This is a genomic window from Herbaspirillum lusitanum (assembly GCF_046025995.1).
GTDB lineage: Bacteria > Pseudomonadota > Gammaproteobacteria > Burkholderiales > Burkholderiaceae_D > Herbaspirillum > Herbaspirillum lusitanum_A.
In genome coordinates this window covers 170,800-228,470 of record NZ_JAQQFM010000003.1, presented here as the reverse complement: position 1 = coordinate 228,470, position 57,671 = coordinate 170,800, and the positions used below count along the sequence as shown (strand labels likewise).

The 57,671-nt window shown below is 61.6% G+C and carries 47 protein-coding genes (1 of these 47 running past the window's edge); 24 read left to right on the top strand and 23 right to left on the bottom strand.

Going from position 1 to position 57,671, the window contains the following annotated elements:
- Positions 1-3: 3 nt before the first annotated feature.
- From PQR62_RS06875 to PQR62_RS06850, 6 genes are all read right to left on the bottom strand, one after another.
- Positions 4-435, bottom strand: a complete 432-nt coding sequence (locus PQR62_RS06875) for a hypothetical protein (RefSeq protein WP_408156150.1) — start codon at positions 433-435, stop codon at positions 4-6.
- 182 nt (positions 436-617) lie between these two features.
- Positions 618-959, bottom strand: coding sequence for a zinc ribbon domain-containing protein YjdM (locus PQR62_RS06870; protein ID WP_408156149.1), 342 nt, complete (start codon positions 957-959; stop codon positions 618-620).
- A 119-nt stretch (positions 960-1,078) separates the two neighbouring features.
- Positions 1,079-2,257: a GAF domain-containing sensor histidine kinase gene (locus PQR62_RS06865; protein ID WP_408156147.1), complete on the bottom strand. Its 1,179-nt coding sequence runs from the start codon at positions 2,255-2,257 to the stop codon at positions 1,079-1,081.
- A gap of 202 nt (positions 2,258-2,459) precedes the next feature.
- Positions 2,460-3,983, bottom strand: coding sequence for a PepSY domain-containing protein (locus PQR62_RS06860; RefSeq protein ID WP_408156145.1), 1,524 nt, complete (start codon positions 3,981-3,983; stop codon positions 2,460-2,462).
- A gap of 32 nt (positions 3,984-4,015) precedes the next feature.
- Positions 4,016-6,187: a TonB-dependent receptor gene (locus PQR62_RS06855; protein ID WP_408156144.1), complete on the bottom strand. Its 2,172-nt coding sequence runs from the start codon at positions 6,185-6,187 to the stop codon at positions 4,016-4,018.
- Between the two features lie 166 nt (positions 6,188-6,353).
- Complete coding sequence (locus tag PQR62_RS06850; RefSeq protein ID WP_408156142.1) at positions 6,354-6,770, bottom strand: DUF2946 family protein; 417 nt, start codon at positions 6,768-6,770, stop codon at positions 6,354-6,356.
- Between the two features lie 339 nt (positions 6,771-7,109).
- Here PQR62_RS06850 and PQR62_RS06845 point away from each other — a divergent pair, with 339 nt between their 5' ends.
- Together PQR62_RS06845 and PQR62_RS06840 are read left to right on the top strand one after the other, a co-directional pair.
- Positions 7,110-8,075, top strand: coding sequence for an aliphatic sulfonate ABC transporter substrate-binding protein (locus PQR62_RS06845; RefSeq protein WP_408156140.1), 966 nt, complete (start codon positions 7,110-7,112; stop codon positions 8,073-8,075).
- A gap of 1 nt (position 8,076) precedes the next feature.
- On the top strand, positions 8,077-9,381 hold the full coding sequence (locus PQR62_RS06840) for an LLM class flavin-dependent oxidoreductase (protein WP_408156139.1): 1,305 nt from the start codon (positions 8,077-8,079) through the stop codon (positions 9,379-9,381).
- A gap of 69 nt (positions 9,382-9,450) precedes the next feature.
- Here the strand turns inward: PQR62_RS06840 and PQR62_RS06835 are convergent, their stop codons facing one another.
- From PQR62_RS06835 to PQR62_RS06815, 5 genes are all read right to left on the bottom strand, one after another.
- On the bottom strand, positions 9,451-10,998 hold the full coding sequence (locus tag PQR62_RS06835) for an ABC transporter substrate-binding protein (RefSeq protein WP_408156138.1): 1,548 nt from the start codon (positions 10,996-10,998) through the stop codon (positions 9,451-9,453).
- A 106-nt stretch (positions 10,999-11,104) separates the two neighbouring features.
- A complete protein-coding gene (locus PQR62_RS06830) occupies positions 11,105-11,977 on the bottom strand; it encodes a TauD/TfdA dioxygenase family protein (RefSeq protein WP_408156136.1) in 873 nt (290 codons plus the stop codon).
- Between the two features lie 291 nt (positions 11,978-12,268).
- On the bottom strand, positions 12,269-13,390 hold the full coding sequence (locus PQR62_RS06825) for a porin (RefSeq protein ID WP_408156134.1): 1,122 nt from the start codon (positions 13,388-13,390) through the stop codon (positions 12,269-12,271).
- Positions 13,391-13,868: 478 nt separating this feature from the next.
- Complete coding sequence (gene mgrA / locus PQR62_RS06820) at positions 13,869-14,918, bottom strand: L-glyceraldehyde 3-phosphate reductase (RefSeq protein WP_408156132.1); 1,050 nt, start codon at positions 14,916-14,918, stop codon at positions 13,869-13,871.
- Positions 14,919-15,061: 143 nt separating this feature from the next.
- Positions 15,062-15,685: an NADPH-dependent F420 reductase gene (locus PQR62_RS06815; RefSeq protein WP_408156130.1), complete on the bottom strand. Its 624-nt coding sequence runs from the start codon at positions 15,683-15,685 to the stop codon at positions 15,062-15,064.
- Between the two features lie 486 nt (positions 15,686-16,171).
- Between PQR62_RS06815 and PQR62_RS06810 the strand changes: the two genes are divergently transcribed.
- Positions 16,172-17,137: a helix-turn-helix domain-containing protein gene (locus tag PQR62_RS06810; RefSeq protein ID WP_408156128.1), complete on the top strand. Its 966-nt coding sequence runs from the start codon at positions 16,172-16,174 to the stop codon at positions 17,135-17,137.
- 230 nt (positions 17,138-17,367) lie between these two features.
- Here the strand turns inward: PQR62_RS06810 and PQR62_RS06805 are convergent, their stop codons facing one another.
- The gene (locus PQR62_RS06805; protein ID WP_408156126.1) at positions 17,368-18,579 is read right to left on the bottom strand and encodes an aromatic ring-hydroxylating oxygenase subunit alpha; all 1,212 of its coding nucleotides are present in this window, start codon (positions 18,577-18,579) and stop codon (positions 17,368-17,370) included.
- A gap of 310 nt (positions 18,580-18,889) precedes the next feature.
- Here PQR62_RS06805 and PQR62_RS06800 point away from each other — a divergent pair, with 310 nt between their 5' ends.
- From PQR62_RS06800 to rbsK, 11 genes are all read left to right on the top strand, one after another.
- Positions 18,890-19,168, top strand: a complete 279-nt coding sequence (locus PQR62_RS06800; RefSeq protein WP_408156123.1) for a hypothetical protein — start codon at positions 18,890-18,892, stop codon at positions 19,166-19,168.
- A 15-nt stretch (positions 19,169-19,183) separates the two neighbouring features.
- Complete coding sequence (locus PQR62_RS06795; RefSeq protein WP_408156121.1) at positions 19,184-20,257, top strand: ABC transporter permease; 1,074 nt, start codon at positions 19,184-19,186, stop codon at positions 20,255-20,257.
- Entirely contained in the window at positions 20,254-21,186 is a 933-nt protein-coding gene (locus PQR62_RS06790; RefSeq protein ID WP_408156120.1) for an ABC transporter permease, read from the top strand. Before PQR62_RS06795 ends, PQR62_RS06790 begins: the two co-directional genes overlap by 4 nt.
- Positions 21,183-23,129, top strand: coding sequence for a dipeptide ABC transporter ATP-binding protein (locus PQR62_RS06785; protein ID WP_408156117.1), 1,947 nt, complete (start codon positions 21,183-21,185; stop codon positions 23,127-23,129). Before PQR62_RS06790 ends, PQR62_RS06785 begins: the two co-directional genes overlap by 4 nt.
- Positions 23,130-23,204: 75 nt before the next feature.
- Positions 23,205-24,011 (top strand): 4,5-DOPA-extradiol-dioxygenase, encoded by an 807-nt coding sequence (gene ygiD / locus PQR62_RS06780; RefSeq protein ID WP_408156115.1) that lies wholly within the window; start codon positions 23,205-23,207, stop codon positions 24,009-24,011.
- A gap of 114 nt (positions 24,012-24,125) precedes the next feature.
- Positions 24,126-25,241, top strand: a complete 1,116-nt coding sequence (locus PQR62_RS06775) for an acetamidase/formamidase family protein (protein ID WP_408156113.1) — start codon at positions 24,126-24,128, stop codon at positions 25,239-25,241.
- 4 nt (positions 25,242-25,245) lie between these two features.
- Entirely contained in the window at positions 25,246-26,202 is a 957-nt protein-coding gene (locus PQR62_RS06770) for a LysR family transcriptional regulator (RefSeq protein WP_408156111.1), read from the top strand.
- 148 nt (positions 26,203-26,350) lie between these two features.
- A complete protein-coding gene (locus PQR62_RS06765) occupies positions 26,351-27,163 on the top strand; it encodes a TauD/TfdA dioxygenase family protein (RefSeq protein WP_408156109.1) in 813 nt (270 codons plus the stop codon).
- A gap of 51 nt (positions 27,164-27,214) precedes the next feature.
- On the top strand, positions 27,215-28,741 hold the full coding sequence (locus PQR62_RS06760) for an ABC transporter substrate-binding protein (protein WP_408156108.1): 1,527 nt from the start codon (positions 27,215-27,217) through the stop codon (positions 28,739-28,741).
- Between the two features lie 37 nt (positions 28,742-28,778).
- Positions 28,779-29,759 (top strand): PDR/VanB family oxidoreductase, encoded by a 981-nt coding sequence (locus PQR62_RS06755; protein WP_408156106.1) that lies wholly within the window; start codon positions 28,779-28,781, stop codon positions 29,757-29,759.
- 7 nt (positions 29,760-29,766) lie between these two features.
- A complete protein-coding gene (gene rbsK, locus PQR62_RS06750) occupies positions 29,767-30,756 on the top strand; it encodes a ribokinase (protein ID WP_408156104.1) in 990 nt (329 codons plus the stop codon).
- On the opposite strand, the gene PQR62_RS06745 is transcribed toward rbsK, so the two are convergent.
- Positions 30,737-32,026 (bottom strand): NAD(P)/FAD-dependent oxidoreductase, encoded by a 1,290-nt coding sequence (locus PQR62_RS06745; RefSeq protein WP_408156102.1) that lies wholly within the window; start codon positions 32,024-32,026, stop codon positions 30,737-30,739. The two genes, rbsK and PQR62_RS06745, sit on opposite strands and share 20 nt — an antisense overlap.
- A 228-nt stretch (positions 32,027-32,254) precedes the next feature.
- Here PQR62_RS06745 and PQR62_RS06740 point away from each other — a divergent pair, with 228 nt between their 5' ends.
- Positions 32,255-32,704, top strand: a complete 450-nt coding sequence (locus PQR62_RS06740; RefSeq protein WP_408156100.1) for an SRPBCC family protein — start codon at positions 32,255-32,257, stop codon at positions 32,702-32,704.
- 73 nt (positions 32,705-32,777) lie between these two features.
- Positions 32,778-33,323, top strand: coding sequence for a cysteine hydrolase family protein (locus PQR62_RS06735; RefSeq protein ID WP_408156098.1), 546 nt, complete (start codon positions 32,778-32,780; stop codon positions 33,321-33,323).
- 151 nt (positions 33,324-33,474) lie between these two features.
- Here PQR62_RS06735 and PQR62_RS06730 read toward each other — a convergent pair whose 3' ends face one another.
- The 5 genes from PQR62_RS06730 to PQR62_RS06710 form a co-directional block, all read right to left on the bottom strand.
- The gene (locus PQR62_RS06730; protein WP_408156095.1) at positions 33,475-34,272 is read right to left on the bottom strand and encodes a transporter substrate-binding domain-containing protein; all 798 of its coding nucleotides are present in this window, start codon (positions 34,270-34,272) and stop codon (positions 33,475-33,477) included.
- A 76-nt stretch (positions 34,273-34,348) separates the two neighbouring features.
- Entirely contained in the window at positions 34,349-35,134 is a 786-nt protein-coding gene (locus PQR62_RS06725) for an amino acid ABC transporter ATP-binding protein (RefSeq protein WP_408156092.1), read from the bottom strand.
- Positions 35,118-35,771 (bottom strand): amino acid ABC transporter permease, encoded by a 654-nt coding sequence (locus PQR62_RS06720; protein ID WP_408156864.1) that lies wholly within the window; start codon positions 35,769-35,771, stop codon positions 35,118-35,120. Before PQR62_RS06720 ends, PQR62_RS06725 begins: the two co-directional genes overlap by 17 nt.
- Positions 35,768-36,571, bottom strand: coding sequence for an amino acid ABC transporter permease (locus PQR62_RS06715; protein ID WP_408156090.1), 804 nt, complete (start codon positions 36,569-36,571; stop codon positions 35,768-35,770). The genes PQR62_RS06720 and PQR62_RS06715 overlap by 4 nt, the downstream gene beginning before the upstream one ends.
- A gap of 197 nt (positions 36,572-36,768) precedes the next feature.
- On the bottom strand, positions 36,769-37,647 hold the full coding sequence (locus tag PQR62_RS06710; RefSeq protein ID WP_408156088.1) for an NAD-dependent epimerase/dehydratase family protein: 879 nt from the start codon (positions 37,645-37,647) through the stop codon (positions 36,769-36,771).
- 371 nt (positions 37,648-38,018) lie between these two features.
- Between PQR62_RS06710 and PQR62_RS06705 the strand changes: the two genes are divergently transcribed.
- The 3 genes from PQR62_RS06705 (at position 38,019) to PQR62_RS06695 (ending at position 41,489) form a co-directional block, all read left to right on the top strand.
- Positions 38,019-38,705: a FadR/GntR family transcriptional regulator gene (locus PQR62_RS06705; protein ID WP_408156862.1), complete on the top strand. Its 687-nt coding sequence runs from the start codon at positions 38,019-38,021 to the stop codon at positions 38,703-38,705.
- 134 nt (positions 38,706-38,839) lie between these two features.
- On the top strand, positions 38,840-39,289 hold the full coding sequence (locus PQR62_RS06700) for a nuclear transport factor 2 family protein (RefSeq protein WP_408156086.1): 450 nt from the start codon (positions 38,840-38,842) through the stop codon (positions 39,287-39,289).
- Positions 39,290-39,848: 559 nt separating this feature from the next.
- Positions 39,849-41,489: a methyl-accepting chemotaxis protein gene (locus PQR62_RS06695; protein ID WP_408156083.1), complete on the top strand. Its 1,641-nt coding sequence runs from the start codon at positions 39,849-39,851 to the stop codon at positions 41,487-41,489.
- A gap of 121 nt (positions 41,490-41,610) precedes the next feature.
- Here PQR62_RS06695 and PQR62_RS06690 read toward each other — a convergent pair whose 3' ends face one another.
- From PQR62_RS06690 to PQR62_RS06680, 3 genes are read right to left on the bottom strand one after another with little or no spacing between them, the layout of a single operon-like run.
- Positions 41,611-43,131: an efflux transporter outer membrane subunit gene (locus PQR62_RS06690; protein WP_408156860.1), complete on the bottom strand. Its 1,521-nt coding sequence runs from the start codon at positions 43,129-43,131 to the stop codon at positions 41,611-41,613.
- Positions 43,131-46,313: an efflux RND transporter permease subunit gene (locus PQR62_RS06685; RefSeq protein WP_408156081.1), complete on the bottom strand. Its 3,183-nt coding sequence runs from the start codon at positions 46,311-46,313 to the stop codon at positions 43,131-43,133. The genes PQR62_RS06690 and PQR62_RS06685 overlap by 1 nt, the downstream gene beginning before the upstream one ends.
- Positions 46,314-46,322: 9 nt before the next feature.
- Complete coding sequence (locus PQR62_RS06680; RefSeq protein ID WP_408156079.1) at positions 46,323-47,684, bottom strand: efflux RND transporter periplasmic adaptor subunit; 1,362 nt, start codon at positions 47,682-47,684, stop codon at positions 46,323-46,325.
- A gap of 390 nt (positions 47,685-48,074) precedes the next feature.
- On the opposite strand from PQR62_RS06680, the gene PQR62_RS06675 reads away from it, so the two are divergent.
- The 5 genes from PQR62_RS06675 (at position 48,075) to PQR62_RS06655 (ending at position 54,709) form a co-directional block, all read left to right on the top strand.
- The gene (locus tag PQR62_RS06675; RefSeq protein WP_408156077.1) at positions 48,075-49,586 is read left to right on the top strand and encodes an ATP-binding protein; all 1,512 of its coding nucleotides are present in this window, start codon (positions 48,075-48,077) and stop codon (positions 49,584-49,586) included.
- The gene (locus PQR62_RS06670) at positions 49,583-50,368 is read left to right on the top strand and encodes a response regulator (protein ID WP_408156075.1); all 786 of its coding nucleotides are present in this window, start codon (positions 49,583-49,585) and stop codon (positions 50,366-50,368) included. The genes PQR62_RS06675 and PQR62_RS06670 overlap by 4 nt, the downstream gene beginning before the upstream one ends.
- A 285-nt stretch (positions 50,369-50,653) precedes the next feature.
- Complete coding sequence (locus PQR62_RS06665; protein WP_408156073.1) at positions 50,654-52,324, top strand: OmpA family protein; 1,671 nt, start codon at positions 50,654-50,656, stop codon at positions 52,322-52,324.
- A gap of 31 nt (positions 52,325-52,355) precedes the next feature.
- Positions 52,356-53,840, top strand: a complete 1,485-nt coding sequence (locus tag PQR62_RS06660; RefSeq protein WP_408156070.1) for a hypothetical protein — start codon at positions 52,356-52,358, stop codon at positions 53,838-53,840.
- Positions 53,841-53,854: 14 nt separating this feature from the next.
- On the top strand, positions 53,855-54,709 hold the full coding sequence (locus PQR62_RS06655; RefSeq protein WP_408156068.1) for a hypothetical protein: 855 nt from the start codon (positions 53,855-53,857) through the stop codon (positions 54,707-54,709).
- A 57-nt stretch (positions 54,710-54,766) separates the two neighbouring features.
- On the opposite strand, the gene glgX is transcribed toward PQR62_RS06655, so the two are convergent.
- Both glgX and PQR62_RS06645 read right to left on the bottom strand, forming a co-directional pair.
- On the bottom strand, positions 54,767-56,947 hold the full coding sequence (glgX, locus tag PQR62_RS06650; protein ID WP_408156066.1) for a glycogen debranching protein GlgX: 2,181 nt from the start codon (positions 56,945-56,947) through the stop codon (positions 54,767-54,769).
- A 365-nt stretch (positions 56,948-57,312) separates the two neighbouring features.
- Positions 57,313-57,671, bottom strand: the final stretch of a protein-coding gene (locus tag PQR62_RS06645; protein ID WP_408156063.1) for a methyl-accepting chemotaxis protein. It continues 1,210 nt past the right edge of the window; only the last 359 of its 1,569 coding nucleotides appear in the window; the start codon falls outside the window, past its right edge; its stop codon occupies positions 57,313-57,315.

The following is a 57,671-nucleotide window of genomic DNA, read 5'->3' as shown; positions in this document are numbered from 1 at the left end:
GGATCAGGATTGGTTTTCCTGCCCCAGCAAGTCATGCGAGTTGAGGATGGTGTAGCCGATCTCGGGATGCTTTTCCAGACAGCGGCGAATCGCTGCGGGGATGGTCTGGTGCAATTTCTTGCACAGGCCGGGGCGTTCCGCCAGCTGGATGCTGAAGCCGCGCACGGTGCGTACCTCGTTGCCGGCGGGTGCAATGCTGAGCACGATGCCCAGTTGTTGCTGCAGGCGTTCGCCGATGCGGATCAGCTCGGCATGGCTCGCTATCTGTTCGATACGGGCGATCAGGCGTTTCTCTTCTTCGCGCGTCAGACGCAGCACGCTCAGATCGGCCTGCGGATCGCTGAGCAGCCGTTCGCGCTCGCACACGCAGGCGCCGGGCGGACACTCCTTGCGGAGCGGGAAAGGCGGAACAGGAGAAAAAGGAAGCTGCGTCATGAGCCGGCACCGCGAAAGTTCGCGACCGGGAAGTTCACCGGCCGCGCGTCAGAATTGCGTCAAACCTTCATCAACTTCTTGCTGCTGCACACCACTATTTGCTCCGCGCTGCTTCTGCTGCGGGCTGCGGGGACGAGGCCGGCAATGTCATCCATCGCACCGGCCTTCACTTCACCCGGCGATCATACCTTTTTTACGAACTCGGTCTTCAGACTCATGGAACCGAAGCCGTCGATCTTGCAGTCGATGTCGTGATCGCTGTCGACCAGGCGGATATTCTTGACCTTGGTGCCCATTTTCACGACACCGCCGCCGCCCTTCAGCTTCAGGTCCTTGATGACGCTGACGGTATCGCCGTCCTGCAGAATATTGCCGGCCGCATCGCGATAGACGCGGGGACCGTCTTCGGCCGCCGCTTCGCCTGCCGCCGACCATTCGTGTGCGCATTCAGGGCAGATCAGCATGCCTGCGTCTTCATAGGTATAGGCGGAACTGCATTGGGGACAGGCGGGCAAGGTACTCATGAATTCTTTCGGATCAGTGAAAACGGATTGATGCGCGGTACAGCGGAACAGGAAAACGGCGCCAAGTATACTCGCTGCCGCTGTGCGCCTGCGTATCCAAGTATCCGGAGTATCCGAAATCAGGACGCGGCTTTGACGCTGTAAGTGAAGACCGTCGCCTCTGCATCCGATCTGACATCGATAGTGCCGCCATGCGCCTGCGCGATTTCAGCCACAATGAACAGACCAAGTCCGAGACCATCCTGCGCGCGCTCACCGGTCTCACGCCAGAACGGTTTGAACAGTTGCGAAATCTTGCTCGCCGCAATCGGTTCGCCACCGTTGGAGACCGACAAAGAAAATATGTGGTCGCGAAAATTGCTGCCGACCTTGACCGGCTGGCTAACATCGCCGTGCACCAGCGCATTCTTGAGCAGGTTCGACAACATCTGCGCCATGCGTTGCGCATCGCACAGCAGCACCGGGCAAGCTGACAGATCAGCCTCGATGTTGCGCTCCGGATAGGTGCTGCGCAACTCCGCGATCACCTGCTCGAAGGCAGCGGCCAGCCGCGTTTCATGCTCCAGCCGCAGCGCGATGCCGCCGCCCATCTGGCCGCGCGTGAAATCGACCACATCATCCACCAGGGTCGCGATGCGCTGCGCACTGCGGCGTATGCGCTCAACCACGGTCTGCGATTTCGGCGCCAGAGTCTGGGTCATCAGCAGATCCGTCCCCATCAGAATGGAACCCAGCGGATTGCGCAGGTCATGGCCCAGCACGGCGATGAATTTTTCGCGCAGTACGGCGGCCTCACGCTCATCCATCAGCGCGCTGCGCGTCTCCTCCAGACTGCGTTCGTTTTCCAGTTGCAGTGAAATCAGCTGCGCAAACAGGGTCATGCTGTCGACCGTGGTCTTTTCGGACAGCCGGGCTTCTTTAGGATCCAGCCCGCACAGCGTACCGAAATAAGCACCGTCAGGACGGAATAAGGGAATCGAGAAATAGCTCTGGAAACCGTAGAGGCGCGGCGTATGGTGGTCTCGGTAAACCGGATCGCTGCGCACCTCGTCGATAATGATGGCGGTACGCGTATCGCGTACTGCTTCGCACAAGGTGGTGGTGACATCCAGAGGGTCGCCGACCTTGAGTCCGAAGTTGAGTTTGTCGAGCACCGCGCAGGTAGTCCAGGAGTTCTCGGTGACCCGGGCGATGCAGACAAAACCGAGACCGGTCATCGTGGCGATGGCTTCGAGGATGGTGGGTACTGCGCCGATGGATTGGATGGATTGAATATCGGCGGCGAGATCGGGATTCATGCGTATTATTACTCTGCTAATTTTTCAGCGACATAGGGGATACATAGGGAATGCTGCATTATGCGCGAGAAATTCATGCCGCAAAGTGCGCCGTTCAATATGCACTGCCGATCATATGATCGCTATCAGACATATGCGGAGCAAGCAGCGCCCTGCCGAAGCCGAATGTGCCGCAGCTATGCGGCACTGACTCCAGACAGCTTCAGCAAGCCAGCCCCATCCAGCGGCGTACGCGACGATAGCCGATGACGATGCCGGTCAGCGACAGCAACATACCGCCTGTGCTGAGCAGGATCAGCACTACCTCGCGCAGTGCACCTGTCTGCAGAAACAGCGGCAGATCCCAGCTGTGCAGGAAGCTGAACAGCCAGCGCCCCGTGCGTTGTGCACGGTCGGCGCTGAGCTCGACCTCGCCGCTGTGCAGATCGAGGTGCACCCAGGTGTTGCCGCCGTCGTCAAACTTCAGGCGCAGTGCCGGCAGACGGCGTTCGGAGGCGCCCATCATGGCTTCCGGCTGACGGCCGTAGTAGTACTTGTCGTAACGCTGCAATAACTCTTCACTACTCAGCCCGATGCCGGGCGGCATCAGCCTGGCTGCCGCCGGCAACAAATCTTCTGGCGTCCATTGCTCGCGCACCGCATAGCCGCCTTGCTGCGCCACGATCAGGCGCGTCGCATCAGCGCCGTTGCGCGCCAGCAGATATGGCCGGCCGCCGAGTACCTTCCACTCCAGCTCACGCGCATCGAAGCCGTTCTGCTGCAGCAAGGCCAGTGCCTGCGCCGGATTCAGCGGCAGGCTTTGCTGCCCCGGGGTGGCGCCGCGATAGGCCCTGAGGTCGGGCCGTGCGCCGGCCGGATTGAAGATGCCGAGAGGGTTCATCGACATCAGCCCGCTGAAGATCCAGGTCAGCGTGATTGCGGCGAACAGCAGGCCGGTGATGTGATGCCAGCGCATGAAGTTTTCGCGATACGGCGAACGCGAACCGGATTTGTAGTTGCCCGAAAAACGCCAGCGCCAGATGCCGGCGAAGGTGCCCGCGATCGACGACAACACCGCCACCGCCGACAACACGATCACGATCCACGACCAGACCGGATCGGACGGCCGGTCGCGAAACATGTACAGCCAGTGCAGCCAGGCGCCGACAAAATTCCACATGCGCTGGGCACGTGGCGCGTCCAGCACCACTTCGCCGGTGGCGGAGGAAACGTAGAGCAAGGTGTGTGCGGCATCGTCCATCTGCACCATGTGCAGCGGCCGGTGTGCATTGAGCGCGCCGGAATGGGTCCAGCGGTCTTCATCGATCAAGCCGAGGTAATGCGCCCCGGCCCGACCGGCATCCGCCATGAAACTGCGCGCCGACAGGATGGCGGCAGCAGCATCGGTCAATGCGGCAACATTTCCGTCCTGCGCATCCACCACCCGATAACGGCCGTCGCCCTCGCGCAGGCGATAGACCATGCGGCCGCGCACCGAGCTCAGCACCAGCTCGCTCACCTGCTCCGGATTACGGCTGCGCACCAGCGCCTGCTGCGGCGAGATGCAGCAGGCCTGCGTCGACAGGCTGGCCAGCGACGGCAGCGCATGCAAGCGCTCCCACGGCGTCAGCTTGGGATAGCCGATGAACAGCATCACCATGCCGCTCAGAAACCACAGCGCCATCAGCATGCAGGCGAACACGCCGCTCCAGCGGTGGATCAGATACACCAGCCGTCGCGCGCTCATGTCGGCACCTGCTTGCTCATGCCTTCATCCGATCAGAAGCGATGATGCACCGCCAGCTCGACCTGGCGCCCCGGCCCGTACAGCCATTGCGTATTGGTGTAGTAGGCGGTGGTGAAGTAGGCCTTGTCGAAGATGTTCATGCCGCGCAGCGTGATGGTGGTGGCGGCATCCATCTTCCAGCGCAGCGCCAGATCGGTGGTGGTGTAGGACGGCATCTTCAGCGTGTTGGCGTTGTCGGCGTAGCGGCTGCCGACGTAGCGCAGACCGCCGCTGGCGGTCCAGCCCGGCATAAAATCCCAGCTCAGCCACAGATTGGCCAGACGGCGCGGCACGTCGGTCGGCACATTGCCGTTGCGCGAGACGCTCACGCCGCCGACCGACTCCGAGAAGGAATCGTATTGCGCGCGCAGCAGCGAAGCATTGGCATCGAGGCGCCAGTCCCTGGCCAGCAGCAAAGCCAGACTGGCCTCGATGCCGCGCGACGAACGCTGGCCGACCTGCACGCTCAGATTCGGATTGCTGGCGTCGCGCGTCAGCAGATTGTTCTTCTTGATGTCGTAGACCGCCAGCGTCCATTCACCATTGCCGTTCCAGAAGGCCTGCTTGGCGCCGACTTCGATCTGCTTGCCGGTGGCCAGACTGTAGCGGCTATTGGCCGGCGACAGCATCAGCATGCCGCCGATGGGATCGGCGGCCTCTGCGTACTGCGCGTAGAGGCTGGTGCTGGAATCAAGCGCGTAGACCGTGCCGAGACGCCAGCCGGTGTTGGAAAAACTCTGATCGAAAGCGCCGGTGCCGCCGGTCAGATCGGTGCGCGACACATTCGCGTGGTCGTAGCGCAGGCCGGCCAGCAGCGATAACTTGTCATTCAGCTCCAGCCGGTTTTCAGCAAACAGCGAATACTGTGAAGCGGTGTTGCGATAGCGCGGAATGAAGGGAATCGTGCTGACGTAATTGCCCGGCACCGGATTGTAGGGATCGACCGAAGGCGAGGACCCGGTATAAGTGTTGTTGGTGTGCGTGAAGGAACTGGAGCTGATGTCGAAGCCCAGCGACACCTGATTCTTCAGCCCCAGCAGATGACCGCGGAATGTCGCATCGGTGGTGTTGCCGGTCTGCGACTGATCGTGGCGGATTTCCGTATTGCCGGAACGATCGATCAGCCCGGTGCCGGCGTTGTAGACATAGGACTCGGCATTGCGATAGTAGCGATAACTGTTGATCTGATACAAGCGGCTATGGAGGGTGGTATCGGCATTCGGCTTCCATTCGGCTTGCAGTTGCGCCCAGCGGTCCTTGTATTGAATGTCGCTGTCGGCGACGTTGTAGTTCTTGTCACGCACCGCCTCCAGCTGCTGGCCGTTGACCAGCGGCGTGCCGAAGTAGCGCATCGGCCGCTGGCGACCTTGCGCATAACTCAGTTGCAGATTGAACTCGGGCGACACATCCAGCCGCAAGGCGCCGGAGAAAGTCAGGTCATTCGAATTGCCGCGATCGACCCAGCCGTCGGATCTGTCGCCATCGATGTCGAAGCGATACGACAGCATGTCGTTGATGGCGCCGCCGCTGCCGAACCCGAAGCGCTGCGTGTTGTTGCTGCCGACGCTGAATTCGGCCTCATTCTGCACCGCGCCCTGCGCCGGCTTTTTGGGAATCACATTGACCACGCCGCCGATGGCGCCGTCGCCGTAGATCACCGAGGCCGGGCCGCGCAGCACCTCGACCCGCTCCACCGACCAGGTGGAAAACGGAAAGCTGACGCCGACGCCGCCGTACTGGCGCAGACCGTCATACAGACGCATCACCGAGGTGGTGTCGGTAAAACCGCGCACCGACAGCGAGCTGCCGCTGTTGCCCGGATGCGCCAGGCTGCTGAAACCGGGTGCGCGGGTAATGGCGTCAACCAGCGTCGCATCGCCGCGCTCGTCGAGCTGACGACGGTCGATCACGCTGACGCTGGCAGGATTCTGCAGCGGCGTCAGGCCCAGATTGGAGCCCGTGGCTGCCGGCGTGGTCAAGGCGGCAAGGCCGGCATTGTCGCTGGCCACCACCGAAATCTGCGGCAGTGAAGTCTTGTCGTCGGAATTGACGCCGGCATCAGCCGCCAGCGCCGGACGAAAGGCCAGCGCCAGCGCCAGGGGCAGCGTATGCAAGGCGATGTGAGCGCTTCTGGAAGCCGGCATGGCGGCACGTGATTGAGACATTCTTGTTTTCATTTTTTATCGCTAGGCATTGCTGGAGAACCGGCGCGAGCTTTGCAAGTTCGGCCGGCGCATCCGGGCATCGGTAAAGAAAGTACGTGGGCTGAGCGGGAAGACGGCAAGGCGGCGCGAGTCAATTCGACGGATCGAAATGCCGCTGCGACGCGCGTCAGATCAGATGTGCAGGCGGCGCGCGCGAGCGCTCGGAACTACCGGCGAAGCGGGGATGGAAGGAAGCGGGGAAGAGCGGCGACAACGGCAAGCCGTCGCCATCGAATGCCAGACTGAAATCGAGCGCGGCCGGCGGCAGCGGCGCCCCGGCATGACCTGAGCAATAGGGACAAGCGGAATTGATCTGCTTCTGATTTTGCGGAGCGGAGTTCTTGCCGGCAGTGCTGTCGCCGGCCAGCACTTGTACCTGCCTCGTCTGCGACACCGAACAGATCTGCATCGCCAGTGCATCGAATCCGCTGCGTACGCCGGCGATAGCGAGCGTGCCCGAAATCGCAGGCGCGAGCAGCATGACCAGCACTGCCAGGAGTGCGATCCACGAGATACGACGCTGCACTGGTCGGCCTATGTTCATGGGCGGCGATCTTAACAGCGCTTAAAAATCACGGCCACAGCCATCATCCCTGCCGCATCCGCCGGTTCTGCGATGCAATCGGGCGCAATCCCGTGCGGGGAAAGGAACTTCGAATGTTTTCGAACATTCCCCATGATCCCGACTGCGACAATATGCCGCAGCACGGGCCCTCGAAGCGCCGGCAGACCGCCCTATCCGCACCACCCCAAACATGAAAACCGCATTTGCAAGTGCGAAATGCTTCCTTCCTGATCGCCGGCCGCTTATCTATTCTTTGCAGCTTGCACGCCGGCTCCGGCGCGAAATTCAGATAAGAACAGAACAGGGAAAGAGAACAACATGAGCGCATCCAACCTCAAGAGAAGATTGCTGCTGCAAGGCCTGGCCGCCGGCGCGCTGGTCTCGGGCGCACCACTGGTGCGTGCCGCGCAGGACAAGACCCTGCGCATCGGCTATCAGAAATTCAACACCCTCAATATTCTCAAGGGCACCGGCCAGCTGGAAAAGACCCTGCAGACCAAGGGCTGGAATGTGAAGTGGTTCGAGTTTGCGGCCGGCCCGCAGCTGACCGAAGCGCTCAATGCAGACGCCATCGATTTCGGCCACGCCGCCGATACGCCATCGGTGTTCGCCAATGCCTCGGGCGTCAACGCGGTCTATCTCGGCGCCGAGCAACCTTATCCGAAAGGCATCGCAGTCTTCGTGGCGCAGGATTCGCCGATCCGCTCGATCAAGGAATTGAAGGGCAAGAAGGTGGCCACCGGGCGCGGCTGGAACGTGCAGTTCCTGTTGCTGAAAGCGCTGGAAGAAGTCGGCCTCAGCTATCGCGATATCGAGCCGGTGTACGTCACCAACGCGGCCGATGTGCGCGCCGCCTTCCAGTCCGGCAATGTCGATGCCGCGACGCTGTGGGATCCCTTCCTGGCCGGCCAGCAGATCACCACCAACCCGCGCATTCTGCGCGACGGCACCGGCCTCTCGAACAATCGCACCTTCCATCTGGCGGTGCCGAAGTTCGTGGATCAGAACAAGGACATCGTGCGCACCCTGTTCGCCGAACTCAAGAAAGCCAATACCTGGACCCAGGCTCATCCGCAGGAAACCGCCGACCTGCTGGCGCCGCAACTGGGGGTCGATGCCAAGGTGCTGAAGCTGGCGACCGAACGCCGCAACTACACCACGGTTGCCGTGGATGCCGGCATCGTCGCCGAACAGCAGCAGATCGCCGACGCCTTCCTCAAGCTGGGCCTGATCAAGAATCCGGTGCAGGTGCAGGACAAGGTCTACCGCGAAGTGCTGCTCTGAGATGCATCTCGCCGCCTTTCTGATCGCCGGCAACGCCGCCCATAGCCAGGCGCTGTGGCGCCATCCGGCCAGCCAGCCGGGCGGCTTCCTGACGCTGGACTATTACCGCCATATCGCGCAGACGCTGGAGCGCGGCAAGTTCGATCTGCTGTTCTTCGCCGACCGCCTGGCAGTCTCCACGCGTTACGGCGGCAATCATCACTACGGCGCCGCCTTCGGCGACCAGGACGCCACCCGCATGGATCCGGTGCCGCTGCTCGGCGCGCTGGCCGCCGTGACGCAACACATCGGCCTGGGCGCCACGCGCTCCACCACGTATTCGCAGCCCTACAGTCTGGCGCGCGAATTCTCCACGCTCGATCATCTCTCGGCCGGGCGTGCCGCCTGGAATGTGGTGACCTCGGTCAATCAGGGCGAAGCCGACAATTTCGGCCTGCGTGAAACGCTGGCGCACGATGCGCGCTACGACCGCGCCGACGAATTTCTGGAAGTCACGCACAAGCTGTGGCAAAGCTGGCAGCCCGACGCCTTGCTGCTCGATGCGGAGCAGCGGCGTTATGCCGACGCCGGCAAGATCGCCGCCATCGATCACAAAGGGGCGCATTTCAATGTGCGCGGCCCGCTCAATATTCCCTCCTCGCCGCAGCGCGGGCCGGTGATCATCCAGGCCGGCTCTTCGCATCGCGGCCAGGACTTCGCGGCGCGCTGGTCGGAAGTGGTGTTCAATATTCAACCCGATCTGCCGCGCATGCAGCGCTTCTATCAGGACCTGAAAGGCCGCGCCGCCAAGTTCGGCCGCGCGCCATCGGACATCAAAATTCTGACCGCCGTCATGCCCTTCGTCGCCGCCACGCGCGAAGCAGCAAAGGCGCTGCAGGCGCAGCACAATGCGCTGGCCGAACCGCTGGTCGGCTTGTCGACGCTGTCGAGCCACATGAACGTGGATTTTTCGGAATACGCGCTGGATGCGCCGATTGAAGATATTCAGGTCGCGGGCATGCAAGGCCTGTTCGCCGTGATCCGCGAAATCTCGGCCGAACGCCGGCTGACGCTGGCCGACGTCGGCCGCCTCTACGCCACCGGCGTGCTGGTGCCGCAGATTGCCGGCACCGCCGCCGACGTCGCCGATTATCTGGAACACATCATCGCGCAGGGCGGCGCCGACGGCTTCGTCATCTCACCGGTGCATCTGCCCTCGGGCTTCGACGCTTTCGTCGATCTGGTCATCCCCGAGTTGCAAAGTCGCGGCAGTTTCCGGCGTGATTATGCAGGCAGGCATTTGCGGGATCTGCTGACGGCGAACTAAGTCGCCTCAAATGAGAAGACGGCCATCCGCGCAAACGGATGGCCGTCTTTTTTTACGATTGCTGAGCCATCAGGCCGTGACCGGCTTCCAGTAATACGGCAGAATCCAGCCGTTGCGGAACGGTACATAGCCGCCCGGTTTCTTGCCATAGACCACGCTCGATACGCCCTGCACCAGCGGCAGCGCATAGCCCTGATCCACCACCCATTTGTGGAATTGCTTGTAGCCTTCCATGCGCTTTTTATAATCCATTTCCACCAGCAAGGGATCGAGCTGCGCCGAGACATCGTTGCTGCGCCAGACCGAGAACAGCATCTTGGGATTCAGATAGGCGCCGGCCGCCAGTTCAGGATCGCCGGTCGCATTCGCCCACAGCCACAAGGCCGGGCCTTCCAGCTTGCCGGACTGCACCTTGGGGAAATATTCCGACAATTCAATCGCTTCCAGCGAGGCGTTGATGCCGACCTTTTTCCACATCTGCACGATGGCGCGCGCCATGTCGAAGTCGTTCGGATAGACGCCGTTGGTGGCAAAGAAACGGAAGCTGACAGGTTTCTCGACACTGAAGCCGGACTTGGCCAGCAGCGCCCTGGACTGCTCCGGATCGTAGGCGAATTTTGCATCGGGGTCGAAGGCCGGCGTGCCGGGTGCAGCCGGGGTCGCCAGCGGCGCCGCCACGCCGTTGAAGAAGGCCTTGGAGAGCGCCTGCTTGTCGATCGCATGGTGCATCGCCAGCCGGACATTGGCATCAGTCAAGGCGCCGGTGTTGACCATGTGGATCACGTAAGTGTCGACCGTCGGTGTCAGCTGTGAGGTCAGATTGGCATTGGTGGAAAGGCGCACCGCATCGCGGATCGGCAGATTGTAGGCCAGCGCCAGTTGCCCCGATTGCACGCCGGACACGCGCGCGGTCGGATCCTTCACCACCTGAATCGTCAGATTCTGCACCGTGGCCGGACCACGCCAGTATTTTTCCCAGGCCTGCAATACGATGCGCGAATCGCGCTGATACTCAACCAGTTTGTAAGGGCCTGTACCAATCGGTCTGGCGATGAAACCTTCGGTGCCGACCTTCTCGATATAGGCCTTGGGCAGGATGAAGGCGCCGGTATAGGCCAGATACTGCGGCGCCGTGACAAACGGATAGGACAGATGCACCACGGCCTTGGTCGGCGACGGCGTGTCGACCTTGACGATACCACCCCAGATCGCGCCCAGTTGCACGCCTTTTTCTTTCTTGGGGCGATCGAAGAAGGTGTATTTGAAATCCTCCGACGTCATCTTGTCGCCGTTGTGGAACAGCACATCGTCGCGAAATTCCAGCTCCAGGATTTTGCCTTCCTTGTCCAGCCAGCGATAGGCCTTCACCAGCCCTGGCTGCAATTCAGACGTGGCCGAGTATTCCAGCGGCTGGTCGAACACGCATTTGAAGATCGACACCGGCGCCGGCGCAATGCGGCCGGTCGGGTCCCAGCTGTACACATCGACCGGCGAGCCGATCGCCAGCGACATGGCGGACGGGGCCGGCGCCGCGCGCGCAAAATCCGCCATCCATTGCGACATCAGCAAACCGCCCACGCCCAGCGGCACTTTCTTTACGAAATTTCTGCGATCCATATTGCTTTTATCCTTGAGGTTGATGTCATCACGCTGCCGAGCTTTCCTCGCTGCCGATATCGGCGACACTGCAGATGTTCATGCGGTGCAGGTCGCCGGCACGTCCTCAGAACGGCTTGTCGCCGCGCACCCACAGGCGATGCATTTCGCGTATGTACTTCTTGTCGTCGAACAGGCTGCCGGTATGCAGCGTGCAGCGGTTATCCCACACCAGTACATCGCCCACCTGCCACTTGTGGCGATAGACGAAACGTTCCTGGGTGCCGTATTCAACCAGCTCATTGACCAGCGCCATGGCCTCTGCTTCAGGCATCCCGAGAATGCCGCGCACCGTGCCGGTGCTTGGCCACAGCGCCTTGCGGCCGTTGGCCGGATGGGTGCGGATCAGCGGGTGCAGCACGTCGGGATTTTCCGTCTTCATCTGCTCGCTCAGCTCACGCCGGCCATACTGGCGAGTCGCCATGAAGTACTGATAGCTGTGATGCACCACCAGCGGATCGAGCTGCCTGCGGCGCTCTTCCGGCAGCGTGTCGTAGGCTGCGCACATGTCGGCCAGCAGCGTATCGGCGCCTTCCTCCGGCACGGCGACGCTGTACAGCATGGTGCACATCACCGGCTTTTCCTTGTACGAATAATCGGTGTGCCAGCCGACGCCGTCGTTATGGCTGCCGATAGGCTTGCCATCGACCACCCGATTCGACAGCAGATAGATCTCGGGATAGCCGGCCATCGTGTGTTCCTTGATGGTGTGGCCCTCCGGCTCGCCGAACTGGCGCGCAAAGTTGACCAGCTGCTCCGGGCTCAGCTTCTGTCCACGCAGCAGGATCGCGCCATGCAGATGAAAGGTCTGCACCACGTTCGCCAGCATCTCGGGCGAAGCGCTGGCCAGGTCGACATCCACAATGCAGGCGCCGAAGTTGTCCTTCAGCTTGACGGTTTTCAAAGGTGTGCTGGCTTCCAGCGTTGCTCTCATGTTCATCTTGATTGACTCCATACTTGTGTTGAATCCGCATTCCCCATCTGCATCTGACGATGCAGGCCGGCGACCGGCGGGGTGAAACCGGTCGCGCGGCATATCGGTGCGCCGCGTCGGAACGGGATGAACCACCAGAAGATGGCCAGCAAGCAATGATCGCGCCATGCCTGCAGGCACTCCGCCGCGCGTGCCCCCATGCCAGCGTCAGCACGCGACCGCAGACCGGCTTGCGCCGAAACGAGCAGATGCATCATCGGCTTGCCATCCTGTTAGCGGGGAAATGCGCAGCGCTCATCAGAAGGTGTGAATCATCGCCAGACGCGTGGTGATCTGATGCGTGCCGTCCGATACGTCGGTGTAGAAACCCGCACCCTGAGTCGCATTCACGTTGGGCGTCGACTTCAGGTAAGAAAATGCGCCATACAGCCAGGTGCGTTTGGACAGGTTGTAGCGCGCGCCTACCGTCGGCTGATTCCAGTGCGCGTTGTCCATCTTGGCGTACTGGTAACCGAAGATGCCCAGCCACTGTGCCGAGAACGGATAGATGGCGCCGGCTTCATACACCCGCATGGTGCTGCTGCCGGTGCTGCGCTTGAAGGTGGTGGCCGAGGTATTGGCGACCAGAGTCAATTTTCCGAGGGCATAGCTGATGCCGGCGCCGGCGATGGCTTGCGAATCCACCGTCAGTCCTGCCGCATACAGATCGTTGACGACGCCGGTGCTGGCGTTCTTGGTGGCCACCGTGGTGCCGGCGAAATTGAACACGCCGGATTGCAGATACGGATAGACGGTGGTGTCGCTGATATGGGTATAGACGCCGATCACGTTCAGCGGGCCGTTCTTGTAACCCGCCCCGAAGCTGTAAGCGCTGCCCTGATGAAAGTTGCCGGCTGTCTCGCCGAACTTCCACAGCGCACCGAAACTGAAACCCTTCATGTCCGGGCTCATGTACTTGACGGTATTGTCCAGCTGCTGGCCCGAGATGCGATCGAAGTCGCCCTGGTGGCCGGCATATACGCTGGCGAAACCGCCGACGTTCATCTGCGTCAGATAATCCTTCACGAGATCGTACTGACGACCCATGGTAAACGCACCGTAACTGTCGCTTTGCAGGCCGACATATGATTGCCGGCCGAACAGCCGGCCGCTTTGGCGCAGCCCACCGGTGCCGAGCGCGAAGCCGTTTTCCAGCACGAAGATGGCGCGGTTGCCGCCGCCCAGATCTTCGCTGCCCTTGAAGCCGAGACGGTTGCCGTAATTGACGCCGTCGGCGAACTTGTATTGCTTCTTGCCGGCCTGGTTGTCGATGAAGGTAATGCCGGCATCGATGATGCCGTAAATGGAGACGCTGCTCTGTGCGTGGCCGGGCACCGTACAGGCGCCCAATATCGTTGCTGCGGCTAGATGCTTTTTCATTCCACCCTCTTGTTGGTACTGCAGACTGTCTGCTCTGAGTACAGCCTGCGCGTATGCTCATCAATGTGACGAGACGCGGGCCGCATGCGGTGCGCTCGGGCGTTTTTTTCGATCCTTGTCCGTGTCTCCCCGGCGGTATCGTTGCTCTCTGGTCCCGCTTTCGGCTGCGCTTTTCCGGAATGACGCGTGCAGCATCGGGTTGTGATGAGAATAGACATCTGCGCACCGCCAATCTTGTTCAAAACTGCCTGAGTTCTTGTGTATTTCAACCGCTGCCATGCTTTTTCCCGAACAAGTCTTTCAGATGCGCAACTGCTTGCATCGTCAGGATTTTCGCGTAGCCCTTACCGGTCTGAAAAAACCGTGCCGCAGACAAATTCCTGCTACTGCGTCAGCCTGCGACAAGCAACAAAAAAGGACGCCGAGGCGCCCTTTTTTCTGACTCCGGCTGAAGCCGGAAATGTCTGCGACAGGCTGATCAGACCGCCTGATCGGTGGACGGCTTTTCCCACAGATTGATACCGGCCTCGACCGCATGGCGATCGATATCAGCCAGCTCCTGCGCGCTGAAATTCAGCTTGCTCAGCGCCGCCACATTTTCGATCACCTGCTGCGCACTGCTGGCGCCGATCAGCACCGAAGTCATGCGCGGATCGCGCAGGGCCCAGGCCAATGCCAGTTGCGCCAGACTCTGCCCGCGTACAGCGGCGATTTCATTGAGCGCGCGCACACGCTGCAGGTTCTGTTCGTTCAGATGCTCGGCCAGCAGCGAATCGCCGCCGGCCTTATTGATGCGCGCATCGGCCGGAATCCCGTTCAGGTATTTATTGGTAAGCAGACCTTGTGCCAGCGGCGTGAAGGCGATGCAGCCGGTACCAAGCTCACCCAGCGCCGGCACCAGATCGGCTTCGATCCAGCGATTGAGCATGTTGTACGAAGGCTGGTGTATGCGCAGCGGCACGCCGCGTGCCCGCAGCAAGGCCGACATCTCGCGCGTCTTGCCGGCCGAATACGAGGAGATGCCGATATACAGCGCCTTGCCTTGCCGGACGGCGCTGGCGAGCGCATCGGCGGTTTCTTCCAGCGGCGTTTCCGGATCGAAGCGATGCGAATAGAAAATATCCACATACTCCAGGCCCATGCGCTGCAGGCTCTGATCCAGGCTGGCCAGCACGTGCTTGCGACTGCCGCCGCCCTTGCCGTAAGGACCCGGCCACATGGACCAGCCGGCCTTGCTGGAGATGATCAGTTCATCACGATAGGGCTTGAAGTCTTCGCGCAGATGGCGACCGAAATTGCTCTCCGCACTGCCGAAGGGCGGCCCGTAATTGTTGGCCAGATCGAAGTGGGTGATGCCGTGATCGAAGGCTGTGCGCAGAATCTGGCGCTGCTGTTCGAATGGCGTGCTGTCGCCGAAGTTATGCCACAGTCCGAGCGAAATCGCCGGCAGTTTCAGCCCGCTCGCGCCGCACTTGCGGTAAGGCATGCTTTCATAGCGCTGCTCGCTGGCCACATAGGGTTTACGCATTTCTTCTCCTGAATTTTATTGATCGCATGAATCTTGTTTCCGGCTATCTCAAACGAGAAAATCCGTCGCATGCCATGCATGCAACGGATGATGCCGCCGTCTATTGTCGGTGCAAATGCAATCCGGCGGGGATGAGCTCTTAATCAGCGCTTGAGCCAGGTCGGCGCGATCTGGGTGCCGAGGCCGGCGCCGTAGCCCAGATAGATGTTAAGGCCGGCCAGCGGTTCAAGATAGCGGGCGTTTTTCAGTCCGCCGGCATCCACCGGAGCAAAGCCGATGCTCTCGATCAAGGCTTGCACTGCACTCTTGGCCTGTGCGTCGTCGCCGGCGAAAAAGGCCGATGCCTTGCTGCCGCCGAAATCGCCGCCTTCGGCCATCACCTGAGCAAACAAGGTATTGAAGGCCTTGACCACCTTCGCGCCCGGCAGCGCCTTGGCGATCTCTTCAGCAGCCGACGAACTGAAGCCGACCGTGATGCCCATGTAATCGGCGGTCAGCGGATTGGTGACGTCGATGATCAGTTTGCCGTTCAGATCGCCCAGCGATTTGAGCGCAGTCACGGCATCGCCGTAGGGCACCGCCACCAGGATCGCCTCGGCATCCCCGGCCGCCTCCGCAGGCGCTTTTGCACCGGCGCCGAACTGATGCGCAACGGTGGCGGCCTTGTCCATGTCGCGGCCGGTGACCGTGACCTGATGGCCGGCCTTGCCCAGCTGCTTGATCATTGCGGAACCGACATTGCCGTAGCCCAGAACTGTTACTTTCATTGCTCGATACTCCTCAGAGGTAAAGCCGGAGCGCACGGTCTTGCGGTGTGCAATCAGCAACGCGCCGGCGGATTTGCTTGAATCGGATTCGCATCACTGCGCACATTTGCGCTGATGGTGTTCAACGAATGAGGACGATGATAGGCAATGCACGGCGCGGGATAAATCAGGGCAGATGAAATGCAGCATCCCAGCTGGTTTGACAATGCGGACCACGAGACTGCGAAGATGAAACCCGCACCGTGCAGGAATGACAAGTCATGTTCCGGCTTGTTGTGATTGGTGCATTTTCTGCACCACTGATTTCAGCCTGCGGCCAATCGGCATCAAATTGGTGAAGCGGGAGACAAGCCGGCTTTATCGCATGCCGCCTCTGGCCATGGCTGCGATGCGCAGATTAAATTGCCTTCACGCCGCCCATGCGATTGTTCATTTTTTGGCATGAATGTTGCATGGGTCATTCCGCTTAGTTCATGGAGTGGACGCATGGAACAGAAAGCTTTGAAATCATGGAGCTGGTCGACGGACCCGCTGACGCTGGAAGAACGCGAGAATGCCTGGAGCGATACGCTGCAGCAGATCACCATGCCGATGGCGCGTTCGCAAGACCATAATTTCCACGGCGACGTTGCCAGTGTGATATCGCCGCTGGGCATAGAATTTTCGCGGCTGCAGGCCTCGCCGCAAACCATTTCCGGGCGCTGCGAAAATTCCTCCGGCTCGATGTGGCTGGCGCTGCTGATCAACGGCACCTTCATCTTCGACGACGGCAATCGCACCACGCATCTGGAACCGGGCGACATCCTTTACGGCCCCACCGGGCGCGATTCCACGCTGAAGCTGCCGGAAGAATTCGGCATGCTGTACATCAAGATTCCCAAGGCGGTGCTGCATCCGCGTCTGCTCAATCCCATCGGCATGCAGGTCGGCGCCTTCCGGCGGCAATCGGGCGGCAACCGGGTGTTCGCCGGCATGCTGCAATCGATCGCCGACAATCTGGAAGACCTGACTGCGGCACAGATCCGGCCCATCGAAATTTCACTGTCCGAATTCGTCATCGCCGGCCTGGCCGAAAGCGCCGCCGTGCATAGCTTTGGTAACGTGGCGCGCGCCGCCAACTTTCATCGCGTGTGTCAGAGCATCGAACAATATCTCGGCGATCCCGAGCTCGACCTGCGCAAGATTGCCGATGAACAGAACGCATCGCCGCGCTACATACAAAAGCTGTTTGAAGAAGCCAATCTCAGTTTCGGCCAATATGTGCGCCAGCGCCGGCTGACGCAATGCCGCGCCGATCTGGCCAGCACGGCGCATCGCAATCTGTCCATCCTGAACATCTGCTTCCGCTGGGGCTTCAACGATGCCGCACACTTCAGCCGCAGCTTCCGCAGCGAGTTCGGCGTCACGCCGCGCGAGTTCCGGCGCGCGCAGCTGGGCGTGGATTTGCAGTAGGCGGATTGCCGGTATCCGGATCGCGGGTTCACCACGTTTTCATGCGGGGGAAGGCAGCGACGATGCTGCGCAACGCCCATAAAAAAAGAGAATGCTTGATGCATTCTCTTTTTTCGAGACCGGGCTGAAAGCGCAATGATCACTCCGATTACGCCGGCCGGCCGATATCCAATAAAACAAAAAACCCGCTCCGCCTGCGCGGAACGGGAAGCAGGACGTCATGAAAATCTTCAGCGCACCGAGGCGATCGGAATGGTGCGCACCTTGTCGGCATATTGTTTTTCGTAAGCCTTCTTGTAGCGCGGCACCAGCCATTGATTGAAGGATTGCTGCGCCTGCTCCTGCCAGGAATAGCGCCCGCGCACCGCATACCTTGAGCGCAGACCGACCTGCACCATCTCGTCCACATGCAGATCCTGGGCCACGATTTCGGCCACCGAGGCCATGGTCATGTCTATGCGCTTCTGGAACAGCTTGTCCTTCATCGCGCCCGGGGCAAACAACACTCCCTGATCCATCACATGCGTCTCGGCGGAATCGGCGCGCAGGATCATGTAGATGATCATGTCGGCGCTGATCACCAGCGACAGCGTCGGCGGCAGGTTGACGAACAGCATGCGGTTGCGGTCGGCCTCGGTCAGATTCGGGAAGATAGGGAACACCGCCTTCTGCGTGATGTTGAACGCGGCATCCGCATGCAGGGTACCGTTGTAGCGGTAGTAACCGGCAGTGTCGTCCGGCAGATCGTCGGGGAACGAAGCCAGCGAACTCGGCACGAAATCATGCAGCGGCCCCATGTGCAGCTTGTTGGCATGGTAGCCGTCGTTATTGTTCTCGAACATGACCTTCCAGTTCCAGGCGTAACTGGCGCCGGGATCGGGGCGCGGTCCTTCGGCCACCGCCATCTGATAATTGGCCACCACACGGTCGATGGTGCTCAGGCGCGGTCCCAGCGGTTCTGCCAGCGGATCGAAGTTGACGAAGATGAAGCCTTGCCAGACCTCCACCTGCAAGGTCGGCAGGCAGAAATCCTTTTTATCGAAGCCCTCGGTCTTTTCCATGGCCGGTGCACCGATCAGGGCGCCGTCCAGCGAATAGGCCCAGTGGTGATACGGGCAGAGAAAAGCGCGGGTGTTGCCATGCCCTTCGGCCACCAGCATGGCGCGGTGCTGGCACACCGCCGACATGGCCTTGATCTGGCCCTGCTGATTGCGTGCAATCAGCAGCGGCTCGCCGATGATGGTGGTGGAAAAATAATCGCCGGAATTGGCCACCCAGGATTCGCGGCCGACACACAGCCATTCGTGGTTGAACAGCGCTTCCTTTTCGAACTCGTAGAAATCGGCATCGGTATAGCACAGTGGCGGCAGTGTCTCGGCCTTGTCTACCGACAGAACCGAGCTGCCCAGCTGATCAAAAAAATCTTTGGCGGGAAAAGCCATTGGTACGCCTCCATTCATCTGCATTGTTCAGGACGGCATCCACCCCGTGAATTGTCGCCGTCGTGAGGCAGATATTAGCCAGCAGCTCTGGCCGATTCTTGCCAAGCCGCGCACGGGAAACAGCACGGAACGCGCACGCAAAGATTGACATTGGCGTGCCATACATCCATGGAAGCCAGGCCGGATGCGCCTGTGCGCGGCGCCGGCTGGTGCAGTTGGCGTTGCTGGCAGCAGCGTAGCCGATGCACGTTTGCACAGACATCAGGCGACGTCTGGAACAGCGATCCGCTTCAGATCAAGCACTGATCCGATGAGCGGAGCTCAGGCGCTGCCGTCGCACCGCGATCTGAGAAATTGGGAACGAATCTTGCATGCCGGCAAAGCCATCTGTCGTGAGCGCCGGATGCACGTTTCGCGTATTTCCCGTGCGCCTGCCATCAAGAAGCAAGTTCAGGCGCTGGCTATCATGCAGAAATGGAAATCTGTCGGCCGTCTGGCAAGCGCTAGCACCATCGGGGCGCCGTCATTCGTCAGTCATCACCGGTCAGGACTGGCCTGGCATTTACTGCGGCGCCGCGACCCAACTTGATTCGCTACTGTCCTCATGTCCCAAGCTACTTCTTATGTGTCGGACCGCCCTGCGCCTGCGCAATGGCTGGCGCAGTTCTGGCGCCTGCTGCCGGTGCTGGCCCAGCGCCTGTTGTCGCGCGCGCTGATGATGCTGTTCGTCGCGCTGATCGTGTTCGTGGTCTTGCGCGTGATGCCGGTCGATCCGCTGGGCATGCTGATGCCGCCGAATGCGACCAAGGCCGATGTCGCCGCACTCAGCCATGCGCTGGGGCTGGATCTGCCCTTGCATCGCCAGTTCATGATCTGGCTGGGCAACGTGCTGCACGGCGACTTCGGCCGTTCCATCCAGTCCGGCCGCGCAGTCGGGCCGCTCATCCTCAATGCCCTGCCGACCACGCTGCAACTGATCTTCTGCGGCTTGTCGCTGGGTATCGCGGTCGGACTCGGCAGCGGCATCCTGGCCTTTCGCTACCGTGGCACGCGCATCGAAAGCGGCATTGATCTCGGCAATAGCGTGGCGATTTCCATCCCCGAGTTTCTGTGGGCCATCCTGATGATTCTGGGTCTGGGCATCGGCTTGCAGCTGCTGCCCTTCCTCGGCCCCATCAATGCCAACATAACGGTGCCGCGCATCACCGGCTTCCTGCTGCTGGACAGTCTGCTGGACGGCAGTCCGGCCGCCTTCGGCAGCGCCCTGCAGCATCTGGTGATGCCTTCACTGGCGATGGCGCTGGGCATTGCACCGCCCATCATGCGCATCCTGCGCTCCAGCCTGATGGAGGTCTACAACGAGGATTACATCGTTGCCGCACGTCTGCGCGGCACCTCGGAAAACCGTATCCTGCTGCGCCATGCCTTGCGCAATGCGGCGCTGCCGACCGTCAGCATGATCGGCCTGCAGGCCGGCACCGTGATCGGCGGCACACTCTTGCTGGAAACCATTTACGGTTTTCCCGGCATCGGCAGCGTGATGGTGACCGCCATCGCCAATCACGATCTGCCGGTGATACAGGGACTGGCGCTGACCTATGCCTTGTCGGTGCTGGTCATGAACATGATGACCGACACCCTGCTGCTGATCATCAACCCGAGGCTGCGCGCATCATGACCACTTCCACTCCCGCCACTTCTTCCGGCAGCGCCGACCCCACCCGCCCATCACGTTTCAGGCGGAGCTTCAGACTGCCCGGCGTGCTGGCCGAACCGCGCGTGCTGATCGGCCTGAGCGTGCTGATCCTGCTGTTGCTGATCGCGCTGTGCGCCCCCTGGCTGGCGCCGCACGCGCCCAACGATCAGGATCTGCTGAGCACGCTGCTGCCGCCGATGTGGTCGGCCGGCGGCAATCCCGACTATCCGCTGGGCACTGATGCCCTCGGCCAGTGCATCCTGTCGCGCATGATCTACGGTGCGCGCGTGGCGATGATCATCGCTACCGTGGCGCCGCTGGGCGCCGCTCTGCTGGGTTGCGTGCTGGCCCTGCTGGCCGGCTATCGCGGCGGCTGGATCGACTGGCTGATCATGCGGGTGGTAGATATCTGGATGTCGTTTCCCGCCATCGTGCTGGCGCTGGTGCTGATGGTGGCGCTGTCGCCGGGACTGGGCAATGTCATCGCCGCCATCGTGCTGGTCGACTGGACCCGCTTCTGCCGCGTGATCCGCAGCGAGGTGGTGGTGCTGCGCCGGCGCGAATACGTGGCTGCCGCACGCATCGCCGGCGCCAATCATCCGCGCGTCATCCTGCGCGACATCCTGCCCGGCGTGATGCCGGTGCTGATCTCCCTGATCAGCATAGAAATGGGCATCGCGGTGGTCGCCGAATCGATACTTTCCTTCGTCGGCATGTCGGTCGACGCCAGCCGGCCGACCTGGGGCATGATGATTGCCGACGGCCTGCAAAACGTGTTCTCTTCACCCTGGGGTCTGATCCTGCCGGTACTGTGCGTGGTGGTCACCGTGCTCGCCACCACCCTGCTCGGCGACGGCCTGCGCCGCAGCACCGACCCTCGCCTGTTGTCCCGCACCGGAGCCAAATCATGAGCCAACCCCTGATGCATGCCGCCGATGTCGGCTATTCGCCGCCGACCACGACCTCGCTCACTACCTCGAAAGCGGGCCTGGCCACGTCGCCTGCGGCCGCTCCCGCACTTCTTCGCGCCAGCGGTCTGACGCTGATCGGCAAACAGCTTTCCGGCAAGCACAGCCGTGCCGAAGTGTTGCGCGACATCGACTTCGCATTGCTGCCCGGCCGCACCCTGGGACTGGTCGGGGAGTCCGGCGCCGGCAAGAGCATGATAGGCCGCGTGATCGCGCGCCAGCTGCCGGACAACTTCGAAGTACAGCAAGGACGTCTCGAATTCGATGGCGCCGATCTGTTGCGCATGCCGCCCGAGCAGCACCGCGCACTGCTGGGCCGCAAGATTGCCTTCATCCCGCAGGAGCCGATGACCGCACTCAACCCGGTGATGACCATCGGCGAACAGTTCGCCGAACATCTGCAGCGGCTGGGCGTACCGAAATCACTGTGCAGGGAACGCAGCATCGAAGCGCTGGCTGAAGTGCTGCTGCCGGACCCGGTCGCGGTGCTCGGCAAATATGCGTTCCAGCTCTCCGGCGGCATGTGCCAGCGTGTGATGATCGCCATGGCCTTCGCCGGCGATCCGGCCCTGGTGATTTCAGATGAGGCCACCACCGCGCTCGACGTCAGCACCCAGGCCCATATCGTCACGCTGATTCGCGGCCTGCAGCAGCGCCGCGGCACCGGCGTCATATTCGTCACGCATGACCTCGGTCTGGCCTCGCACGTCTGCGACGATCTGGTCGTGCTGTACGCCGGCGAGGTAGTGGAACGCGGCCCCGCCAAGATCGTTAGCACCCGCTCGCTGCATCCTTATACGCGCGCCCTGCAACGCGCCAATCCGCAGCTGACCGGCCCGCGTCGCCAACTGCCGCCGCTGCCGGGGCACATGCCCGGCATCACCGATTTCGCCGCACTGCCGGGCTGCCGTTTCCAGCCGCGCTGCGCAGTGGCGACCGAATCCTGCTGCCGGCCCGTGGCGCTACGCGACGCCAATGTCCCGCAGGTGCAGCACAGTCTGCGCTGTGTACATGGGGCTGCAGCGCCCGACCCGCTGCAGCAGCCCGACACCAGAGCGGTGATGGCCGACGGCCCGCTGCAAAGCGAGGCGCCCTTCCTGCGCATCCACAATCTGAACAAGATTTTTCAGCAGCGCGGCTGGCGCCGCGGCAAAGACGTGCAGGCGGTCAAGAACATCAGCTTCGATATCGCACCGGGTGAATTCGTCGGCATCGTCGGCGAAAGCGGCAGCGGCAAATCGACCCTGGGGCGCATGATCATGGGCCTGGAAACGCCGAGCAGCGGCCAGGTGCTGCTCAACGATCAGCGCCTGGGCGACAGCGACGCCGAATGGCAGCGCCGCATCTCTTCGATACAGATGATTTTTCAGGATCCGCGCTCGGCCCTCAATCCGCGCCGGCGCGTCGCCAGCCTGCTGACACAGAGCATGGAAAACCGCCCTGCCATGCGCAACGACCGCGAATTGCGCGCACGCGAGCTGGTGGCCTCGATCGGGCTGGCGCCGGACATGCTGGCGCGCTTTCCCTCGCAGATGTCGGGCGGCCAGCGCCAGCGCGTCAACATCGGACGCGCGCTATGCGATGTGCCGCAATTGCTGGTGGCCGATGAAATCGTCTCCGGCCTTGACGTCTCGGTGCAGGCGCAGATTCTCAATCTGCTGCTGCAGTTGCGGCAACAGCACAAGGTGGCGCTGCTGCTGATCTCGCACGATCTGGCGGTGGTGCGCTATCTGTGCAGCCGGGTGCTGGTCATGCATCGCGGCGAAGTGGTGGAAAGCGGCCCGACCGAAACCGTCTTTGCTGCGCCGGCGCATGTCTACACCAGACAACTTCTGGCGGCGGTGCCGCCATCGGATCCGTTTGCGCGCTGGCCGCAATCGGCCTGAAGCCGCACCGATCAGATAGTCCGGCAGCACTCACGCCGTTCCACATTCAACTCTTTCGTCACACTGACTTCATTCATGTCTTCTTCCGCTTCTGCAACTACTTCCGCATCCGGCCGCATGCCGCTGATGTTCCTTGGTCACGGCAATCCCATGAACGCGCTGGACGACAACCGCTTCACGCAATCCTGGGCCCGGCTCGGCCAGATGGCCGGCAAGCCGCGCGCGATTCTGATGATCTCCGCGCACTGGCAGACGCGCGGGATTGCCGTCACGGCGCTGGAACAGCCGCCGACTATCCACGATTTCGGCGCCTTTCCTCAGGCGCTGTTCGACGTGCGCTATCCGGCGCCGGGCAGCATGCAACTGGCGCAGCGCGTGCAGCAATTGCTGGCGCCGCAGGAGGTCACGCTCGACAAATCCTGGGGTTTCGATCACGGCACCTGGTCGACCCTGGTGCATGCCTATCCGCAAGCGGACGTGCCGGTCGTGCAACTGAGCATGAACCGGGTCGCCGATCACCGTTTCCATTTTGAAATCGGACAGAAGCTGCAAGCGCTGCGCGACGAAGGCGTGCTGATCATCGGCAGCGGCAACGTGGTGCACAACCTCGGCCGCATGAGCTGGCAAGACCAGAATGCGGAGTTCGACTGGGCCCGCAGCTTTCAGGATCTGGTATGCCGTCAGATCGAGCTGGATCAGCCGGAACCGCTGTTCGATTACGCCGCGCTGGGCACGGCGGCGAATCTTTCGGTGCCCTCCGCCGATCACTATCTGCCGCTGCTGTATGTGCTGGGCGCGCGCCACGCTGAGGATAGCCTCAGTTTCGAGACGCCGGAAATCCAGCATGGCTCGCTCAGCATGATGAGCGTTGTGTTTCGCTGAAAGCCGGATGCAGGGGACGGGCGCCGACGTCAATTTCCCGTGCGCCGCCGGTCAAGACGGTGCAGCTGGGAATGCCTAGCATGAAGGCTGGCAATCTCAACTGACGGAGCAAGCATGTCCCTGATTTCAGACGATCTCGACAATAGAAAAGACACCAAGCCATCCGCGCTGCACCAGCTGTCGGCCACGCCCGAGACCGTGCACTGGGGCTATTTCGATCCGGCGCTGGCGCCGGTGCTGAAGGTGAAGAGCGGCGACATCATCCATGCCGAGGCGGTCACCCACCATGCCGGTGATGCTCCTGATCTGATGATGGACGACGCCATCTGGAAGATCTTCCGCGAGATCCCCGAAGCCGATCGCAATCCCGGCGTACACATCATGACCGGCCCGATCTGGATCGAAGGCGCCCAACCCGGCGACATGCTGGAAGTGCGTTATCTGAGCATGGTGCCGCGCTTTCGCTACGGCTCCAATCTGGCCGCGAACTGGGGCCATCTGTACAAGGACTTCGACGAGAAGGAACGCGTCACCATCTATCGCATGGATGCCAACGGCAACCATGCCCAGGCGCACTACGCCTATGATTTCAAGGGCAAGTACCTCACCCCCGGCACGGTCACCCATTGCCCCGAATGCGATCGTCAGCAGACGCTCAACGGCATCCGCATTCCGGTGCGGCCGCACCTCGGCACGGCCGGCGTCGCACCCGACATTCACGGCCGCGTCAGCACCATTCCACCCGGCCTGCACGGCGGCAATATCGATAACTGGCGCATCGGCGCCGGCGCTACCATGTACTACCCGGTAGCGGTGGATGGCGCGCTGTTTTCGATAGGCGATCCGCACATCTCGCAAGGAGACGGCGAGATCAGCGGCACCGCGATCGAGGCTTCGCTGGACGTGGTGTTTCAGGTGATCCTGCGCAAGGATTTCCACTTCCCTTCCCCGCTGCTGGAAACCGCCGACAGCTGGATCGTGCACGGCTTCGATGAAGATCTCAACAAGGCCATGCGCAACGCCTCGCTGGATATGCTCAGACTGCTCAATGAGCATCATGGCCTGTCGCGCAACGACAGTTATTCGCTGATGAGCGTGGCGGCCGATTTCGGCGTGACGCAGGTAGTCGACACGCGTCAGGGCGTGCATGCGCGCATCTCGCGTTCGCTGTTCCCGGCGGCGGAAGAGCGGCTGGCGGCGCAAAAGAAAAAGCAGGACGGCGAGGCCTGAGGCCATGGATCGCCTGCGCGAAATTTCCTGCTTTGTCTCGGTGGTGGAAGCCGGCAGCTTCGTGCGCGCGGCCGATATCGTCGGCGTCTCCAAGGCGGCGGTGTCGCGTGCGGTGCTCGATCTGGAACAGCGGCTCGGCATGCGGCTGCTGCACCGGAACACGCGCAGCCTGTCGCTGACCGATGCCGGCCATGACTACTGGCAACGCTGCAAACACATTCTGGAAGAGCTGGCCGAGGCCGACGACGTGGTCAGCGCCGATGGCGGCCAGGTGGTGGGCCAGTTGCGCATCAGCGCACCGCATTCGTTCGGCATCCTGCATCTGGCGCCGCTATGGCCGGACTTCATGCGGCTGCATCCCGGCATACGGCTCGACATCCATCTCTCCGACCGCATGAGCGACATCGTCGGCGAGGGCTTCGACCTGGCGATCCGCATCGCGCAGCTGCAGGATTCCATGCTGGCGCAGCGCAGGCTGGCCGGCACCCGCATCGTGGCCTGTGCCGCGCCGGCCTATCTGGCGACGCACGGAACGCCGGGGCATCCGGCCGAGCTGGAACGCCATCAGGTGATCGCCTACAGCTATTTCATGCACAAGGACGAGTGGCATTTCGACGGCAACGAGGGGCCCGTCGCGGTACGTACACGTGCACTGATGCAGGCCAATAACGGCGACACCTGCCTCAGCGCCGCGCTGGCCGGCATGGGCATCATCCTGCAACCGGATTTTCTGGTGGCGCCGTACATCGCACGGCGTCAGCTGGTGCCGATACTGCCGGCCTACCCGGTGCGCGAGATGGGCATTTATGCAGTGTTTTCCAGTCAGCGCCATCTGCCGCTCAAGGTGCGCGCCATGATCGATTTTCTGGTCGCGGCATTTGATCGCGTGGACTGGAATACGGGCGTGGCCGGAAGCCGCACGCCGGGCGTCGGCACCTTGGCTTATGCGGCGGCGGCCTGAAGCGCAGCGCGCTGCGCATGCAAGATTTCATACGCCGCCGAACAAGACCGCCGAAGCAAGCGGGGACAGAATCAGAATCAGAGCCGATGCATTACATGCAAGCAGCAACGATAGCCAGTAAAAGACAAACGACACCAGGGAGTGGCACATGCAATACGAGACCATCAGGGTTGCGCCCAGCACCATCCGCATCGGCGCAGAGATATCCGGAGTCGACTTCACCGGGACGCTGCACCCGCAGCAGATCAGGGAATTGAACGCTGCACTGATCGAGCATCAGGTGCTGTTCTTCCGCGACCAGAAAATGGACATGGCCAGTCACGAACGCGCCGGCCGCGTCTTCGGCGAGCTGATCGAGCACTCCGGCGTGGCCGGGGTCGACGGACATCCGCATGTGGTGGCAATTCACGCCGATGCCGACTCGAAATACGTGGCCGGCGAAGCCTGGCATTCCGATCTGAGCTGCAATGCCGAACCGCCGCTGGGCAGCATGCTGTATCTGCACACGATCCCGCCGGTCGGCGGCGACACCTTGTTCTCCAGCATGTATGCGGCCTACGATGCCTTGTCGCCGCGCATGAAGACCTATCTGGAAGGACTGACCGCGGTGCATGACGGCGAGCGCATCTATCGCAAGCATACCGACGATCCGAACAAGCGCTTCCCCATCTCCAGCCACCCGGTGGTGCGTACGCATCCGGTATCCGGACGCAAAGCGCTGTTCTGCAATTCGCAATATGTGACGCACATCAATGAAGTCGACAAACACGAGAGCGAGGCCATCCTGAAGTTTCTGTTTCAGCATTGCGCACAGCCGATGTTTCATGTGCGCTTTCGCTGGCAACCGCATTCGGTGGCCTTGTGGGACAACCGCTGCGTCGAACATTCGGCGATCTGGGATTACTTCCCGCAGCTGCGTTCCGGTTATCGCGTGACTATCGGCGGCGACAAGCCGTTCTGATTTGTCGCGACAGGCATCCGTTCGACCACCATAGCCGCGAGGATACGCACCATGTTCAACCGCAGAGATTTCCTGACAAAAATTCCGGCAGCGCTGCTGGCGGGCGGCGCCACCATGCATCTGCGCGATGCGCTGGCGGCGATGGAGGGCCGCTCCGCCACGGTCGCCTTCCCGCTTGACGTGGCCAGCTGGGACCCGGTGGTATCCGCCAATCCGACCATCTCGGCGATCTACAAATGCGTGTTCGATCAGCCGCTCGAGCTGGCTCCCGGCCTTGGCTTCGCCGGCAGCGTGGTGGCTGAACACAAATGGCTGAGCAAGGACTGTACGGTGCTGGAACTGACGCTGCGCGACGGCGTGCGGTTTCACAATGGCGACCGGCTGACTTCGGACGACATCCGGTTCACCTTCTACGATCGCGTGAAGAACGACAAGGCGAGCTTGCTGGCCGGCGTCTGGAACAAGATAGAACGCATCGATACGCCCTCGCCGCTGAAAGCGGTGATGCATTTCAGCCAGCCGATGGCAACTGCGCCGGCCATGCTGGCGGACATCCCCGCCTACATCCTGCCACGCGCCTACTACGAGAAGGTCGGCAAGGAAGGCTTCATGCAAAAGCCGGTCGGCTCGGGCCCGTTCAAGCTGCTGGATTATCAGCGCGAACAGCGCATCGTGCTGGCCGCGCATGAGGGCTATTGGAAAGGCGCACCGAAGCTGAAGCAGGTGGTTTTTCAGATCACCAAGGATCCGACCGCGCGGGCGGCGGCGCTGCAATCTGGTTCGGCCGATATCACCATGAATCTGCCGGTGCGCGAAGCAGAGCGTCTGGGCAGCCTGCCGGACATGGAGCGCCACATCGATCCGACCACCGGCGTGATCCTGCTGCAGATGGTCAACAAGGGCATCTTCACCGATCGCAATCTGCGCCTCGCAGCCCATCATGCGCTGGACAAGCCGAGCTTGTCGCGCGCACTCTTCAACGGCCACGCGACACCGATCTGGCTGCCGGCCGGGCCGGGCATGCCCGGCTATGTCGAAGGTTTCCAGATCCCCTACGATCCGGCCAAGGCCAGGACGCTGCTGGCGCAGGCCGGCTACAGCGAGAGCAAGCCGGCACGCTTCAGGTTCTATACCACCAAGGGTGTATTTGCCAGCGACTTCGACATCGCCCGCGCCATCGTGCAGATGTGGAAGCGCGTCGGCATCGAGGCCGAGCTGCAGGTGCTGGAAGGCCCGATGATGTACGAATACCAGAACAACGGAAAATTCGACGGCCCGGTGCTCAAGCCCTTCAATCCGGCCGGCGGCGATCCCGGCACCTACTCCGGCTATATGCTCGACCCCAAGGTCAGCTTTTCGATCTGGAAGAGCGATGACATCCCGCCGCGCCTGTATCCGCTGATGGCCGAACCGGATCAGGAGAAACGTCTGGCCGGTTTTCGCAGCTTCGATCAGTGGCAGGTGGAACAGGGCTATTCGATCCCCCTGTTCCTCGGCCTGTCGACCGTGGTGTCGCGCAAGGCGCTCAGATTCCAGCCCTACCGCAGCGGCGTGCTGATGCCGTACAGCTGGGCCTGATTCCTTCATCAACCGGCACCGCGCCACAGGCATCCGCATGGAACAACTCACCGTCAGAGTCGCCCGCAAGTACCGCGACGCCGCCGATATCGCCGTCTTCGAACTGGAGGACGTGGCGCAATTGCCGTTGCCGCCATTCTCGGCCGGCGCCCATATCGACGTCCATGTCGCACCGGGGTTGGTGCGCCAGTATTCGCTGTGCAACGATCCGGCCGAACAGCACCGCTATGTGATCGGCGTGTTGCGCGACAAGGATACCCGCGGCGGTTCGGGCGCCCTGCACGACAAGGTGCAGGAGAACGACCTGATCCGCATCGGCGCGCCGCGCAATCTGTTTCCGCTGGCCGCCGCCGAACATAGCCTGCTGCTGGCCGGCGGCATCGGCATCACGCCGCTGCTGTGCATGGCTGAGCATCTGCATCGTGCCGGCGCCGGCTTTGCGTTGCACTATTGCAGCCGCAGCGCCGCGCATGCCGCCTTTCGCGAACGCATTGCTGCAGCGCCGTGGGCGCAACACGCGCATTTTCATTTCGATGACGGCGACAGCAGGCAGCGCTTTGAGCTTGCGGGGTTGCTGGCGGACAGCCCGCGCCATACACATGTCTACACCTGCGGCCCGGGCGGCTTCATTGATCACGTAGTGAGCACCGCCGCCGATTTCGGCTGGGATCCGCAGCAGGTGCATCATGAATATTTCGGCCGTGTTGCAAGCAAGGAAAACGACGGAACAAACACGCAAGCAGACGGCGATCAGGCCTTCGACGTGCGCATCGCCAGCAGCGGCCGGATCATCCACGTCGCGGCGGATATTCCGGTCAGCAGCGCGCTGGCGCAGCATGGCGTCTGCATTCCGGTTTCCTGCGAGCAAGGCGTGTGCGGCAGTTGTGTGACGCGCGTGCTGGAGGGTGAACCCGATCATCGCGATCTGCTGTTCAGTGATGCGCAGCGCGCCGCCAATGATCAGTTCACGCCTTGCTGTTCGCGTTCCCGCAGCAAAATGCTGGTGCTGGATCTGTGAGGCACAAATGACACTACCGGCATCTGCCGGCCATGCGCCGGAGATCGTGGTGCTCGGCAGCATCAACATGGATCAGGTCTTCAGAACTGCCGTGCTGCCGGCACGCGGCGAAACCGTAGCCGGCTCAGGCATGCGCTACGAACCGGGGGGCAAAGGCGCCAATCAGGCGGTGGCCGCTGCGCGCCAGCAAGCCCGCGTCGCGATGATCGCCTGCGTCGGCGTGGATGAGCATGGCCGCACGCTGACGCGCAAGCTGGCGGAAGACGGCATCGACATCAGCCAGGTGCGCACCTGCGCGGCGGCAGTCACCGGGGTTGCGGCCATTCTGGTGAGTGATGCCGGCGACAACAGCATCGTGGTGATCGGCGGCGCCAACCAGCGTCTGAATGCCAGCGACATCGACAGCGCACAGCCGCTGATCGCCCGCGCCGGCGTACTGATCTGCCAGCTGGAATCGCCGCCGGCGGTGGTGGCGCACGCGATGCGCGTGGCCCGCGCCTGCGGCGTGCTCACCGTCTTCAATCCGGCGCCGGCACACGCCATGCTGGCGGAGCTGATGGCGCTGGCCGATGTGCTAATCGTGAATGAAAGTGAAGCGGCGCAACTGAGCGGACTGACGGTCGCGACGACCATACAGGCGCGCGCTGCGGCGCAGGTCTTGTTAAGCATGGGCCCGGCTCAGGTCATCGTCACGCTGGGCGGCGCCGGACTGCTGCTGGCGGAGCCCGGAAGCATCCGCCATCTGGCTGCGCCGGCCGTCAATGTGGTTGACACCACCGCCGCCGGCGACACCTTCGTCGGTGCCTTCGCAGCGGCGCTGGTGCGTGGCGAGACGCTGGATGAAGCCGCCGCCAGTGCGCAATATGCAGCGGCGCTGACCGTGACGCGCCATGGCGCGCAAAGTGCGATTCCCGGCTTGCGCGAAGTGGAACAATTCAGACGCACGGCAGCGCTGCAGACAGGCAGTCAGGCCCCGATCAAAAGCGCTGCGGACTGAAAGCCTGCAGATCGATTTCGGGCGGCAGGCCCGCCAGCAATTGCGCCACGATGCGCCCGGTGCGCACTGAGCAGGTGAGGCCGATGTGACTGTGGCCGTAGGCGTGCACGATGTCGCGGCTGGCGCTGGCGTAGCCGATGCAGGGCATGCCGTCCGAGGTGCTGGGACGGCGTCCCATCCAGAATTTGACGTCCGCCGCCGGCAGATCACGCGGCAGCTTGGGAAAGGCTTTCAAGGCGATGTCGCGCATGATGGCGGCGCGCCGCCAGTCCGGCGCGGCATCGAAGGAGGCGAACTCGACCTGGCCGGCAATCCGCAGACCGCCCTCCATCTGCGTGGCAATCACTTTGTGGTCGGCAATCATCATCGGCGTACGCGCAGTCGCCACCTTGGTCTGGCCGGCAATCGTGGCGTGATAGCCGCGTTCGCTTTCAAGCTGCACGCGGTCGCCGGCTTGCGCCGCCAGCACTTTGGACTGCGCGCCGGCGGCGATCACCGCGAGGTCACAGGCAAGCTCGCCCTCAGCCGTGCGCACCGCCCGCAGCCGTCCGCCCTCAATCCGAAAGCCCAGCGCCTTGCCCTGCACGCGACGTGCGCCGCGCGATTGCGCATACGCATCCAGCGCCTGCATGTAAGCGCCGGGATTGAGGCAATGGCCGGTTTCGTCGACTTGCACGGCAAAGTCGTAGGCCGGATCCAGATCGGGTTCGCGGTGGCGCAGTTCTGCGCCGTCCAGCTCAGTCCAGGTCACCCCCAGCTCGCGCCGCACACCCCAGCCGAAGGCATCGCCCTTGAAATGCTCACGCGAGCGATATACGTGCAGCACGCCCGAGATATCGATCAGATGGCCGACGCCGGCGCGCTGCGCGACTTCCTGATGCAACAGGCGCGCATCCACCGTCAATGAACGCAGTGCCCGCGCCGTGCTGCGCATGCGCTCGCGGCGTGCGCTTGCCAGATTGCGCAGCAGCCACGGCGTCAGTCGCGGCAGATAGCGCCAGCGTATCGCCAGCGGCCCGAGCGGATCGAGCAGAAAACCCGGCACCTTCTTCCACATGCCGGGCTCCACCGGCGGCATCACCGAATGCGCAGACAGCCAGCCGGCATTGCCGTAGCTCGACGCCTCTTCGCTGCCGGCCTCGTTGAAGTCCAGCAGCGTCACCTGCAGCCCCTGATCGAGCGCGTGAATGGCCGACATCAGGCCGATGGCGCCGCCGCCGATGATGACGGCGTGCTGCGAGGAGGAGGTGACGGAAGCGGATGGCAGCATAGGGAATGTATTGACCTTGATGTGCGGGAATGAAACCAGGGCCTCAGTTTAAAAGCCTTTTCATTCCGACGCAGACAGATTTTCGCCTGCGATCAAATTCCTTATGGGAGGCATGGATCGCATGCGGCAAAGGCCTTAGAATCGGCATGCGGAAAACCGATCTGCATAGTTGAATCTTGCCTGCATGACATCAATCGGCCCATCTTTTCATCAAAGAGGACACCCAGCATGAGCAACACCGTCACCCTGCACCGCGTCCTGCGCGCCAAACCCGAACGCGTCTACCGCGCCTTCCTCGACCCCGATGCGATGGTGAAATGGCTGCCGCCGCATGGCTTTACCGGCAAGGTGCATCACATGGATGCGCGCGTCGGCGGCTCGCACAAGATGTCGTTCACCAATTTCAGCACCGGCAGCTCGCACTCCTTCGGCGGCACTTATGTGGAGCTGGTGCCGAATGAGCGCATCGTCTACACCGACAAGTTCGACGATCCCAATCTGCCGGGCGAGATGAAGGTCACGGTGACCATCCGGCCGGTGCTGGTCGGCTGCGAGATCCACATCGCGCAGGAAGGCATCCCCCCCATGGTACCGCTGGAGTTCTGTTATGCCGGCTGGCAGGAATCGCTGCAGTTGCTGGCGCAACTGGTGGATCCTGAAATTCCCGACGGCGCCTGAACGCCGCGAGTTCAGCCCCCGTCTTTCGAAGTCTCCTCCTTTATTCAATCAGTCATCAGACCAACACTCGCCCATGTCCACCGCCCTGCTCATCATCGACGTCCAGCAAGCTCTGTGCTCCGGCACCTACGCTACCTTCGATGCGGCCCGCATCATCGACAACATCAACGGTATTTCGGAAAAGCTGAGGGCCGCCGGTGCGCCGGTGATCGTGGTACAGCATGAGAGTAATAGCGGGCCGTTCGAGCGCGATGGTGAAGGCTGGCAATTGCCGGCCGCGCTGGTGGTGAAGGATGCTGACCTCCGCCTCGGCAAGCAGGGATCGGATGCCTTTCACCAGACGCCGCTGCAGACCCTGCTGCAGTCGCATGGCGTGAGCGAGCTGATCGTGTGCGGCATGCAGAGCGAGTTTTGCGTGGATTCGACGGTGCGCCGCGCCATGGCGCTGGGCTATCCGGTGACCCTGGTGAGCGACGGCCACACCACCATCGCCAATGGCGTGCTGTCGGCGGCGCAGATTTCTGCGCATCACAATGTCACGCTGTCGGAGCTGACGAGTTATGGAGCGCGGACGCGCCTGACGGCGGCGGCTGATGTTGTCATTCCCATTTACGTTTGAGCAAGGCCTTGATCTGCTGACGAAGCCCGCGTTCTGGCTGAGAGCTGCATCGCTTCGCAGCTGCGAAAAAAAACCGGCTGAGCATTCAGCCGGCAATCGCAGGGGAGGAGCTATCGTTATGGGCAGGCGCAACGCTGCGCCTGCTTGCACATCACTGCACCTTGGTAATGCTCGCCGGCAGATCGCGGCCGTGATACTTCTTGTAGATCGCATTGAGCTTGCCGTTCTTGTGGTTGGCGACGACCCAGTTGTCGACCCATTCCTTCAGCTTGGGCTGGTTCTTGTTGAGCGCGATGCCGAGGTCGAAGTCCTTTTGCGCGAACTTCAGTTCCAGATTCTTGCCCGGCGCTTTCTTGATCATCTCCTGCAGGTTGGACGGCGTGCTGGAGAAAATTTCCACCTGGCCGGTCACCATCGAAGTGATCAGCGTGGCGTCATCTTCATAGCGCACGATCTCGGCGCCCTTGGCCATCTGCGTGGTCAGGGTGTCGTTGACGGTGGCGCGCGTCAGCCCGATGCGCTTGCCGTTCAGATCGGCGTAGTCCTTGATCTGCATGCTCTTGGGGCCGCCGACCATGATGGTGATCACCGCATACGGCACCGAGAAATCGATCACCTTCTGGCGCTCAGGCGTGATCGACAGATCCGCGATCACCAGGTCGGCGCGGTTGGCCTGCAGTGTCGGCACGCGCGCGGCATTGGTGATGGAGACGATCTCCAGCTTGACGCCGAGGTCCTGCGCCAGTTGTTTGGCGGTGTCGACGTCGGAGCCGGTCGGCTGCAGATTTTCATCGGCGTAGCTGAACAGCGGCGTGCCCATGGCGATGGCGACGCGCACCTTGCCGGCCTTCTTGATATCGTCCAGCTGATCGGCCATGGCCGAGTGCGCGAACACGCCGAAAGTCAGGGCGGCGATGCAGCTGCGGGGGAAAATTTTCTTGAGGTTCATCTCGTGTCTCCGTTTTTCTAGGTGGGTGTAGTGCGCTTGTCTGTTGCGGGTGATGCTGTTGCGGATGCCGCTGTGCTTACATGTCCGCCGCCAGAAAGGTCTTCAGCTCCGGCGTCTGCGGGTGGTCGAGCATGCTGCCGGGGCCGACTTCCCATACCCGGCCCTGATGCATGTAAATGATGCGGTCGGCGACGCGTTTGGCGAAGCCCATTTCGTGCGTCACCAGCAGCATGGTCATGCCGCCGGCGGCCAGGTCTTCCATCACCCGCAGCACCTCGCCGGTAAGCTGCGGATCGAGCGCCGAGGTCACTTCGTCGAACAGCATGACCTTGGGCGCCATCGCCAGCGAACGGGCAATCGCCACGCGCTGCTGCTGACCGCCCGAGAGTTGCTCGGGATAAGCGCCGGCCTTTTCCGCCAGACCGACCTGCGCGAGCGCTTCCAGCGCCACCTTCTGCGCATCGCTTTTCGATTGCAGCTTGACGTGGCGCAGCGCCAGCATCACGTTCTCCTGCACGTTCAGATGCGGGAACAGGTTATAGCTCTGGAACACGATGCCGACTTCGCGCCGCAGTTTGTGCAGATCGACCTCGGGATCATCGACGCGGATGCCGGCCACCTCGATGCTGCCGGAGTCCACCGTTTCCAGTCGGTCGATGCAGCGCAGCGCGGTGCTCTTGCCGGAGCCGCTGGCGCCGATGATGGCGATCATCTCGCCCTTGGCGACCTCGAAAGAGACGCCCTTGAGCACCTGATTCGAGCCGAAGCTCTTGTAGATCTGATCAACCCGGACGATGGGTGCTGCGGCGTCCGGTGACGCCGGAATATCGACTGCGGGCAGCGGATTAGCGATTGCTGACATTGAGCTTGCTCTCCATGGATGCACTCCAGCGCGACAGCGGGTAGCACAGTAAAAAATAGAAGATCCCGACCAGCGTGAACACCAGGAAGGGTTGGAAGATGGAGTTGTTGATGATCTGGCCGGCGCGCGTCAGCTCGATGAAGCCGATCACCGACGCCAGCGAGGTCATCTTGATCACCTGCACCAGAAAGCCGATGGTGGGCGGCAGGGACAAGCGCACCGCCTGCGGAATGATGACCAGGCGCAGTGTCTGCCAGCGTGTCAGCGACAGGCACTCGGCGGCTTCCCACTGCGGCCTGGGCATGGCTTCGACGCAGCCGCGCCAGATGTCGCCCAGATAGGCGCTGGTGTAGACCATCATGGCGATGCCGGCCGCCACCAGCGAGGGTAATGCGAGGCCATAGACCGAGAGGCCGAAGTAGACGATGAACAGCAGGATCAGCAACGGAATGCCCTGAATGCTTTCCACATACAGCAACGCCGGCACACGCAGCCAGGCACGCGGCGAGATGCGCGCCAGCATGATGCCGAACCCACCGATGCCGCCCAGCACGAAGGCCAGCATCGACAACACCACGGTCCACCAGATCGATTGCACCAGATACAGCAGATGCGTCCAGCTGAAGAGGCCCATCAGATTGCACTCCCTTTGATCGTCTCGGCGTCGCGATGGACGTAGGGAACGTGGTTGATCGCAGCAATTGCACCTGCCGCATTTGCCGGCGGCGTGCCGGGCAGCGGACGACGCATCTGGGCTGCGGCGCGGCGGATGGTGCGGCGCCGCTTGAACACGTATTCGCCGAAGGCCCAGGCCAGCAGCTTGACCAGTACCGACAGCGCCAGATAAAGGGCGGCCACCACGATGTAGGTTTCCAGCGAACGGAAGGTATCGGACTGCACGGTGTTGGCGATGGCGGTCAGTTCTTCCGCCGAGATCTGCGAGGCCATGGCCGAGGCTTGCATCATCAGCAGGAACTGGCTGGTCAGCGCCGGATACACGCGCTCGATGGCCGGCTGCAGCATCACATGCCAGCGTATGCGCCAGCGCGACAGGCCCAGACATTCAGCCGCCTCGAGCTGGCCGCGCGGCACCGAGTCGAGCCCGGCGCGGATGATCTCGGCGGCGTAGGCGGCGATGTTGATGATCATCGCCAGCACGGCGGCGGCGAAGGTCGGCATGTGTATGCCCAGACTGGCCAGGCCGAAGTAGAGCAGGAATATCTGCACCAGAAACGGCGTGTTGCGCACCGCTTCGATGTAGGCGCCGCAAGCGCGCGCCAGCAGACGGTTGGGGCTGTTCTTGGCGAAAGCCACGAACACGCCGATGCCCACGCCGATGACGATGGCCACGGTGGTCATCTTCAGGGTCAGCCAGGCGCCCTTGAGAAACACCGGCCAGTACGGCGCGAGACTGCTGAAATCGAGTGAAAAGTTCATGATGCCGACAGGCTGTCCCTCATGGCTGTAATGCATGTAATACGGGCAGGAACCCTCAGTGCTCAGTCGCGCACCTGAAGCCTGGCTGCCGATGTCAATGCGACCTTTGATGTATGACAACATACAATTCAAAGGGCAAGATCATGCGCTGACGCAGGCGCTGCAGTGCATCTGAAACGGATGCACTGCTCACTGTTTTACTGGGGGTCGAAAGGTCCTACGGTGGTGAAGGCGCCGCCCTGCAGCACCGCCACCGGATCAGTCGTCGCCGGTCTGGGCTGGGCCTCAACCTTGGCGCGGAAGATCTCGGAACTGTCCCTGGGCGCGAAGCCGAGCCGCGCGGCACGGCGGTTGTCCCACCAGGTATGCGCGTTGTCGGACATGCCGTAGACCACGGTGTGACCTACGCCCGGAATGAACAGTGCGCGGCGCAGCAGTTGTTCGAAGTCGTCCAGGCTCATCCAGCTGGCCATCATGCGGCGGTCCTTGGCCTCGGGAAACACCGAGCCGATGCGGATGCTGACGGTCTCGACGCCGTAGCGATCGAAGTAGAACTGCGCCATGTCTTCGCCGTAGGACTTGGACAGGCCGTAATAGCCGTCCGGCCGGCGCAGGTCGTGCGCGTCGATCTTCTGATCCTGACGGTAGTAGCCGGTGACGTGGTTCGAACTGGCGAAGATCACGCGCCTGACCTGATGGCGGCGCGCCGCTTCGTAAATGTGGAACACGCCCTTGATGTTGGCTTCGAGGATTTCTTCGAAAGGCCGCTCCACCGAGACGCCGCCGAGGTGAATGATGGCGTCGCATCCTTCCACCAGCGCGTCGACTGCGGCGCGGTCTGCCAGATCGCAGGCCTGCGCCTGCTCATGCGCGGCGGGGGCGGCGTTGCCCCCGGCCTGCATGGCCGGCGCCAGGTCTGAAATACGGACGCTGTCGGCAAAACCGGCCAGCCGCGGGCGCAATACCTTGCCGATGCCGCCGGCAGCGCCGGTCAGCAGCAGCCGTGCGAAACGCTGGGTCTGCCAGGCTTCGGCCACGGGCTGATCCGGGCGCGAATCCAATGCTGCTCCACTCATGAGAGCTGTCTCCTGTTGATATTTTTTATTGTTCTTGTGATGGCTGAGGCAAGCCTTGCATTTGCTGCTGTGCCGCATTTCCGGCGGTCTCTTTGTGCAAACTAGCGCAAGCTATCTTGTACGTTGTCATATCACTTGTGCTGGATTATTATCGGCGCATCCGAGCTTGTCAATAGCGTTCTGAAGAAGTCACCCACCGGACTATTCTCTTGATCCCAAGCACCGCCATCCGCGCCGAGGCGCCACAGGAACTGCCGGAAACGCCGCCGCCCTTCAAGGCCGGTGACAGCGCGCACGCCGCGTTGCAGCCGGATATTCCAACAGTCCCCCACGGCGTCACGGTCGAAAAGCTGCACGCCGGCCGCCGCAATCTGTCACGCGAACTGGTCGACGCGCTGGAACAGCTGATCCTCACTCGCCACTGGCAAGCCGGCGACAAGCTGCCGACCGAAGCCGAGATCGTGCGCCAGTTTCAGGTGAGCCGCACCGTGGTGCGCGAAGCGCTGTCGCGCCTGCAGGCGGCGGGGCTGGTGGAGACCCGGCACGGCATCGGCACCTTCGTACTCGAACCGCGTCCGGCGGCGATGTTCACGCTCGATCCGGATGAGCTGAAAACGTCCTTCGAAGTGCTGGCCATCCTGGAGTTGCGCATCAGTCTGGAAACCGAAACCGCAGGCCTGGCCGCAGCGCGACGCAGCGATGCCAATCTGCTGCTGATGCGCCGGGCGCTGGACGATTTCGAACAGAATGTCGCGCGCTGCGAATCCACGGTAGGCCCCGACTTCCGCTTCCATCAGGAAATCGCCGAGGCCACCGGCAACCGTTATTTCGCCGAGATCATCAACTACCTCGGCACCACCATCCTGCCGCGCACGCGGCTGCCATCGACGCGCGTGCCGCCCGATCAGCTGACGCATTATCTGCAGCGCGTGAACCGCGAACACGAAACGATTTACGACGCCATCGCGCGACGCGATTCGGACTTCGCACGCGCCGCCATGCGCATCCATCTGACCAACAGCCGCGAACGACTGCGGCGCGCGCAGGAGGCAAGCTGAGGCGGTCCCGAACCGGCCTCGTCCACGCATTCACATCAATCGCAACGGGAGAAAATCCACACGCAAAAAATCATCCATCGCCAGCAACACAACACCCATTCAGCTACACAGAACAAACACATCAGGAGACACACATGTTCAAGAAAATCGCACTGCTGTGCGGCGCCCTCGCCTGCACCATGATGACTGCGCAAACCCCGGCTTCCGCTGCCGGCAATGACGAACAGGAAGTGGCCGCTGCGGTCGAAAAACTGCGTCAGGTGATGGTCGATCCCGATCTCAAAACACTGGAGGCACTGACTGCCGCCGATCTGAGCTATGGCCACTCCAACGGCAAGGTGCAGACCCAGGCCGAATTCATCGACGACCTCAAGACCGGCGCTTCCGACTTCGTCAAGATCGCGCTGTCGGATCAGACCATCAAGGTCGACGGCGACACCGCCATCGTGCGTCATGCGCTGGTGGCGGAAACCAATGACTCCGGCAAGCCCGGCAATGTTTCGCTGAAAATCCTGATGGTCTGGAAAAAACAGCACGGCCACTGGCAATTGCTGGCGCGTCAGGCAGTGCGTTTTACGGCCTGATGCATTCCGTTTTTGCCTAGTCAATTTCAGACTGAGCTGCGCGATCCCGAGCGGGATCGCGCGCGGCATTTCTGCTCCACGACTTCAGCTTGCAAGCGGCAAAGCAGGCTGAAGTATCCATGGTTTTCAAGGCATCGTCATCCCGCTCGTCTTTCTTCCCCCCTGCTGCAATTCCGACGCGCCCTTTCCTTCAAATCGTCATGCGCCTGCCCTCGCGACTCGCCCGGATCGCGACGCTATCGCCGCCTGCATTTCTCTGAGAAAAAACCTCGGACTGTGCTGCTTCCCCCGGCAATATTTCATCATCCGAAAATATTATTTCACCAAGGAAATATATTTTGCATTTTTGTCACGTTTTGAAAATTTATTTGCATTCCGCTTCACCAAGACTGAATCCGATTGCCGCTCTCGTCCGTACAATCACATGCATGAAACTAATTGTCATTTTGACAAAATAAATGACGGTATCAAGGGACAGAAAGCGGCGGGTTTTGCGAACGGCAATACGACACTCCGGCGCCGATTTTCTGTGTGAAAAAATCAAATTGAAAAAATTGAAATGAGTAGCCTGAAAAATCTAAAAATCGGCACCAAGCTGAGTCTTGGTTTCACCACCGTCATCGCCTTCATGCTGGTGCTTGCCTGCTTCTCGCTGATGCGCATGAATTCCATTTCATCCGCAGTCAGATATCAGGACAAAGTCCGCGCCGAAAAACTGGAGCCGTTGTATGTCACGCGCGAGGCTCTGGATCAGACCGGTCTGGCGGCACGCAATGCCTATATCTTTCAGGATGCGAACGCGGCAAAAAATGAACTGGCCATTCTCGACGAGCAGAAGGCCTTGTATCTGAGCGAGCTGAAAAAACTGGAAGCGGCCTTCGGCAACAATGCGCAATTCGGCAAAGTGAAGAGCGGCCTGCTGGCGATGGCGGAAGAATTGAACAAACCGCGCAAGTTCCGCGACGCCGACAACATGACGGATTACGGCAGCTTCCTGGTCAATGAATGCAGCCCCTTGCGGCGCCAGATCGTCAAGGATATCGATTTGCTGCTGAAGTCGGTGCAGGCGGAAAATCAGGAGGCCAGCGACCGCGCCGAGGATCTGTTCACCAGCTCGCTGTTCCTGATCCCGGCGCTGACTGCGCTGATCCTGCTGCTGTGCGTGGCGATCGCGCTGATCATCACACGCGGCCTGCTGGCCCAACTGGGCGGCGATCCGCGCGATGCGGTGAGCATCACCGAGCGCATCGCCCACGGCGAATTGTCGACCGCAGTCCACACCCGCGCCAACGACGACTCCAGTCTGCTGTATGAAATCCGTCTGATGCGCGACAAGCTGGCGGCGCTGGTGCGCCAGGTGCGCATCGGCACCCATGCCATCGCCGGCGCCTCCGCTGAAATCGCACTGGGCAATCGCGACCTGTCGGAACGCACCGAACACCAGTCCGAGACGCTGGAAAAAACCGTGGCGGCGATGGAGCAGCTGACCGCCACCGTCAAGCAGAATGCCGACAATGCGGCGCAGGCCAATCAGCTGGCGGTATCGGCCTCCGGCATTGCAGTCAAGGGCGGTGCGGTGGTCGGCCAGGTGGTCGAGACCATGGGCGCCATCGAAAGCTCCTCGCGCAAGATCGTGGACATCATCAGCGTGATCGACGGCATCGCGTTCCAGACCAACATCCTCGCCTTGAATGCAGCGGTGGAAGCCGCACGCGCCGGTGAACAGGGCCGCGGCTTTGCGGTGGTGGCCTCGGAAGTGCGCAGTCTGGCGCAACGCTCGGCCTCGGCCGCCAAGGAAATCAAGGGACTGATCGATCAGTCGGTGGAGAACGTCACCACCGGCAGCAAGCTGGTGCAGGAAGCCGGCAGTACCATGGAAGAAGTGGTCTCCAGCGTACGCCGCGTGACCGACATCGTCGGCGAGATCAGTTCGGCCAGCCAGGAGCAAAGCGCCGGTCTGATCGACGTCAATCACTCCATCACCAAGCTCGATGAAAACACCCAGCAGAATGCGGCGCTGGTGGAAGAAGCCTCGGCAGCGGCGCAATCGCTGAACGATCAGGCCGACCGCCTGACCGAACTGGTCGGCACCTTCAAGCTCAGCGATGCGCAGATGGCCGGCGAAGTGCAGCAGGATAAGGCGCCGTCATCGGTGATCGACATCACGCCGCAGCGCGGGCGCCTGCACGGTCCGCAGTGACCCGGTAAATTTGCGCAGCGGCTGCGTCGCTTGCGCAGCCGGAATGAAAACGCCATCCGTGTCTGCGGATGGCGTTTTTGTTTGCAGCAGCGGATTTACTCTGCAGAGGGTGCGACGCTGATTAAGGCACCGCCGCCGGCCCCGACTCCGCCACCTTCTGCGTCTGCTCGTTCCAGCCGCCGCCCAGCACCTTGTACAAGGTGATGCGATTGCTCTGCTCGGTCAGGCGCAGCGAGATCAGCGTCTGCTGTGCACTGTACAGCGCGCGTTGCGACACCAGCGCGGTCAGGTAGCTGTCGATGCCGTTGCGATAGCGGGCGTCGGACAACTTGTAGCTCCGCTCGTTGGCGGCCGCCACCTTTTGCTGCGCAGTGAGACGCTGATCCAGCGTGCTGCGCTCGGCCAGCGCATTGGCCACTTCTTCGAAGGCGGTCTGAATCGCTTTCTCGTAATTGGCGACGTCGATATCGCGCGTGATCTTCGCCGAATCCAGGCTGGCGCGATTGGCACCGGCGTTGAAGATCGGCAGATTGATCGAGGGCGCGAAACTCCAGGAGCCGCTGCCGGCGTTGAACAGGCCGCCGAGGCTGCGGCTGGCGGTGCCGCCGTCCGCCGTCAGCGTGATGCTGGGGAAGAAAGCTGCACGCGCCGCGCCGATGTCGGCATGCGCGCCAATCAGGGTATGTTCCGCCGCCAGCACGTCGGGACGGCGCAGCAGGATTTCCGACGGCAGACCCGACGGCGTGCCGAGCAAGGCCGAAGCCGTTTGCGGCAGGCTGTCCGGCAACAGCGCGGGAGCCACCGCAGCGCCCACCAGCAGATTGAGCGCGTTCAGATCCTGCGCCACCAGGCTGGTGTAGCGCCCGACGTCGGCGCGCGCCGATTCGACGCTGGCTTCCTGACTCGCCAGATCGACGCCGGAGACGGTGCCGATCTCATGGCTGCGCAGACCCAGTTCGTAGGTGCGACCCTGGCTCGCCAGCGTGTCCTGCGCCAGTTTCAGCAGCTCGCGGTCGGAGGCCAGCGTCAGCCAGGCATTGGCGACTTCGGCCACCAGACTGATGTGCGTGCTGCGACGGGTTTCGATCTGGTACTGGTAGGTTTCCAGCGCGGCGTCGCTGAGGTTCTTCAGCCGGCCGAAGAAATCCAGCTCATAGGAACTCACGCCCAGCGTCGCGCTGTACTGGCGCGAGGTGGTGGCGCGACCTGAACTCGACAACTCGGCCGGCGTGCGGCTGGCGCTCAGTCCGCCGCTGGCGCTGATCGCCGGATAACGGTCGGCGTCGGTGATGCGATATTGCGCGCGCGCCTTTTCGATGTTGAGCGCCGCCACCCGCAGATCGCGATTGTTTTGCAGCGCTTGCGCAATCACTTCGCGCAGGCGTTCGTCGAGGAAGAATTCACGCCAGCCGATTTCATCGGCGGCCGGCTGCGTGGCTTTCTTGTCGCCCTGCGCCGCGACGATGTTCTTGCCGTCCACGGTCTGCGTCCAGTCGGCCGCCACCGGCGCCGCCGGTTGCTGGTAGTCGGGCGCCAGATTGACGCAGCCGCCCAGCAGCATGGCCAGCGTCAGCGCGGTGATGGTGGCCGGCAGACGCGCCAGCCTGGCGCGCTGCATGTTTGATGTTTGATGGCCGGGCATCATGCGCCCTCCTTTCCATGTGCTTGAGCGAGATCGCCGTCGTCCGGCTTGCCGCCCTTGTTCTTGTTCTTCGTGTTGCGACGATCGATCAAAGTGCCGATCAGGAAGTAGAACAGCGGCACGAAGAAGATGCCGAGGATGGTCGCCGACAGCATGCCGCCCAGCACGCCGGTGCCGATGGCACGGCGGCTGGCGGAACCGGCGCCGCTGGCGATGGCCAGCGGCAGCACGCCGAACATGAAGGCCAGCGAAGTCATCAGAATCGGCCGCAGACGCAGTTGCACCGCTTCCAGCGTGGCGTCCCACAGGGACTTGCCGGACTCGTGCAATTGCTTGGCGAACTCGACGATCAGAATCGCGTTCTTGGCCGACAAACCCACCGTGGTCAGCAGACCGACCTGGAAGTAGACGTCGTTGGACATGCCCAGCACGCCGGTCAGCAAGACCGTGCCGATGATGCCCAGCGGCACCGCCAGAATCACCGCGAACGGCACCGACCAGCTTTCATACAGCGCCGCCAGGCACAGGAACACGAACAGGATGGAGATCGCATACAGCATCGGCGCCTGATTGCCGGACAGACGTTCCTGATAGGACGAACCGGTCCATTCGAAGCCGACCCCGGCCGGCAACTGGCGTGCGATATTTTCCACTTCCTTCATGGCGTCGCCGGAGCTGATGCCGGCCGCCGGCTCACCCACGATTTCAAACGAGGAGACGCCGTTGTAACGCTCCAGCAGCGAGGGACCGAAGCTCCACTTGCTGGTCATGAAGGCGTTGAACGGCACCATCTGGCTGGCCGAATTGCGCACATACCACTTGTTCAGATCGTCGCTCTGCATGCGGAACGGCGCATCGCCCTGCACGTACACCTTCTTCACCCGGCCATTGCTGAGGAAGTCGTTGACGTAGGTGCCGCCCATGGCGGTCGCCATGGTGGCATTGATGTCGCTGGTCGCCACGCTGAGCGCATCAGCCTTGCGGTCGTCAATGCTGACCTTGAGCTGCGGCGTGTCGTCCAGACCGGTGGTGCGGACGTTGGTCAGACGCGGATTCTGCCGCGCCAGTTGCAGGAACTGATCGCGCGCCTTGACCAGCTCATCGTGGCCGACGCCGCCGACGTCCTTGAGTTCGAAGTCGAAACCGGCGCTCTGGCCGAGACCGCGCACCGCCGGCGGACTCATCATGAAGACGCGGGCGCCGCGGATCTTGCCGAGGTCGGCGTTGGCGCGACGCACCAGTCCGGCCGCGGAAGTGTCATCGCCGGTGCGCTCGTCCCAGGCCTTGAGCTTGACGAAGGCGCGGGCGCCGTTCTGGCTGTTGCCGCCGACGCCGGAGCCGACAATCGCCAGCACCGAATCCACCATCTCAGGCTTGTTCATGAAATATTCCTGCATGGTCTTCACCACCGCGCGGGTCTGTTCGGCAGTAGCGCCGGTCGGCAACTGGATCTGCGCCATCAGCACGCCCTGATCTTCTTCCGGCAGGAAGGAGGTCGGCAGGCGCATGAACAGCACCCCCATCGCCACCACCACCAGCGCATAGGCCAGCAGTCCGCGCTTGCCGCGCGACAGCAAGCCGCCGACCCCCGAGCGATAACGCGTGGCGCTGCGGTCGAAAGTACGGTTGAACCAGGTGAAGAAACGGCCCTGCTGGTTGCCGTGGGTGCCCGGCTCATGCGGCTTGAGCAGCGAAGCACACAAGGCCGGCGTCAGCGTCAGCGCCACCAGCACCGACAGCGCCATGGCGGCCACGATGGTGATCGAGAACTGGCGATAGATCACGCCGGTGGAGCCGCCGAAGAAGGCCATCGGCACGAACACGCCGGACAGCACCAGCGCAATGCCGACCAGTGCGCCGGTGATTTCCTTCATCGATTTGCGGGTGGCTTCCTTGGCGCTGAGATGCTCTTCGCTCATCAGGCGCTCGACGTTTTCCACCACCACGATGGCATCATCCACCAGCAGGCCGATCGCCAGCACCATGCCGAACATGGTGAGCGTGTTGATCGAATAGCCGAACATGGCGAGCACGCCGAAGGTGCCCAGCAAGACCACCGGCACGGTGATGGTCGGAATGAAGGTGGCGCGGATGTTCTGCAGGAACAGATACATGATCAGCACCACCAGCACCACCGCTTCGATCAGGGTCTTGACCACTTCTTCCAGCGAGACGCGCACGAAGGGCGTGGTGTCGTAGGCGATGCTGCTCTTGAGCTGCATCGAGGCAGGGAAGTAGGGTTCCAGCTCGGCCATCTTGGCCTGCACCGCCTTGGAAGTGGCCAGGGCATTGGCGCCGGTCGCCAGCTGAATCGCCAGCGCCGAAGACGGCTTGCCGTTCTGCTGCGAAGCGACCTGATAGCTTTCGCCGCCCAGTTCCACGCGGGCGACGTCGGAGATCTTGACCACCGCACCGTCGCTGGAAGACTTGACGATGATGTTGCGGAACTCATCGGCCGTGGTCAGCTTGCTGCGCGCGGTGATGGTGGCGTTGATCTGTTGCCCTGGCAGCGCCGGCTGCGCGCCGACTTCACCGGCCGAGACTTCGGCATTCTGCGCTTCCAGCGCGCTGGTGACGTCGGACGGCATCAGCGCATACTTTTGCAGCTTGGCCGGATCGAGCCAGATGCGCATCGCATAGTTGGTGCCGAAGGCGGTGACATCGCCCACGCCTTCGACGCGGCTGATCTGGTCGGTCAGCGTACTGCTGATGAAGTCGCCGATGTCGGTGGCGGTCAGACGCGGATCGCCGGAGGTCAGCGAGATCACCATCAGAATATCGGTGGAGGCCTTGGTGACGGTCACGCCGTTGTTCTGCACTGCCTGCGGCAGACGGGCGGTCACCTGCTGCAGCTTGTTCTGCACCTGCATCTGGGCGACGTCGGGATTGGTGCCGGCGGTAAAGGTCAGCGTCACCTTGGCGGTGCCGGCCGAACTGGAGCTGGCCGACATGTATTGCAGATTGTCGAGGCCCTTCATCTGCTGCTCGATCACCTGGGTGACGGAGTCTTCCAGCGTCTTGGCCGAGGCGCCGGTATAGGTGGCGCTGATGTTGACCTTGGGAGGTGCGATATCGGGATACTGCTCAAGCGAGAGATTGCTGATCGACAGCAAGCCGCCCAGCATGATCACGATGGCGATGACCCATGCAAAGATGGGCCGGTCTATGAAGAAACGTGCCATGTGCGCCCCTTACTTCGACTGCGCGCCGACCGGCGTGCTCTTGCTGTCGGGATTGGAGGCGGTGTTGACGTCGGCCGCCGTGGTGGCGCTGCCGTCGGCCTTGGCCGCAGTTGCCGGCGTGCTGCCTGCAGTCGCAGCGCCGGCGGCGGGATTGCTCTTGACCGAATCGCTCATGTCGATGCCGCGCGGGGTGTCGCCCTTGCGCACTTTCTGCAGGCCGTCGACGATCACCTTGTCGCCGGCCTGGATGCCGGCGCTGATCCACCAGTTGTTGCCGACCGCACGTTCCACGCTCAGGATGCGTTGCTCGACCTTGCCGTCGGCGCCCAGCACCAGTGCCGAGGCAGTGCCGGTGGCATCGCGGCTGACCGCCTTTTGCGGCACCAGCAAGGCCTGATCATTGACGCCTTCTTCCAGCACGGCGCGCACGTAGGCGCCCGGCAGCAGAATTCCCTCGGCATTCGGCACCACCGCGCGCAGCGTGATCATGCCGGTGCCGGTATCGACGCTCAGGCCGCTGAACTCAAGCTTGCCCTGTTGCGCGTAAGTCGAACCGTCTTCCAGCAGAATCTTTACCTGCGCCGAATTGTCGCCGCTCTTTCTGATCTTGCCGGATGCCAGCTCCTTGCGCAGACGCAGCAGGTCGACGCTGGACTGGGTCACGTCCACATAAATGGGATCGATCTTCTGCACGGTGGTCAGCGCGGTCGTCTGTTGCGCCGTCACCAGCGCGCCCGGCGTCACCGTCGATTTCTCGATACGGCCGCTGATCGGCGACATGATGCGGGTGTAGTCGAGATTGATCTTCGCCGTCTTGACCGCGGCGCGCTGCACTTCGACATCGGCCTGATTCTGGCGCAGCGTGCTCTGGACGTCGTCGTTATCCTGCTTGCTGACGGCGTCGATCTTGTTCAGCTCGGCGTAGCGCTGCGCCTTGAGCTTGCCGGAATTCAGCGTGGCTTCGGCTTTCAGCAGCGAGGCCCTGGCGCTGTCGTAAGCCGCCTGATAGGTGGCCGGATCGATCTGATACAGCGCCTGCCCTTGCTTGACGTTGGCGCCTTCCTTGAACAGCCGCTTCTGAATGATGCCGCCGATCTGCGGGCGGATATCGGCACTCAGATAGGCCGTGGTGCGGCCCGGCAATTCGGTGGTCACCGCCTGCAGCTGCGGCTGCACCACCACGTAACCGACTTCGACGGTGGCGGCGGCCGGCTTGGTATCGCTCCTGGAGCAAGCCGACAAGGCCAGCGCCAGCACGCTGCAGCAGGCAATATAGGTCAGCGGAGAGGTGCGCGGCGCAACGACCGGAGTGGAGTGCAAGGCAGGCGTCGGGCAGGAAGCTGAAACGAGGACTTGTTTTTCTTGATTCATCGGTAAATTTTCAGCCCGACTCCGCCTTGTCAAACTGGCATCGTCCGGGCGCAATGAGCTATCGGACTTTGCATGGTAAGCAGCAATTGTGGAGGAAATTTGAGGAAACCGGGATTTGCAAAATATCGCCACCGGCGCCCGCTAACTTGCTAACCTAGCGGCTGCCGGGCGTGCGAGGCGAGCTGAAGATTAGCCGGACCGCGCCGGATTTCATTGTCGTTTTATTCATTTTGATGCGCCGGTTTTGCCATCGGCTGATTTGCAGCATGTTCATTTTTCACTCACTTCCGTCAGCCTCATTGATGACCTGCGTCGCGTGCGCTGCATGCGCTACGTGTGCTACGTACGCCGCGCGCTTCGCCGGCATGACCACGGCCGGGCCATTACAAGGTGCGTGACCTCATCCCCCGCGCTGCTTGCGGCATCTATCAGCGCTTCTTCGTACGCGCCAGCATCCGGCTGAAACTGTTTTACGCCATGCTGGCGCTGATCGTGGTGCTGATCCTGATGATGGGCGGCGCCACCCGCTACATCTTCAATCGCGACTTCCTCGGCTACCTCAATGAACAGGCGCAGCAGCGCATGGAAGATCTGGTGCCGCGCATCGAGGCCGCCTATCGCGTCAACGGCGACTGGGATTTCATCCGCAATAATCCGCGCGTCTGGTTCGAGCTGATGCGGCCGGTGATCGCCGAGCACAACGGCGCGGCCGGCAATACGGCGGAACTGGACCGGCGCATGATCCCGGCCTCCGACCTGACCGGCGCCACGCTGCGCTTTTCACTGCTGGATGCCGACCGCAAACTGGTGATCGGCTATCCCAATCTCGGCCCCGGCGCGCGCGTGCGACCCATCATGCGCGACGACGTCATCGTCGGCTGGATCGCCCAGACGCCGTTTGAAAACGTGATCGGCTCCATCGACCTGCGCTTCCAGCAAAGCCAGTTGCTGGCGCAGCTTGCCATCGGCGTGGTCGCCATCATGCTGGTCGGACTGATCATCATGCGCATCTCCGGCCTGCTGCTCAAGCCGCTGGTGCGCGTGGCGCGCGCCACCCACAAACTGGCCGGCGGCGACTATGCGACGCGGGTCGAAGTCTCCACCGCAGACGAAGTGGGACGGCTGGCGCAGGACTTCAATCAGCTGGCGATGACGCTGGAGCGCAATGAAAAACTGCGGCGCGAATTCATGGCCGATGTCTCGCACGAATTGCGCACCCCGCTCGGCATTCTCAACGGCCAGCTGGAAGCGCTGGAAGACGGCGTCATGCAAGCGGACGAGGCCACCGTGCGCTCGCTCAGGAGCGAGGTCACGCATCTCAACAAGCTGGTCAACGATCTGTATGACCTGTCGCTGGCCGATGCCGGCGCCCTCACCTATCGCAAGACCGACATCGATCTGGCGCCGCTGCTGCGCGCCGGCATGCAATCGTATGAAGACATGTTCCGCAAGCGTGGTCTCATTCTCGACGCGCAGACGCTGCCCGACAGCATGCCCATGCACGCGGACGCCGGCCGTCTGCAGCAATTGTTCAACAACCTGTTTGAAAACAGCCTGCGCTATACCGACGCAGCTGCGACTGCTGGCGGCAGCGGACGTCTGGTGCTGAGCTGCCGACAGGAAATCCGGCATCAGCAACAGCGCTGGCTGATCCAGTTCGACGACAGCGCGCCGGGCGTCGACGATGCCGCGCTCCAGCGTCTGTTCGAGCGTTTCTACAGAGTCGAGGCTTCGCGCAATCGCGCCAGCGGCGGCGCCGGTCTGGGCCTGGCAATCTGCCGCCGCATCGTCGATGCGCATCAGGGCAGCATCCATGCGGAAGCATCGCCGCTGGGCGGTTTGCGTGTCATCGTCAGCCTGCCGGCCGGCTTCGCCCAGGCAAGTGCCGGAGCCACGGCATGAGCGAACCGGCATTTCAATTCGCCGCCCCGGCGGTGGCCGATATCCTGATCGTCGAGGACGAACCCAAGCTGGCCGAACTGCTGCAAAAATATCTGGCAGCCGCCGGCTATACGTCGCGCCATGTCGCGCACGGCGATCATGCAGTGCCCGAGGTACAGGCGAAAAAGCCGGATCTGGTGCTGCTCGACATCATGCTGCCGGGCCGTGACGGCTGGCAGATCTGCCGGGAGTTGCGCCGCTTCAGCGACGTGCCGATTCTGATGCTGACCGCGCGCGCGGAAGAAGAAGATCGCCTGCGCGGTCTGGAACTGGGCGCCGATGACTACATCAGCAAGGCGCCGTTCAGCCCGCGCGAAATCGTGGCGCGCGTAAAGGCCATGCTACGCCGCAGCAGGCGTGAGCAAGAGGTGGTGTCGGAAGCACAGACCGCGCTTGAACATGGACCTGCAGTCGTTGCCGCCGATAGCGCGCAGCCAGCACAAAATTCCCCGCTGCAGATCGACGACGCCCGCCATCAGGCCAGCATCAAGGGCACACCGCTGAATCTGACGCCGCTGGAATTCCGTCTGCTGAAAGCTTTCGCCGCCGCACCGGGGCTGGTGTTTTCGCGCGAACAATTGCTCAACCACGTACACGACGAATACCGCTCGGTCACCGACCGCGCCATCGACACCCACATCAAGAATCTGCGCCGCAAGCTCGAACCCTTCTTCCCCGGCCATAACGCGATTCAGGCCATCTACGGGGTGGGTTACAGCTTTGAGTTGCCGGCCCAGACCTGAGCAACTGGCCGCCAAATCCAAACATCCGAACGCTGCATCGCCTATTTCAAAAACGCACCGCACTTAATAGAAAATTACATATTTCAGTGACTTTTCCCGTCCGGCGAGAAAAAATTTCATAAATTATGATATTTTCCGTCCGGTAACTTTACAAAATTTAGAATTTACAAAGGGGCTTGCTTCCGCTGGGGGATCCAACGTGGGAGCAAGGGGAAATCTTTCAATGCGTATGTTCAGCACTCAATATCGCGTCAGCGACATTGAGTGGGCTGTCGTCGACTATCAATGCAAAAGAAAAATTCAAAGCTGCAAATCTCAGTAGCACTGGCGTGCTGCCTTGTCTCAACGGGTTGTGCCGTTGATCCCAAAACCGGACAGATGTCATTCAAGGAAACCTTCGCCAGCGATGATCCTTGCGCCAATAATGCCCGCAATATCGGCATCGTGGCCGGCGGCGTCCTCGGTGCGCTGATCGGCAATCAGGTCGACAAAAAGGCGGGCACCCTGATTGGCGCCGGCGCCGGAGCCCTGATCGGTGGACTGATCGGCGCAGATATGGACAGGAAGAAATGCGAACTGTCCAAGCTGGCCAAGAAATACGATCTGGAACTGACCTTTACCGACATTCCCGCGCCTTCTGCTGCGACGCAATCCGGCGCCGGCAAAGCTGAACCTGCATTAGGACTTTCAGTGTCCATCAAGGATCAGGATCTGAGCGGTCACTTCGTGAGCGGCTCCGATGAATTGCAACCGAAGGCGCTGAAATATTTCACGGAGATTGCAGCCGAATATTCCTATCCTCAGCAACTCAAGAAGCTGCCGCCGAATGCCACTGCAGAAATGCGTAGCGTGGTAGAAAGTTTGAGAGAAAAGCGATTGCTGATCGTCGGCCACACCGACGATACCGGAAGCTCGCAACTCAATGCGGATCTGTCGGAACGACGCGCCCGCAGCGTGGCCAAGGTGTTTCAGGCCGCAGGCATTCAAGACGCGCGTATCTTTTTCCAGGGCGCGGGGGAGACCCAACCGATTGCCGACAACCGGAGCGAAGATGGCCGCGCCAGAAACAGACGTGTCGAAATTGTCGACTTGACGGATGAAGGCGCATTCAGGCAATACCTGGCTGCCCGTAGCGTGCGCACGGATTTTTATCGTATCGCGCTGGGTTCTGAAGTTGCAGATGCAACGGCTGCTCAGCAAGCAAACAAGGCCTCCAAAGCGAACTCAGGGAACATCCCTAAGCAAACCGCAAAGCAGATAGCGAAACCGGCTCAGGCGCAGCGCGCCAAAGCCAATGCAAACGCCGGCAAAGCAGCGACCGAAAGCAGCAGCGCACCCGCCGCTGTACCGGCTATCACCAGGCAGGCCCAGCCTTCGGCTCAAACTGCAGCAGCACTGGATTTCGGCGGCAGTCCCGCGGGCAGCATTGTGCCAAAACTGGATTTGGGGGCCATCGGCACCTCACGCTCCAGCGCGGGCGTCATCGGTACTGCACAGGCATCAGATACGCCGATGTCTCAGAGCTGCCGCTTCGACAAGCCGCGTATCGCCAACGGAGTCAAATCACTACGTGACGGCAAGGAAATTGCCACCTCGGAATACATGCCGGGTCTCTACAACACTTCATGGGTCGACAAGGTGAATGGCCATCTGGTGGCACTGACCAACGTGGCGGTTCTGCGCGATGGCGGTGCGCCGGCGCGGCAACCGAAACTGCTGATCTACAAGAACTATGCATCGGCCAACGCCAAGCCCGACTACACCATAGAACCTCAGGTAAATACCTACAAGGGCGACAAGGCGCTGCTATACCGCGTGTTCGCATCCGGACCGGTGCGCTGCATGGATATTGTTATCCCGAACGATAGCCCACGTAGCGCTGAAGGCTCTTGGCTGTACTACGACAATCAGGGCAATGCATTGATCAGCGCGTTCAATCCAAAAATCGCAAAGTAAAAATACTGAAGAAAAAAAGGGGCTTATAAACATGTTTGATTCCATCAACGAGCATCTCAATGTCGTCGCGACATTTGTATCGCTGGCGATTCTCGTCGCCGTCTATTTTGCATTCAAATTCCGGATTGATTTCTGGTGGCTGAATTTCTGGTACTCATTGCCCTTCATCGGCAAGATTGCGCGCTTGTCCTCGGACACTACCCGCTACGCCAAGGACAAAACCTGGACCAACGCCGAACGCACGCTGTGCGAAGACTACAAGCAATATATTCACTTCACCGGCGAAGCCGAATTGACCAAACGTCTGGTGTATCTGGCCAAGGCCAATGATCTGGGACGCAAACCTCTGCCGGCGTGGCTGGTGTTCGTGCTTGGCTTGCTGGTGATTGCAGAAGGTCTCGGATTCTCCTATCTGCTGGGCAGCTGGATGGCAATGGAGGGCAGCGAAAATACACGTACCTTGCTGATGGTCGCCATCGTGCTGGTGTTGTGCGTGATTCTGGTTTTCGTGACCCACAGCGCCGGTCATCAGCTCTATCGTACCAATCTGATCAAGGCCTCGGCCAAGGACTGGCGCGACGCCGGTCAACCAGGTAGCTTCAAGACCGCCAACATCATGCTCAATGGCGATCAATCGGTGGATGACAAGGAAGCCGAATACACGCAGTGCGTCAATCGTGTCGGCACCTCGGGCAGCTATGTCATGGTCGGCATCGCGATCGCCGTCATTCTGGTGATTGCCATTACCTCGACCTGGATGCGCGTCAAGCATCTGGAAAATGAACAGACACAAGAGACCACTCAGGTCGCGGCGGCGGCAACATCCGCACCGGCTTCGGGCAATCCGTTCGCCGGAGGTCTGGCCTTGCCTCAGGACGTACTGAAACCGCAGCAAGACGCAGAACAAAAAGGACGCGCTGATGGCCGCAAGGCAGTCGCCGATGAAGGCATGGCGGCATTCCTGATGATGGCATTCATCTTTGTTGTTACCCAAGTTGTCGGTATTGCAGCCGGTTTCAAATGGGGCTTTGCCGGCAAGGAAAGCAAGGCCGCCTATACAGGAACACGTGGCTTCTCGACCTACGAAGACTACCAGGCCTTTTATGCGCCGATCATTCAGGTCGCTCAGGCCAAACTGCAAACCCTGCAGCAACGTCTGGCAGAGCGCGGCTCAAACATCGGACTCGACCTGCAGAAGGCGTTTGACGACTACCTCAACGAAACACAGCGCCAGCGGCCGCTCGGTACCGTGGCGAGCGAGGCAACCACAGCCGCAAAATCTGCATTGCCTGTTGAAAAAGAAAGCTCGGCGACACCCACACTGGAAGAAGCCATCGCACGCTTTGATGAACTGAAGTCGAATCAGGACATCGCCAAGAAATACGTGCTGGGACTGGAGCCGGCCTTACGCGAGCAGTTGACTGCCGCGATCAAGGAACGCAAGGCGCGCGAAGAAGCTGAACGGCAAATGGAAAAGGCGAAGTCAGACGAACGCCAGCTCGACGAGCTGTTCTGAGAGGCGACCTGATCATGAAAAGATTCATCCTTGCCTCGCTGCTAATGAGTGCTGCGGCCACCGCATTTGCGGCGGCACCACTGAATCAGATTCCAAGCTGCTATGCCGCCAATAAAATGGAACTGGCCGTTCCCGCCCAGCAGCGTGAAGTTTTCCTGCTGCTGGACCAGACAGTGGAACTCGATCAGGAGCTGAAGCAATCGCTGGCCGATACCGTCCGCGGCCTGATGAGCTCGGGCACCTCATTTCAGATTCTGCGTTTCTCTGCGTTCTCGCAGGGACGCTATCTGGACATGGTGGCGACCGGCGCTCTGGAGCAATCGGTGCCGGAAAGCGCCCGCAATTCGGTTGGCGTCAAAACACTGAAGTCTTTTGACAGTTGCATCAAGGGACAACTGGAATACGGGGCACGACTGGCATTGAGCGCGACCGGAAAGACGCTGGAACAGAGCTCCAGCGCGCTCAGCAATTCGGATGTGCTGGCAAGCCTGGCGGAGACGTCGAAGCTGGTCAAGGCATCGACTGCGCCACGCCGCATCGTGCTGATCGTCTCGGATATGCTTGAGAACTCCACTGTATCCAGCTTTTACGCGGGGAAGGGCGTGCGCAAGATTGATCCGGAAAAGGAGATTCAGGCTGTGCAGAAAAACAATCTCTTCGGTGACTTCGGCGGCGCCACCATTTTTGTCATGGGCGCCGGCATCATCTCCGAGCAAGGTGCTGCAACGAGCAAAGCTGCACAAAAAAACCAGTACCGGGATCCCAAAACCCTGAATGCACTGAAGCAATTCTGGGGTGAATACTTCACCAAATCAAATGGACGGCTTGAAGAATTCGGCATGCCGGCTCTGCTGAGTCCGGTGCGCTGAGAGCACTGCGTATCTGCCCATTACTGCCGGCCATGCCGGCAGTAATTTTTTCTATGGTCACTCCGTCGTCAACGCATCCTGAATCGCCGTCAGCAGCTTCGCGGTCTCGCCCTTGGCCTTCAGCGAAAACAGCAACATGGAGCGGCCGGTGACAGCATAGACGTCGCCCGAATCGAACTCCGGCAACTCGCTGCGTACCGGCATGTTGGTGTCGACCAGACAGGTCCAGCGGCTGCCGCCCGGCACTTCCGGCAAAGTGAAATTCACGACATCGTGATAGGCGTTGAACACCATCAGCAAGGTGGCGTCGCTGCCAGGGCGCTTGATGCCGCTGACTTGCGAACGGCCGTCGATCAGCAAGCCGAAAGCATGCATCTGTTCGTCCTGCCATTGTTCGTCGCTCAGGCTTTCTCCCGAGGCCGAGATCCAGGTGGCTTCGGTGATGCCGGTTTCAGGATTGCTTGCGCCCGAGAGAAAACGCGAACGATGCAGCAAGGGCAGGCTGGCGCGCAGATTGAGCAGATTGCGCGTGAAGTCCTGCAGCGCACGGCCGTCGTCGTCGATGCCGTCCCAATCCAGCCAGCTGATTTCATTGTCCTGACAATAGGCGTTGTTGTTGCCTTGCTGGGTGCGGCCGGATTCGTCGCCGGCCAGAATCATGGGCGTGCCGCGCGCGAAGATCAGCGAGGCCAGCAGATTGCGTTTCTGGCGTTCGCGCAGTGCGCGGATATCGGCGTCGTCGGTCGGCCCTTCGGCGCCGCAATTCCATGAACGATTGTCGGAGCCGCCGTCGCGGTTGTCTTCGCCGTTGGCCTCGTTGTGCTTGTCGTTGTACGACACCAGATCGTGCAGGCAGAAGCCGTCGTGTGCGGTGATGAAATTGACGCTGGCCCAGGCGCGGCGGCCGCGCTGCTGGAACTTGTCGGCCGAGCCCGTCATGCGCTTGGCGAAGTCGGCGGCGGCGCCCTGATCCCCTTTCCAGAAGGCGCGCACATCGTCGCGGAAGCGGTCGTTCCATTCGGCCCAGCCCGGCGGAAAACCGCCCACCTGATAGCCGCCGGGACCGCAATCCCAGGGCTCGGCAATCATCTTCACACCAGCCAGGATCGGATCCTGGCGGCAGGCTTGCAGAAAGCCGCTGGACTCGTCGAAGCCGTGATCGAGGCGCCCGAGTATGGTGGCGAGATCGAAGCGGAAGCCATCCACGCCCATTTCGGTGACCCAGTAACGCAGGCTGTCGCACACCATCTGCAGCACGCGCGGGTGCGACAGATTGAGCGTGTTGCCGGTGCCGGTATCGTTGATGTAGAAGCGTTTCTGATCGGGCAGCAGCCGATAGTAAGAGGCGTTGTCGATGCCCTTGAAGGACAGCGTCGGCCCCTTCTCATTGCCTTCGGCGGTGTGGTTGTAGACCACGTCGAGAATTACCTCCAGCCCGGCTTCATGGAAGGACTTGATCATGTTCTTGAACTCGGCGATCTCGCCGCTGGCGAAATAGCGCGGATCGGCGGCGAAGAAGCCCAGCGAGTTGTAGCCCCAGTAATTGGTGAGGCCCTTTTCCAGCAGATAGTCGTCGTTGACGAAGGAATGGATAGGCAGCAGCTCGACCGAGGTCACGCCCAGGCTCTTGATGTGCTCGACCACTTCCGGCGTCGCCAGCCCGGCGAAGCTGCCGCGCAAGTGTTCCGGCACGGCCGGATGACGCATGGTGTAGCCGCGCACATGAGTTTCGTAGAACACGCATTTTTCCCAGGGGATATGGTTTTCGCTGGCGCCGGCAAACGAAAAACTATGATCCACCACCACGCATTTCGGCACGAAGGCGGCGCTGTCGCGCTCGTCGAAACTGAGGTCTTCGTCCTCGGCGCCGATGGTGTAGCCGAACACTTCCGGCGCCCACACCAGCTCACCGATGTGGCGCTTGGCGTAAGGATCGAGCAAGAGCTTGTTGGGATTGAAGCGATGACCGTTCTCCGGCTCGTAAGGGCCGTGCACGCGATAGCCATAGACGGTGTCGGGTCCGATGTCGGGAATGAAGGCGTGCCACACTTCGTCGGTGTATTCGGGCAAATCGACACGACCGATTTCATGCTTGCCTTCGGCGTCGTACAGGCACAGTTCAACGCGCGTGGCATGCGCGGAAAACAAGGCGAAATTCACGCCCTGGCCGGTCCAGGTGGCGCCCCGCGGAAAGGGCGTGCCCTCTTGAATGCGGTCGAGAAAGGTCAGGGTCGTCATGGTCGTGGTCGCAGTCACATTGGCAGGAAGTTCGATCGGAATGGGCCGGCAGATCGGGCAGCACCATGGCTGCAGACGATGTTGTCCGCAGCAAGCTCAGCCGTTCAGTAGCAGCATTGAAGGTTAGACGACGCGCGCGCCGGGCGCTATCAGCTTTCGCCTTGAAGTTTTGTAAGCGGAATGGAAGTGTGTCAACGGCACCAGGATCGCGCTGCACGCCGGCACGTGGATGATGCCGCATGAAGATGAGGAAAACCTCGGTGCAGGCAGCGGCGTATGCTGCACACCTGTATTGAATGAACGGCAATAAAAAAAGGCAACAGAAGTTGCCTTTTTTCGTCCGAACTGCCGAAACGGGCCCGCAGTCAGAGCGTGCGCAGCTGACTGTTATCCAGCTTGAACACGCTGACCACCTGGGTCAGACGTCCGGCCTGATCCTGCAAGGACTGCGCGGCGGCGGCGGCTTCCTCCACCAGCGCCGCGTTCTGTTGCGTGACCTCATCCATCTGCGTGATGGCGCGGTTGATCTCTTCGATGCCGGTGCTCTGCTCCTGCGTGGCGGCGGTGATTTCGCTGACCACGTCGGTCACGCGGCGCACGCTGTCGACGATGTCGCTCATGGTGTTGCCGGCCTGTTCCACCAGCTTGCTGCCGGCATCGACCTTGCCCACCGAGTCGTCGATCAGGCCCTTGATCTCTTTGGCGGCTGCCGCCGAGCGCTGCG

What these genes read in the sequence shown, in the direction of transcription:
- PQR62_RS06875 (WP_408156150.1), bottom strand. Translation starts at nt 435, where the DNA reads ATGACGCAGCTTCCTTTTTCTCCTGTTCCGCCTTTCCCGCTCCGCAAG.
- PQR62_RS06870 (WP_408156149.1), bottom strand. Translation starts at nt 959, where the DNA reads ATGAGTACCTTGCCCGCCTGTCCCCAATGCAGTTCCGCCTATACCTAT.
- PQR62_RS06865 (WP_408156147.1), bottom strand. Translation starts at nt 2,257, where the DNA reads ATGAATCCCGATCTCGCCGCCGATATTCAATCCATCCAATCCATCGGC.
- PQR62_RS06860 (WP_408156145.1), bottom strand. Translation starts at nt 3,983, where the DNA reads ATGAGCGCGCGACGGCTGGTGTATCTGATCCACCGCTGGAGCGGCGTG.
- PQR62_RS06855 (WP_408156144.1), bottom strand. Translation starts at nt 6,187, where the DNA reads ATGTCTCAATCACGTGCCGCCATGCCGGCTTCCAGAAGCGCTCACATC.
- PQR62_RS06850 (WP_408156142.1), bottom strand. Translation starts at nt 6,770, where the DNA reads ATGAACATAGGCCGACCAGTGCAGCGTCGTATCTCGTGGATCGCACTC.
- PQR62_RS06845 (WP_408156140.1), top strand. Translation starts at nt 7,110, where the DNA reads ATGAGCGCATCCAACCTCAAGAGAAGATTGCTGCTGCAAGGCCTGGCC.
- PQR62_RS06840 (WP_408156139.1), top strand. Translation starts at nt 8,077, where the DNA reads ATGCATCTCGCCGCCTTTCTGATCGCCGGCAACGCCGCCCATAGCCAG.
- PQR62_RS06835 (WP_408156138.1), bottom strand. Translation starts at nt 10,998, where the DNA reads ATGGATCGCAGAAATTTCGTAAAGAAAGTGCCGCTGGGCGTGGGCGGT.
- PQR62_RS06830 (WP_408156136.1), bottom strand. Translation starts at nt 11,977, where the DNA reads ATGAACATGAGAGCAACGCTGGAAGCCAGCACACCTTTGAAAACCGTC.
- PQR62_RS06825 (WP_408156134.1), bottom strand. Translation starts at nt 13,390, where the DNA reads ATGAAAAAGCATCTAGCCGCAGCAACGATATTGGGCGCCTGTACGGTG.
- mgrA (WP_408156132.1), bottom strand. Translation starts at nt 14,918, where the DNA reads ATGCGTAAACCCTATGTGGCCAGCGAGCAGCGCTATGAAAGCATGCCT.
- PQR62_RS06815 (WP_408156130.1), bottom strand. Translation starts at nt 15,685, where the DNA reads ATGAAAGTAACAGTTCTGGGCTACGGCAATGTCGGTTCCGCAATGATC.
- PQR62_RS06810 (WP_408156128.1), top strand. Translation starts at nt 16,172, where the DNA reads ATGGAACAGAAAGCTTTGAAATCATGGAGCTGGTCGACGGACCCGCTG.
- PQR62_RS06805 (WP_408156126.1), bottom strand. Translation starts at nt 18,579, where the DNA reads ATGGCTTTTCCCGCCAAAGATTTTTTTGATCAGCTGGGCAGCTCGGTT.
- PQR62_RS06800 (WP_408156123.1), top strand. Translation starts at nt 18,890, where the DNA reads ATGAGCGGAGCTCAGGCGCTGCCGTCGCACCGCGATCTGAGAAATTGG.
- PQR62_RS06795 (WP_408156121.1), top strand. Translation starts at nt 19,184, where the DNA reads ATGTCCCAAGCTACTTCTTATGTGTCGGACCGCCCTGCGCCTGCGCAA.
- PQR62_RS06790 (WP_408156120.1), top strand. Translation starts at nt 20,254, where the DNA reads ATGACCACTTCCACTCCCGCCACTTCTTCCGGCAGCGCCGACCCCACC.
- PQR62_RS06785 (WP_408156117.1), top strand. Translation starts at nt 21,183, where the DNA reads ATGAGCCAACCCCTGATGCATGCCGCCGATGTCGGCTATTCGCCGCCG.
- ygiD (WP_408156115.1), top strand. Translation starts at nt 23,205, where the DNA reads ATGTCTTCTTCCGCTTCTGCAACTACTTCCGCATCCGGCCGCATGCCG.
- PQR62_RS06775 (WP_408156113.1), top strand. Translation starts at nt 24,126, where the DNA reads ATGTCCCTGATTTCAGACGATCTCGACAATAGAAAAGACACCAAGCCA.
- PQR62_RS06770 (WP_408156111.1), top strand. Translation starts at nt 25,246, where the DNA reads ATGGATCGCCTGCGCGAAATTTCCTGCTTTGTCTCGGTGGTGGAAGCC.
- PQR62_RS06765 (WP_408156109.1), top strand. Translation starts at nt 26,351, where the DNA reads ATGCAATACGAGACCATCAGGGTTGCGCCCAGCACCATCCGCATCGGC.
- PQR62_RS06760 (WP_408156108.1), top strand. Translation starts at nt 27,215, where the DNA reads ATGTTCAACCGCAGAGATTTCCTGACAAAAATTCCGGCAGCGCTGCTG.
- PQR62_RS06755 (WP_408156106.1), top strand. Translation starts at nt 28,779, where the DNA reads ATGGAACAACTCACCGTCAGAGTCGCCCGCAAGTACCGCGACGCCGCC.
- rbsK (WP_408156104.1), top strand. Translation starts at nt 29,767, where the DNA reads ATGACACTACCGGCATCTGCCGGCCATGCGCCGGAGATCGTGGTGCTC.
- PQR62_RS06745 (WP_408156102.1), bottom strand. Translation starts at nt 32,026, where the DNA reads ATGCTGCCATCCGCTTCCGTCACCTCCTCCTCGCAGCACGCCGTCATC.
- PQR62_RS06740 (WP_408156100.1), top strand. Translation starts at nt 32,255, where the DNA reads ATGAGCAACACCGTCACCCTGCACCGCGTCCTGCGCGCCAAACCCGAA.
- PQR62_RS06735 (WP_408156098.1), top strand. Translation starts at nt 32,778, where the DNA reads ATGTCCACCGCCCTGCTCATCATCGACGTCCAGCAAGCTCTGTGCTCC.
- PQR62_RS06730 (WP_408156095.1), bottom strand. Translation starts at nt 34,272, where the DNA reads ATGAACCTCAAGAAAATTTTCCCCCGCAGCTGCATCGCCGCCCTGACT.
- PQR62_RS06725 (WP_408156092.1), bottom strand. Translation starts at nt 35,134, where the DNA reads ATGTCAGCAATCGCTAATCCGCTGCCCGCAGTCGATATTCCGGCGTCA.
- PQR62_RS06715 (WP_408156090.1), bottom strand. Translation starts at nt 36,571, where the DNA reads ATGAACTTTTCACTCGATTTCAGCAGTCTCGCGCCGTACTGGCCGGTG.
- PQR62_RS06710 (WP_408156088.1), bottom strand. Translation starts at nt 37,647, where the DNA reads ATGAGTGGAGCAGCATTGGATTCGCGCCCGGATCAGCCCGTGGCCGAA.
- PQR62_RS06700 (WP_408156086.1), top strand. Translation starts at nt 38,840, where the DNA reads ATGTTCAAGAAAATCGCACTGCTGTGCGGCGCCCTCGCCTGCACCATG.
- PQR62_RS06695 (WP_408156083.1), top strand. Translation starts at nt 39,849, where the DNA reads ATGAGTAGCCTGAAAAATCTAAAAATCGGCACCAAGCTGAGTCTTGGT.
- PQR62_RS06690 (WP_408156860.1), bottom strand. Translation starts at nt 43,131, where the DNA reads ATGCCCGGCCATCAAACATCAAACATGCAGCGCGCCAGGCTGGCGCGT.
- PQR62_RS06685 (WP_408156081.1), bottom strand. Translation starts at nt 46,313, where the DNA reads ATGGCACGTTTCTTCATAGACCGGCCCATCTTTGCATGGGTCATCGCC.
- PQR62_RS06680 (WP_408156079.1), bottom strand. Translation starts at nt 47,684, where the DNA reads ATGAATCAAGAAAAACAAGTCCTCGTTTCAGCTTCCTGCCCGACGCCT.
- PQR62_RS06670 (WP_408156075.1), top strand. Translation starts at nt 49,583, where the DNA reads ATGAGCGAACCGGCATTTCAATTCGCCGCCCCGGCGGTGGCCGATATC.
- PQR62_RS06665 (WP_408156073.1), top strand. Translation starts at nt 50,654, where the DNA reads ATGCAAAAGAAAAATTCAAAGCTGCAAATCTCAGTAGCACTGGCGTGC.
- PQR62_RS06660 (WP_408156070.1), top strand. Translation starts at nt 52,356, where the DNA reads ATGTTTGATTCCATCAACGAGCATCTCAATGTCGTCGCGACATTTGTA.
- PQR62_RS06655 (WP_408156068.1), top strand. Translation starts at nt 53,855, where the DNA reads ATGAAAAGATTCATCCTTGCCTCGCTGCTAATGAGTGCTGCGGCCACC.
- glgX (WP_408156066.1), bottom strand. Translation starts at nt 56,947, where the DNA reads ATGACGACCCTGACCTTTCTCGACCGCATTCAAGAGGGCACGCCCTTT.